At 66.7% G+C, this 55,463-nt stretch carries 56 protein-coding genes (1 of these 56 running past the window's edge); 17 read left to right on the top strand and 39 right to left on the bottom strand.

Annotated elements, in window-relative coordinates:
• From A6M56_RS08205 to A6M56_RS08250, 10 genes are all read right to left on the bottom strand, one after another.
• Nucleotides 1–1,426: histidine kinase dimerization/phospho-acceptor domain-containing protein (locus A6M56_RS08205; RefSeq protein ID WP_286758066.1), on the bottom strand; the 1,426-nt coding region annotated here is incomplete at its 3' end.
• Nucleotides 1,427–2,557 carry a substrate-binding domain-containing protein gene (locus tag A6M56_RS08210; protein ID WP_082076359.1) on the bottom strand — a complete coding sequence of 377 codons (1,131 nt, stop codon included), beginning with the start codon at nt 2,555–2,557 and terminating at the stop codon, nt 1,427–1,429.
• 23 nt (nt 2,558–2,580) lie between these two features.
• Nucleotides 2,581–4,029, bottom strand: coding sequence for a response regulator c-di-GMP phosphodiesterase, NosR family (nosR, locus tag A6M56_RS08215; RefSeq protein WP_045219264.1), 1,449 nt, complete (start codon nt 4,027–4,029; stop codon nt 2,581–2,583).
• Nucleotides 4,030–4,059: 30 nt separating this feature from the next.
• A complete protein-coding gene (locus A6M56_RS08220; protein WP_045219262.1) occupies nt 4,060–4,671 on the bottom strand; it encodes a chemotaxis protein CheC in 612 nt (203 codons plus the stop codon).
• Complete coding sequence (locus A6M56_RS08225) at nt 4,664–5,032, bottom strand: response regulator (protein WP_045219260.1); 369 nt, start codon at nt 5,030–5,032, stop codon at nt 4,664–4,666. The genes A6M56_RS08220 and A6M56_RS08225 overlap by 8 nt, the downstream gene beginning before the upstream one ends.
• A gap of 13 nt (nt 5,033–5,045) precedes the next feature.
• On the bottom strand, nt 5,046–6,473 hold the full coding sequence (locus A6M56_RS08230; RefSeq protein WP_102079151.1) for a PAS domain-containing sensor histidine kinase: 1,428 nt from the start codon (nt 6,471–6,473) through the stop codon (nt 5,046–5,048).
• A gap of 212 nt (nt 6,474–6,685) precedes the next feature.
• A complete protein-coding gene (locus A6M56_RS08235) occupies nt 6,686–8,713 on the bottom strand; it encodes a transglutaminase TgpA family protein (protein WP_102079152.1) in 2,028 nt (675 codons plus the stop codon).
• Nucleotides 8,710–9,774, bottom strand: coding sequence for a DUF58 domain-containing protein (locus A6M56_RS08240; RefSeq protein WP_257983938.1), 1,065 nt, complete (start codon nt 9,772–9,774; stop codon nt 8,710–8,712). Before A6M56_RS08240 ends, A6M56_RS08235 begins: the two co-directional genes overlap by 4 nt.
• 24 nt (nt 9,775–9,798) lie before the next feature.
• Nucleotides 9,799–10,755: an AAA family ATPase gene (locus A6M56_RS08245; protein ID WP_062738624.1), complete on the bottom strand. Its 957-nt coding sequence runs from the start codon at nt 10,753–10,755 to the stop codon at nt 9,799–9,801.
• A 128-nt stretch (nt 10,756–10,883) separates the two neighbouring features.
• Nucleotides 10,884–11,528: a TetR/AcrR family transcriptional regulator gene (locus A6M56_RS08250; protein WP_045219250.1), complete on the bottom strand. Its 645-nt coding sequence runs from the start codon at nt 11,526–11,528 to the stop codon at nt 10,884–10,886.
• Nucleotides 11,529–11,702: 174 nt separating this feature from the next.
• Here A6M56_RS08250 and A6M56_RS08255 point away from each other — a divergent pair, with 174 nt between their 5' ends.
• Nucleotides 11,703–13,001: an MFS transporter gene (locus A6M56_RS08255; RefSeq protein WP_062738622.1), complete on the top strand. Its 1,299-nt coding sequence runs from the start codon at nt 11,703–11,705 to the stop codon at nt 12,999–13,001.
• Here the strand turns inward: A6M56_RS08255 and modA are convergent, their stop codons facing one another.
• The 4 genes from modA to A6M56_RS08275 all read right to left on the bottom strand — a co-directional run bounded on the left by modA (nt 13,002) and on the right by A6M56_RS08275 (nt 16,054).
• Nucleotides 13,002–13,775, bottom strand: coding sequence for a molybdate ABC transporter substrate-binding protein (gene modA / locus A6M56_RS08260; protein ID WP_102079154.1), 774 nt, complete (start codon nt 13,773–13,775; stop codon nt 13,002–13,004).
• 90 nt (nt 13,776–13,865) lie between these two features.
• The gene (locus A6M56_RS08265; RefSeq protein ID WP_102079155.1) at nt 13,866–14,750 is read right to left on the bottom strand and encodes a LysR family transcriptional regulator; all 885 of its coding nucleotides are present in this window, start codon (nt 14,748–14,750) and stop codon (nt 13,866–13,868) included.
• Nucleotides 14,751–14,800: 50 nt separating this feature from the next.
• Nucleotides 14,801–15,235, bottom strand: a complete 435-nt coding sequence (locus A6M56_RS08270; RefSeq protein WP_045219241.1) for a VOC family protein — start codon at nt 15,233–15,235, stop codon at nt 14,801–14,803.
• A 240-nt stretch (nt 15,236–15,475) separates the two neighbouring features.
• Entirely contained in the window at nt 15,476–16,054 is a 579-nt protein-coding gene (locus tag A6M56_RS08275; protein ID WP_102079156.1) for a GNAT family N-acetyltransferase, read from the bottom strand.
• 140 nt (nt 16,055–16,194) lie between these two features.
• On the opposite strand from A6M56_RS08275, the gene A6M56_RS08280 reads away from it, so the two are divergent.
• The 5 genes from A6M56_RS08280 (at nt 16,195) to A6M56_RS08300 (ending at nt 21,390) form a co-directional block, all read left to right on the top strand.
• Complete coding sequence (locus A6M56_RS08280; RefSeq protein WP_045219237.1) at nt 16,195–16,737, top strand: winged helix-turn-helix transcriptional regulator; 543 nt, start codon at nt 16,195–16,197, stop codon at nt 16,735–16,737.
• 167 nt (nt 16,738–16,904) lie between these two features.
• Nucleotides 16,905–17,729, top strand: a complete 825-nt coding sequence (locus A6M56_RS08285) for a GntR family transcriptional regulator (protein ID WP_045219234.1) — start codon at nt 16,905–16,907, stop codon at nt 17,727–17,729.
• Nucleotides 17,730–17,828: 99 nt separating this feature from the next.
• Nucleotides 17,829–19,070: an MFS transporter gene (locus tag A6M56_RS08290; RefSeq protein WP_045219233.1), complete on the top strand. Its 1,242-nt coding sequence runs from the start codon at nt 17,829–17,831 to the stop codon at nt 19,068–19,070.
• A gap of 182 nt (nt 19,071–19,252) precedes the next feature.
• Entirely contained in the window at nt 19,253–20,557 is a 1,305-nt protein-coding gene (locus A6M56_RS08295) for an MFS family transporter (RefSeq protein WP_102079158.1), read from the top strand.
• A gap of 173 nt (nt 20,558–20,730) precedes the next feature.
• Nucleotides 20,731–21,390 carry a carbonic anhydrase gene (locus A6M56_RS08300; RefSeq protein WP_045219229.1) on the top strand — a complete coding sequence of 220 codons (660 nt, stop codon included), beginning with the start codon at nt 20,731–20,733 and terminating at the stop codon, nt 21,388–21,390.
• Between the two features lie 73 nt (nt 21,391–21,463).
• Here A6M56_RS08300 and A6M56_RS08305 read toward each other — a convergent pair whose 3' ends face one another.
• Genes A6M56_RS08305 through A6M56_RS08315 form a run of 3 tightly spaced genes read right to left on the bottom strand, consistent with a single transcriptional unit; the run spans nt 21,464 to nt 24,632 of the window.
• Nucleotides 21,464–22,396, bottom strand: a complete 933-nt coding sequence (locus A6M56_RS08305; RefSeq protein WP_102079159.1) for a TIGR01777 family oxidoreductase — start codon at nt 22,394–22,396, stop codon at nt 21,464–21,466.
• A 34-nt stretch (nt 22,397–22,430) separates the two neighbouring features.
• Nucleotides 22,431–23,972 carry a cryptochrome/photolyase family protein gene (locus tag A6M56_RS08310; protein ID WP_102079160.1) on the bottom strand — a complete coding sequence of 514 codons (1,542 nt, stop codon included), beginning with the start codon at nt 23,970–23,972 and terminating at the stop codon, nt 22,431–22,433.
• Nucleotides 23,973–24,020: 48 nt separating this feature from the next.
• Nucleotides 24,021–24,632 carry a lipocalin family protein gene (locus A6M56_RS08315; RefSeq protein ID WP_102079161.1) on the bottom strand — a complete coding sequence of 204 codons (612 nt, stop codon included), beginning with the start codon at nt 24,630–24,632 and terminating at the stop codon, nt 24,021–24,023.
• A gap of 339 nt (nt 24,633–24,971) precedes the next feature.
• Here A6M56_RS08315 and A6M56_RS08320 point away from each other — a divergent pair, with 339 nt between their 5' ends.
• On the top strand, nt 24,972–25,451 hold the full coding sequence (locus tag A6M56_RS08320) for a chalcone isomerase family protein (RefSeq protein ID WP_102079162.1): 480 nt from the start codon (nt 24,972–24,974) through the stop codon (nt 25,449–25,451).
• Nucleotides 25,452–25,462: 11 nt separating this feature from the next.
• On the opposite strand, the gene A6M56_RS08325 is transcribed toward A6M56_RS08320, so the two are convergent.
• Nucleotides 25,463–26,095 carry a lipocalin family protein gene (locus A6M56_RS08325; RefSeq protein ID WP_102079163.1) on the bottom strand — a complete coding sequence of 211 codons (633 nt, stop codon included), beginning with the start codon at nt 26,093–26,095 and terminating at the stop codon, nt 25,463–25,465.
• On the opposite strand from A6M56_RS08325, the gene A6M56_RS08330 reads away from it, so the two are divergent.
• Nucleotides 26,084–26,614 (top strand): DUF2878 domain-containing protein, encoded by a 531-nt coding sequence (locus tag A6M56_RS08330; protein ID WP_102079164.1) that lies wholly within the window; start codon nt 26,084–26,086, stop codon nt 26,612–26,614. The genes A6M56_RS08325 and A6M56_RS08330 overlap by 12 nt on opposite strands.
• Before the next feature lie 15 nt (nt 26,615–26,629).
• Here A6M56_RS08330 and A6M56_RS08335 read toward each other — a convergent pair whose 3' ends face one another.
• The 7 genes from A6M56_RS08335 to A6M56_RS08365 all read right to left on the bottom strand — a co-directional run bounded on the left by A6M56_RS08335 (nt 26,630) and on the right by A6M56_RS08365 (nt 33,627).
• Complete coding sequence (locus A6M56_RS08335) at nt 26,630–27,730, bottom strand: SAM-dependent methyltransferase (RefSeq protein ID WP_104565014.1); 1,101 nt, start codon at nt 27,728–27,730, stop codon at nt 26,630–26,632.
• Between the two features lie 29 nt (nt 27,731–27,759).
• The gene (locus A6M56_RS08340; protein WP_102079165.1) at nt 27,760–28,536 is read right to left on the bottom strand and encodes a DUF1295 domain-containing protein; all 777 of its coding nucleotides are present in this window, start codon (nt 28,534–28,536) and stop codon (nt 27,760–27,762) included.
• Between the two features lie 2 nt (nt 28,537–28,538).
• Nucleotides 28,539–29,738 carry an SAM-dependent methyltransferase gene (locus A6M56_RS08345; RefSeq protein WP_062738613.1) on the bottom strand — a complete coding sequence of 400 codons (1,200 nt, stop codon included), beginning with the start codon at nt 29,736–29,738 and terminating at the stop codon, nt 28,539–28,541.
• The gene (locus tag A6M56_RS08350) at nt 29,735–30,502 is read right to left on the bottom strand and encodes a DUF1365 domain-containing protein (protein WP_062738612.1); all 768 of its coding nucleotides are present in this window, start codon (nt 30,500–30,502) and stop codon (nt 29,735–29,737) included. The genes A6M56_RS08345 and A6M56_RS08350 overlap by 4 nt, the downstream gene beginning before the upstream one ends.
• Nucleotides 30,499–31,794: an NAD(P)/FAD-dependent oxidoreductase gene (locus A6M56_RS08355; protein ID WP_102079166.1), complete on the bottom strand. Its 1,296-nt coding sequence runs from the start codon at nt 31,792–31,794 to the stop codon at nt 30,499–30,501. The genes A6M56_RS08350 and A6M56_RS08355 overlap by 4 nt, the downstream gene beginning before the upstream one ends.
• Before the next feature lie 28 nt (nt 31,795–31,822).
• A complete protein-coding gene (folE, locus tag A6M56_RS08360; RefSeq protein WP_045219208.1) occupies nt 31,823–32,551 on the bottom strand; it encodes a GTP cyclohydrolase I in 729 nt (242 codons plus the stop codon).
• A gap of 86 nt (nt 32,552–32,637) precedes the next feature.
• Nucleotides 32,638–33,627, bottom strand: a complete 990-nt coding sequence (locus A6M56_RS08365; protein WP_045219207.1) for a MerR family transcriptional regulator — start codon at nt 33,625–33,627, stop codon at nt 32,638–32,640.
• A gap of 252 nt (nt 33,628–33,879) precedes the next feature.
• Between A6M56_RS08365 and A6M56_RS08370 the strand changes: the two genes are divergently transcribed.
• A complete protein-coding gene (locus tag A6M56_RS08370) occupies nt 33,880–34,293 on the top strand; it encodes an HU family DNA-binding protein (RefSeq protein ID WP_045219204.1) in 414 nt (137 codons plus the stop codon).
• 141 nt (nt 34,294–34,434) lie between these two features.
• On the opposite strand, the gene A6M56_RS08375 is transcribed toward A6M56_RS08370, so the two are convergent.
• The 10 genes from A6M56_RS08375 to A6M56_RS08420 all read right to left on the bottom strand — a co-directional run bounded on the left by A6M56_RS08375 (nt 34,435) and on the right by A6M56_RS08420 (nt 47,716).
• Nucleotides 34,435–37,002: a 2-oxoglutarate dehydrogenase E1 component gene (locus tag A6M56_RS08375; RefSeq protein ID WP_286758067.1), complete on the bottom strand. Its 2,568-nt coding sequence runs from the start codon at nt 37,000–37,002 to the stop codon at nt 34,435–34,437.
• A 264-nt stretch (nt 37,003–37,266) separates the two neighbouring features.
• A complete protein-coding gene (locus tag A6M56_RS08380) occupies nt 37,267–38,907 on the bottom strand; it encodes a methyl-accepting chemotaxis protein (protein WP_045220366.1) in 1,641 nt (546 codons plus the stop codon).
• A gap of 540 nt (nt 38,908–39,447) precedes the next feature.
• A complete protein-coding gene (locus tag A6M56_RS08385; protein ID WP_045219199.1) occupies nt 39,448–39,840 on the bottom strand; it encodes a RidA family protein in 393 nt (130 codons plus the stop codon).
• 14 nt (nt 39,841–39,854) lie between these two features.
• Nucleotides 39,855–40,283, bottom strand: coding sequence for an acyl-CoA thioesterase (locus tag A6M56_RS08390; protein ID WP_102079168.1), 429 nt, complete (start codon nt 40,281–40,283; stop codon nt 39,855–39,857).
• Entirely contained in the window at nt 40,280–41,896 is a 1,617-nt protein-coding gene (locus A6M56_RS08395) for an AMP-binding protein (RefSeq protein WP_102079169.1), read from the bottom strand. The genes A6M56_RS08390 and A6M56_RS08395 overlap by 4 nt, the downstream gene beginning before the upstream one ends.
• 27 nt (nt 41,897–41,923) lie before the next feature.
• Entirely contained in the window at nt 41,924–43,108 is a 1,185-nt protein-coding gene (locus A6M56_RS08400; protein WP_102079170.1) for an acyl-CoA dehydrogenase family protein, read from the bottom strand.
• 1 nt (nt 43,109) lies between these two features.
• On the bottom strand, nt 43,110–43,970 hold the full coding sequence (locus tag A6M56_RS08405) for an enoyl-CoA hydratase family protein (protein ID WP_102079171.1): 861 nt from the start codon (nt 43,968–43,970) through the stop codon (nt 43,110–43,112).
• Nucleotides 43,971–43,987: 17 nt separating this feature from the next.
• Nucleotides 43,988–44,572, bottom strand: coding sequence for a MarR family winged helix-turn-helix transcriptional regulator (locus A6M56_RS08410; protein WP_045219190.1), 585 nt, complete (start codon nt 44,570–44,572; stop codon nt 43,988–43,990).
• Nucleotides 44,569–45,351 carry an SDR family NAD(P)-dependent oxidoreductase gene (locus A6M56_RS08415; RefSeq protein WP_102079172.1) on the bottom strand — a complete coding sequence of 261 codons (783 nt, stop codon included), beginning with the start codon at nt 45,349–45,351 and terminating at the stop codon, nt 44,569–44,571. Before A6M56_RS08415 ends, A6M56_RS08410 begins: the two co-directional genes overlap by 4 nt.
• 1 nt (nt 45,352) lies before the next feature.
• On the bottom strand, nt 45,353–47,716 hold the full coding sequence (locus A6M56_RS08420; RefSeq protein ID WP_102079173.1) for a bifunctional salicylyl-CoA 5-hydroxylase/oxidoreductase: 2,364 nt from the start codon (nt 47,714–47,716) through the stop codon (nt 45,353–45,355).
• Between the two features lie 185 nt (nt 47,717–47,901).
• Here A6M56_RS08420 and A6M56_RS08425 point away from each other — a divergent pair, with 185 nt between their 5' ends.
• The 4 genes from A6M56_RS08425 (at nt 47,902) to A6M56_RS08440 (ending at nt 49,783) form a co-directional block, all read left to right on the top strand.
• On the top strand, nt 47,902–48,585 hold the full coding sequence (locus tag A6M56_RS08425; protein WP_045220364.1) for a DUF2076 domain-containing protein: 684 nt from the start codon (nt 47,902–47,904) through the stop codon (nt 48,583–48,585).
• Between the two features lie 159 nt (nt 48,586–48,744).
• The gene (locus A6M56_RS08430; protein ID WP_102079451.1) at nt 48,745–49,161 is read left to right on the top strand and encodes a MarR family winged helix-turn-helix transcriptional regulator; all 417 of its coding nucleotides are present in this window, start codon (nt 48,745–48,747) and stop codon (nt 49,159–49,161) included.
• A 52-nt stretch (nt 49,162–49,213) separates the two neighbouring features.
• The gene (locus A6M56_RS08435; RefSeq protein ID WP_045219185.1) at nt 49,214–49,606 is read left to right on the top strand and encodes a tautomerase family protein; all 393 of its coding nucleotides are present in this window, start codon (nt 49,214–49,216) and stop codon (nt 49,604–49,606) included.
• 42 nt (nt 49,607–49,648) lie between these two features.
• Nucleotides 49,649–49,783: a hypothetical protein gene (locus tag A6M56_RS08440; RefSeq protein WP_045219183.1), complete on the top strand. Its 135-nt coding sequence runs from the start codon at nt 49,649–49,651 to the stop codon at nt 49,781–49,783.
• A gap of 24 nt (nt 49,784–49,807) precedes the next feature.
• On the opposite strand, the gene A6M56_RS08445 is transcribed toward A6M56_RS08440, so the two are convergent.
• Nucleotides 49,808–50,623 (bottom strand): anti-sigma factor family protein, encoded by an 816-nt coding sequence (locus A6M56_RS08445; protein ID WP_062738603.1) that lies wholly within the window; start codon nt 50,621–50,623, stop codon nt 49,808–49,810.
• On the bottom strand, nt 50,613–51,242 hold the full coding sequence (locus tag A6M56_RS08450) for an RNA polymerase sigma factor (RefSeq protein WP_102079174.1): 630 nt from the start codon (nt 51,240–51,242) through the stop codon (nt 50,613–50,615). Before A6M56_RS08450 ends, A6M56_RS08445 begins: the two co-directional genes overlap by 11 nt.
• A gap of 180 nt (nt 51,243–51,422) precedes the next feature.
• Here A6M56_RS08450 and A6M56_RS08455 point away from each other — a divergent pair, with 180 nt between their 5' ends.
• Entirely contained in the window at nt 51,423–52,382 is a 960-nt protein-coding gene (locus tag A6M56_RS08455; RefSeq protein ID WP_102079175.1) for a metallophosphoesterase family protein, read from the top strand.
• 1 nt (nt 52,383) lies between these two features.
• A complete protein-coding gene (locus A6M56_RS08460) occupies nt 52,384–52,761 on the top strand; it encodes a cupredoxin domain-containing protein (protein ID WP_062738600.1) in 378 nt (125 codons plus the stop codon).
• 68 nt (nt 52,762–52,829) lie between these two features.
• Here the strand turns inward: A6M56_RS08460 and A6M56_RS08465 are convergent, their stop codons facing one another.
• Nucleotides 52,830–53,348 (bottom strand): SRPBCC family protein, encoded by a 519-nt coding sequence (locus A6M56_RS08465; protein WP_102079176.1) that lies wholly within the window; start codon nt 53,346–53,348, stop codon nt 52,830–52,832.
• Complete coding sequence (locus A6M56_RS08470; protein ID WP_102079177.1) at nt 53,338–53,682, bottom strand: ArsR/SmtB family transcription factor; 345 nt, start codon at nt 53,680–53,682, stop codon at nt 53,338–53,340. The genes A6M56_RS08465 and A6M56_RS08470 overlap by 11 nt, the downstream gene beginning before the upstream one ends.
• Nucleotides 53,683–53,818: 136 nt before the next feature.
• On the opposite strand from A6M56_RS08470, the gene A6M56_RS08475 reads away from it, so the two are divergent.
• Entirely contained in the window at nt 53,819–54,412 is a 594-nt protein-coding gene (locus A6M56_RS08475) for a J domain-containing protein (protein ID WP_180964199.1), read from the top strand.
• 514 nt (nt 54,413–54,926) lie between these two features.
• Nucleotides 54,927–55,463: the beginning of a type VI secretion system Vgr family protein gene (locus tag A6M56_RS08480; RefSeq protein WP_257983940.1), read on the top strand. The gene runs 1,938 nt beyond the window's last position; 537 of the gene's 2,475 nt are visible here — the first part of the coding sequence; it begins with the start codon at nt 54,927–54,929; its stop codon lies off the right edge, out of view.

Consider the following 55,463-nt stretch of genomic DNA (forward strand, 5'->3'; position numbering starts at 1 on the left):
CCTGGCTCAGCTGCGACGGCATGCAGTCAACCTCGGGAATCCCGCCGTACTCGCGCACCACGTCCACCTTGTACTTGAGCTCGTTCCAGACGATCTTGACGGCGGTCTCGAGGCACGTCTCGAGGTTGCAGCGCTGCAGCTGCGCATCGTCCACATGCGAGAACGCCTTGAGACCGTGCACGATGCTCTTGACGCGCTGCAGGCCATCCAGCGATTCGGCCAGCAGCGCCGGCACGTCTTCGCGTACGTAGTCCAGGTCGGCCCGCTGCCGCACCTCGGCCAGCGTGGCGCGTGTGGCAGGCGTCAACTCCGCCTCGTGCGACTCATACGCAGAGACGGTGTCGAGCAGCGCTGCGACGTAGCGCTGCAGGCTGCCCAGGTTGGCATTGACGAAAGAGACGGGGTTGTTGATCTCGTGCGCCACCCCGGCCGCCAGTTGGCCGATCGAAGCCATCTTCTCCGACTGCAGCAACTGGCCCTGTGCCTGCGCCAGCTTGTGCAGCAACTGCTCCTGGCGTGCGCGCTCGGCCTGCAGCGCCTGGTGCGCCAGCGCGAGCTGCCATCGGTCACGCTGGAACTGCTCGACGGCGCGCGCCATCTGGCCGATCTCGTCGTCGCCCCTGACCGGCACCGCCCCGGGAGCGCCGTCGGCATGCTGATCGCGCAGGCTGCGGCTGACCTGCAGCAGCCGCTGCAGCACGCGACGTCCCAGCAGCGCGTACGCGGCAAGGCAGGCAAACGCCACGCTGCAGGCGAGCAGCGCGGTCACCCAGCGCTCGTTGCGCTCCGACACGGCGGCCAGCGCCTCCAGGGCCTGCTGAAACGCATGCGCATGCCGCGCCGACAACTGCTGCGCAGACTGCACCATGGCGCCGGCCTGCATGTACAGCGCCTCCGCAGATCGACGCCCGGCCTGGGCGCGCGCCGACGCTGCCGCAGAAGCCGTGGCGCCAGCGCCCGCACGCTGCAGCTCGCTTTCCCACCACTGCGCGACGATGTAGACCGCATTGCGAAACAGCTGGGTCGACTGGTGCAGATCGAGCACTTCAATGTCGTCATCGGCGGCGGCCAGATGTTCGGACAGCTGTTCGAACGCCTGCAGGTTCTGCAGGATCTCCGCATAGTGGCGGCGCAGCGCCTCCACCGAGGCCGTCTTCTCGAGCTGCGCCGATTCGCGCTCGATGAGCAGCGTGCGCTGCACGAGCTCCTGCGCCTGCCGCAGTCGCGTGAGCTGTTCGTTGGCCAGCGCCCGTGTCGCCTCCGCGGATGTCCGCAGCGCATACACCGCGGTAAAACCGCCCGCCGAGATCAGCAGCGCCAGCACGGCCACGGCCAGCACGAACTGCCGACCGAGCGAACTCGGCCACACCCCGCGCAGCGGCACACGAAGGCGCACGAGAGCGATACCGGCGACGTCCCCTGGCATTCAGCGGCCCCAGATCCGCCGATAGACGGCGCGATACCCGCTGTCGGGGTCGTACTGCCCGAGCGGGCCACCGTCAAACGCGATGTTGCCCGCGGTGACAAGATGCACCGGCGACACATAGCCGCTCACCGGCTGACCGGCCAGAAGCCGGTTCAGCTCGTCCACCAGCTGCCAGCCCTGCAGGTTCAGCGGCTCGGCCACCGTGCTGGTCTGGAAGGCACCGGCCTGGATGCGCAGGAACGCCGCGGCGCTGCCGTCGCCGGCAGAGAGCATGCGCAGCCCTTCGGACCTGCCGGCCCGCGTCAGTTCGGCGCCGGCGTAATCGAAGTAGATGTCGTTGATGGCCAGCGCGTACGTCCACGTCCGCCCGTACCGCTCCAGCAGACGGCGCATGACGCCAGGCATGGCTTGCGCGCTGCCCGAGATGGGCACGTCTTCCAGCGCCAGCAGCCGGCAGCCGCTGCACGCGCGGATCACCTCCGCCATGGCAGCGGCCTTGGCCTTGGCGATCTGGAAGTTCGAATCGGTAAAGATGACCACGTTGGCGTGGCCGGCAGAATCCGCCACCGCTGCCATGGCGGTGAGCCGTGCGACGGCGAGCGGGTCGGTCGATACGTTCACCGCGACAGGGCCATCGGCCATGGGCCCGGCGGTGGCGGCCACATGCCAGCCCACCACCGGGATGCCGCGTTGCGCGAACGGGGCCAGCGCCGGGCGCATCTCGACGGCATCGCCGCCTACCAGCACGACGCCGCCGGGCTGCAGCGCCAGCGCGGAGGCCACGGCGCGCCGCCGGCCCTCGGGCGTACCGCCTGCGTCGTACACGTGCACCTTCCACCCGATCACGCGCGCAGCTTCCTTGATGCCCTTGGCAACGCCAAGGATGCCGCCGTTACGCAAGTCTTCACTCACGATGGCAAGCGTGATGTCGGCCCGCGCGCGCGGGCCCGACGCCGGACCATCCCAAGGCGCGCCGTGTTCGCTGGCGCGCGCGACGATCTGCTGCATGCGCACCGTGTCGGGCAGCGCCTCGGCCGCCCGTGCAGCCCCGCCTTGGGCGAGCGCGCTCAACAGGCCACACGCACATGACGCAGCCGCCAGCCTGCGCCTGCCATCCGTCCACCAATCCATGGGCGCTCCCAAAAGGCGAAGGTTCAAGCGGCGTCCGGGGCGCCGGGCGCCGTCGCCGCGGGGCCGCCCGACGCGCGTGCCGCTTCCGCGTAGACGAGGATGGCGAACGGCACGTCTTCGTGCGCTTCGAAATGCTTGATCTGCTGCACCTGGTGGGCACTGACCACGCTGTCGCGCGTGATGAGCAGCACCCCGCGGCGCGTAAGCAGGTCATCGGCCAGGCGCATGCCTTCGCGCAGTTCCGTCGAGGTGATCTGGCGCACGGGCATCACCTCGCCCTGCTGCTTGAGCACCGCAACGAAGCGCACCACCACATCGGGGTCGTAGCGCAGGCCGGACTGCGCCTTGATCATCTCCATGGCCTGGTCGGGCGACGTGCGCTGCTTGACGATCTCGCCCGACATCAGCCCCTCGAAATCGCGCGCCACGGCCACGATGCGCGCCCCGATGGGGATGGCCGGGCCTGCCAGGCGATCGGGCGTGCCGCGGCCATTGAAACGCTCGTACTGGTGGCGGATGATCTGGGCCACCTGCTCGAGCTGCGGCACCGGCGTGAGCACCATCTGCGCCCGCAGCGGATGCTGGTAGAACTGCTGCGCCTGCTCCGCAGACAGACGGTCGAGCGACGTGCTCAGCAGCACATCGGGCAACGACAGCTTGCCGATGCCATGCAGCAGCCCGGCATGGAAGATGTCCTGCACCTGCAGCCCCGTCAGCCCGCACCCGATGGCGATGCGCCGCGCGAGATCGGCCACCCGCAGCGACTGGCGCGCCATGGCACCGCAGCGCATCTCGATCATGCTGGCGCACACCTGAACCATGTTGGTGAAGCTGGTCTTCAGATCGCGCTGGGCGCCTTCCAGGAACATCACCGTCTGACGAATCTCTTCGGTGCGCGCCTGCACCTGGGTCTCCAGGCCTGCGTTGAGCCGCTGCAGCATGTCGTTCTGCTGGCGCGTGAGGTCGCTCAGGCGTTGCGCTTCACGCGCGAGCGTGCGCTGCTCGACCGCGTGCCGCACGGTGAGCAGCAGATCCTGGTCGTCCCACGGCTTGTTGAGGTAGCGGTAGACCCCGCCCTCGTTGATGGCGCGCACGGCCGAATCGATCTCGGAATAGCCGGTCAGCAGGATGCGCATCACGTCGGGATACCGCTCGCGCGCGCAGGCCAGAAACTCGGCGCCGCTCATGCCGGGCATGCGCATGTCCGAGACGATCAGGTCCACCGGATATACAGCCAGCATCTCGAGCCCAGCCGCCCCGCTCTCCGCCGTGATCACCCGGTAGCCGGTCGGCCGCAGCAGCCGACGCAACGATGCGAGCACGCCCGCCTCGTCGTCGACGAGCAGGATCAGCGGTGTGGCGGCAGCCGAGGCGGCGCCCGACGTTGCAGGCACGGGCTGGGCCGTCTCTGCCGGCCCGGGAGCGGTACCGGGCGTGGTGGTTTGTGCAGTGTCTTCTTCGTAGGCGAGCATGGCCCGGTCCTCTGTGAGTTCAAAGCGCGTTCAGAGCGCCTGCAGAAACTGCTCGAGCGCGCGCTTCATGGTGCGGATGGCCGTTTCGGGCAGCAGCATGACGAGCTGCGCCACAAAGCCGCCGCGCTCGAGTGTGAAGCGCACCTCCAGCAGCAGCGCGACGTCCCAGCGACGGAACTGTTCGCCCGACAAGGCCTGTTGCAACGCGGTCGCGGGCACGAAGCTCGGGCGCGAGAACGACAGGTTGCGCCCCAGCTGCTCGAACACGCTGCGCACGCACGCGCCCACCAGCAGGTTGGCAATGTCGGACAGCGCCTCGCTCTGGCCGTGGAGGTCGGCATCGTCGTAGCCCATCAGTTCTTCGAGCTCTTCGCGGCCGTCCTTGCCGAAGAGCACGATGGCTTCGCCGGAAATGTCCGACTGGAACGCCTGCCGCACCGGCGACGGCGCATCGCCTGCCATGTCGCAGGCCAGCAGGTTGGCCTGCAGCTGTGCGGCGTCGACGAGCTTGATGCCCGGCACCGACAGCGTCACGAACGCCCCCAGCAGTTCGGCCAATGCAGCGCCGGCCTTGCCCATGCCGATGTTGGCGATCTCCTGCAGCGCGTCGCGCTGCTCTTCGTTGAGCGTCAGGTCATGCATAGAGCCCATACCCCCGCAGGATCGGAACAATCCGCTCGGCCGAGACCGGCTTCGGTATGAACCCGATGGCACCGAGTTCCTTGACGCGCTCCACCGCGCCGGACTGGATGTCAGCCGACACCACGATCACAAAGGCATCGGCGGCGGCCCGGCGAATGTGTTCGAGCACCTGGAAGCCGTCCATGTCGGGCATGGTGAGATCGAGAAAGACGACGGTGCCCTTGCCCGCCCGGAACAGCTCCAGCGCCTGCACGCCGTTGGAAGCCTGCGAGACTTCGACGTCCCAGTCCTCGGGCAAGGCGTTGATCAGAAGCTTGCGTGCCAGCGACGAGTCGTCGGCAACGAGCACGGGTAGCGCCATGGTGTGTCTCCCTTCAGGCGTAAGACGTGGGGTTCAGGGGGGCCGCCGCCTTGACGGCCGGCGCGGGTTCTGAGGCGAGGGCGGGCGCGGGGCCGCCCACGGGCAGCGTCACGCGAAAGGTCGTGCCCTTGCCGACCGTGCTCGATACATCGATGCGTCCGCCATGCGCCTGCACGATGCCGTAGGTGACCGACAATCCGAGCCCCGTGCCCTTGCCGACCGGCTTGGTGGTGAAGAACGGATCGAAGATGCGCTTGAGGTTCTCGGGCGGAATACCGCAACCGGCATCGGCCACCTCCAACCAGACCGACGCCTTGGCGTCCGCCTCGCCAGGGCCGGGCGCATCGCACCCGGTGCGCACCGCGATCACCCCGCGCTCGCCACCAGACTCGGCTTTCTTGGCGTACGCCTGCGCCGCGTTCACCACCAGGTTCAGCACCACCTGGTTGATTTGCGACGGGATGCACATCACGGGTGGCAGTGTGCTGTACTCGCGCACGAGATCGGCCTGGTACTTGATTTCATTGTGGACGATGTTCAGCGTGGATTCGATGCAGCGGTGGATGTCGACCTGTTCCCACTGGTGCTTGCTGTCCACGCGCGAGAAGTCGCGCAGGTCCACCACGATGTCGCGCACGCGGGCCAGGCCCTCTTTCGATTCTGCGACGAGCGCCGGGGCGTCTTCGGTGAGGTAGTCGATATCGGCGGCCTGGGCGAGCGCGGCGAGCTGCGGGTCCAGCGAAGGCGCCGCCTGCGTGATCAGTTGCTCCATGCCGCGCGCATAGTCGAGCAGCGTGCCCATGTAGCGTTGCAGGCTGTTCAGATTCGACAGCACGAAGCCCACGGGGTTATTGATCTCATGCGCAATGCCGGCCGCCAACTGCCCGATGGCGGCGAGCTTCTCCGATTGCAGCAACTGCTGGTGCGCCTGGGCCAGCTCTTCGTTCAATGCCGAGAGCTGCGCGTTGCGCACGGTCAGCTCCTGCAGCGCATCGGTCACGATCTTTTCGCGCTTTTTCAGCTCGCCATAGGCCAGGCAGACATCGGTCGCGTCGAGCAGCGTAATGCCGACGGCAATCACCACGCCGTGCTCATCCTCGATCGGAATGAAACTGCAGTTCTGCTGCATCCATTCGATCGTGTCGGTAATGGGCCGGGTATGCCGAAAACGGAACAGATAAGGCCGGTGCTCCCACGATGTATATGCCGAGACGCTCAATACAAAAACGCTCTCGATTTTCTTGCGCAGCCATTTTTCGGGCAGCTCGGGAAACAGGGCGAACATATCCTGGCCGAGCACCTCGTCGGCCGAACGCCCGCTGTGATACTGCATGAAACGGTTCCACGACAGGATCCGCATGTGCCGATCCACCGAGAACACGCCGCAACTCACCAGTTGCGCAATGGCGTCGGAGAGTTGGGATGGGGTGATGTCTGCCATGCCTGGGCGCCGGTCTGCAAATGCATGCGGTTGATGTCGGGTCACATCGCATAACCCGCTCTTACCCTGCTTATCGACAGAGTTTTGCTCAGGCAGATAAGGACAAATCCCTAATCGCGCGTGATTATCGGAAGATCAGAGTGAAGACACATGAACATCGGCCGCGGCGCCATGAATAATGTGCGGGATTACACGCTTTTTCTCGGCCGGTTTCAGCTGCGCAGATGCAATTGCGCCAGAAGCTGCCGCCACTGTGCGAATTGGCGCGCCCGTGCCTGCGGATCAGCAGCGTCGCGGCCATAGCGCAGCGCGACGTAGCCGGCGGCGGCCTCGCGGATGGCCTGCGCGGCCTGGGGGAAGTGCACGGCGGCGCGTTCGGCATAGGCCATCGGGCCTTCTGCCGGTGCGCGCGGGCAGCCATGCCGCGCCAGCCTGTCGCACAGGCGCTGCCACTGCGCCTGCACCGGATCGGGCTTCGGCTTGCGCGGCTGCCACAACAGCGGCAGCGCGGCCAACAGCACGAGGCCCGACACGCCCCACAGCACGGCGCGCGGGTCTGCCGCATCCAGCCCCAGCCACGCGAACAGACGCGCCTGGCGGCTGCGGTCATAGCCGAGCACCCAGCGGTTCCACCCGCTGACCAGGCCATCCAGCCCCCAGCGCACGTTGCGCAGCCACGCGGGCTCTTGCGCGCGGCGCGAGCGGAATTCGCTGGCGGGCACGGCTGCCGCAAGCCCCCGTTCCACCCGCTGCGGCGCGACGGCGGCGGTCGGGTCCACGCGCACCCAGCCGCGCCCGTCCAGCCAGACCTCGGCCCAGGCGTGCGCATCGGACTGGCGCACGATGATGTCGCCGCTCACGACATTCACCTCGCCCCCCAGGTAGCCGACCACCACGCGCGCCGGCATGCCCGCCGCACGCATCAGGAAGACGAAGCTGCCGGCGTAGTGCTCGCAGAAGCCGCGGCGCGTGCGGAAGAGGAAGTCGTCGATCTGCGGATCCTGCAGCGGTTCGGGCTCGAGCGTGTAGGCAAACGGCGCGTGGCCAAACAGCTTCAACGCGGCCGAGATGCGCTCGGCAGGCGGCAGGCCAGCCCATTGCGCGGCGAGCGCACGCGCCTGCGGGTTGCCCGGCGGCAGTGCCAGCGCCAGCTGCCGCGTAAGCGGATCGAGCGGCCCGGCATCGTCCGCGCCACGGCGGCTGGGCAAACGCGAGCGCGCGTGATAGCGCATGCGCTGGTCGAGCACCTGGGTGCTGACGAATTCGCCGTCGAGGCTGCGGCGGATGCCGTCGCGCGCGTCGATGGACACACCGCGGTCGAGCGCAAAGAGCCAGCGCTGGCGTGTCGGCTCGAGCGTGATGTTGTAGTCGACCAAGTCCGCTGCGCTGCCGGCAGCGTCCGCAGAATCGGGTACGCCTTCGGGCGCGGGACGCTGCCGCATCGAGGCGGCCGTCCACGCCTGGCCGTCGAAACGCCACAGCACCAGGCCGCGCCAGTAGAGCGTGTCGGGCGGCGGCGGCGCGCCGGCAAAGTCGGCGCGGAAGGCGAGGTCATCCGACAGGATCAGCTGGCCGACCGAGCCCGGCGCCATGCGGTCAGACAGGCCGCTGGTGGCGGTGTCGGCGGCTTGCGGCAGGCGCCACAGCGGGTGATCCAGGCGCGGGAACAGCAAGAAGAGTACGGCCGCGCACGGCAAACCCATCAGTACCAGGCGCGTCAACACGCGCGCGGGCGACACGCGCGTGCGCGCCTGCGGATGCAGCAACACCAGCCAGTTGCGCAGCAGCAGTGCCACGGTGGCCAGCATGCTGGCGGCCAGCCATGGCGGCTGGTCAAACAGCACTTGCGAGAGCAGCAGGAAGCAGCACAGCTGCGTGACCAGAACGCCATTGCGCACCGTGTGCGACTCCATCAGCTTGAGCACGAGGAACGCGCCGAGCAGCGCCACCGACAGGTCGCGCCCGATATTGCCGCCCGTGCGCATGGCCAGCGCCAGCGTCACGAGCAGTGTCGCCACGCCGGTCAGCCCGAGCACCCACTTGCCCGGCAACGGCGCGCGGCGCACCCACAGCAGCGTGCGCCAGAGCAGCAGCACGCCAAACACGGCACAGGTGACGAGCGGCAGCGCCCGCAGCAGCGGCGCCAGCACCACGGCCAGCTGCGCGATGAGCCAGCCGTGCTCGCGGTGCGTGAGCGCGCGGGCCGGGCCGAACACGGGGGTCTCCGAAGGCGGGCTCATGCGGAGGCCGCCTCGGGCATGGCAGGCCTGCCCCACAGGGCCAGGGCTTGCAGGCACGCATCGCGATGCGCACACCCGCGTGCGGGGCCGATCGACAGGCCCGGCAGGTTCAGGGTGTAGTCGGGCGCCTCGGCAGCCGGCGCGTGCTCGGCAGCCAGTACCCAGGCACACAGGCGCGAGAGGCGCTGCTCCACGCTCATCCACGGCGGCAAGGCATCCCACGCCAGCACGCACTGGGCGCGGCGCACCTGCTGCCCGGTGCGGCTGACCCACGTATCGAGCCGCGCACTGTGCTTCCACGCAATGCTGCGCAGCGGGTCGCCGGGGCGGTAGGCGCGCAGCTGGTCGGCGGCGTCTTCGGGGGCGCTGCGGGCGGCGCGCAGGTCATCTTCCTCGCCGGGGTCGGGAGCCATGCTGGCGGGCAGCGGTGGGGGCGAGGATTCCGGCTCGGGGTACACGAGCAACGTCAGCGGCGCGTCGGCATAGCTCCACGCGCGGAACAGCCCCAGCGGAAAGCGCGTCGACACCGTCAGCCGCGGCAGCGCAAACCAGCCGCGCGACTGCGCGGCAAACGACAGCACCGCGACCACCGCGTCCTGCGCGTCGAGCGACATCTCCACCGCCGCCGCGTCGCGCGCGCCCACATCGATGCCCACACGCGCCCACGGCGTGACGTTCGCAAGCGCCACGCTCACGTTGACGGCGTGCCCGGCAAACACGGCATCACCCGCCGCGCCGCGCACTTCCAGGTCGACCAGGTTGCGATGCGTCTGCCACATGGCCGCGGCCACCACGCCGGCCAGCACGAAGGTCAGCAGGAAACCGAGGCTGACGTTGTAGTTGAGCGAGGTCAGCAGCATCACGATCAGCAGCAGCGCGAAGCCCGCACCGGCTGCGGTGGGCAGGATGTAGACGTGATTGCGGTCCAGCCGGATGCGGCCTTCTCGCGGCGTGCGTGGCCGCTGCAGAAAGCGCTGCACACGCCCGCGCACGAAGCGGATGCCGGGCAGCCTTGCCAAGCCCGCGCCCAGCACACGCAGCGGCGCAGACAACGCGGGCATGAAACGCGCCATGGCGCCGCGCCCTTAAGGGATGGCCACCGTATCGAGCAGCCGCTGCGCCAGCGCCGTGGCCGACAACGTGCCGCCCGTGGGCAGCAGCCGGTGCGCCGCCACGGCCTTGAAAACGGCCTGCACGTCTTCGGGCAGCACGGCGTCGCGGCCGTCGATCAACGCCCATGCGCGCGCCGCTGCCAGCAGCGCCAGCCCCGCACGCGGCGACAGGCCCATCTGCACCTGCGCATCGGTGCGCGTGGCGTTCACCAGGGCCAGCACGTAGTCGACCAGCGCGGGCGCCACGTGCACCGCGTCGGCGGCAGCCTGCAGCGCCACCACTTGCGCGGCCGTCAGCACCGACTCGATGTCCTGCGGCGCGCCACCGCCGAGGTACAGCGCCCGCTCGGACGCTTGATCGGGATACCCGAGCGACAGCCGCATCGTGAAACGATCGAGCTGCGATTCGGGCAGCGGGTGCGTGCCGATCTGGTTCAACGGGTTCTGTGTCGCAATGACGAAGAACGGGGCGGGCAGCGGATACGTTGCGCCGTCATGCGTGACCTGCCCTTCGGCCATCGCTTCGAGGAGCGCGCTCTGCGCCTTGGGGCTCGCGCGGTTGATCTCGTCGGCCAGCACCACCTGCGCGAAGAGGGGGCCCGGGTGGAATTCGAAAGCGCCCTTCTCTTTCACGTAGATCGACACGCCGATGAGGTCGGCCGGCAGCAAGTCGCTGGTGAACTGCACACGTTGGTACTGCAGCCCGAGCGTGCGCGCCAGCGCGTGCGCCAGCGTGGTCTTGCCCACGCCCGGCAGGTCTTCGAGCAGCAGGTGGCCGCGCGCCAGCAGGCACGCCAGCGCCAGCCGGATCTGCAGCGGCTTGCCGAGCACGATGCGCTCGAGCGAGCGCTGCGCCTGCAACAGGGCGGCCGGCAACTGCGCCGCTTGCGGCGTGCGGATGGTAGAGAGGGGAGCTTGGTTAGGCGTCATCGGGGCGGGTGCGGCCGGAGCAACAATGCCAGCGAGTGTAGCGGTATCGCACGACACCCGCGCGCCCGGTGTCCGGGCCTGCTCACATCAGCAACGGAACAGGCCGGGGCTGCGTGCGCGCTACCACATCAGTCCGGTTTGCGCGCGGGGATAGCCGCGTCGAGCAACACGCGTGCCGTGCGCGGCAGGCTCCGGATCAGGCGCGGCGCATCGGTGCCGAAGGTCTGGCTGGCGGTATAGGCGCCTTCAATGAGGAAGGCGAGGTCGTCCGCCAGCGCGTCGGGGTCGGTGGCGCCGGCGGCCTGTGCGCGATCGCGCAGGCGCGCCAGCAGCGTCGCCTTGTTGCGCTGGACGAACTGGCGCGCAGCGTGCGACGGGTCGGGAAACTCCGCCGCCACGTTCACGAACGGGCAGCCGCGATAGCCGGGCCTCGATGCCCGCTCCGAGACGTCGATGAAGAACTGCAGCAACTGCGCGCGCGCATCGTCGGGATGCTTCGCCATGCTGGCGTCGAAGTAGCCCCAGAAGCTCTGGTCGCTGCGCTCCAGATAGGCGAGGACGAGGTCGTCCTTCGACTTGAACTGGCGGTACAGGCTCATCTTGTTGACGCCGGCCTTCTCCACCACCGCTTCCACACCCACGGCCCGCACGCCTTCGTAGTAAAACAGCTGACGTGCGGCTTCGAGCAGGCTTGCGTGTGCGTCCTCACCGCTGATGCGGCGCGGCTTCGGGGGGTCGATATTGGGAAGGGCGCGTGGCCCACGTGCTGCCATGGTGATGCTCCTGCGGGCGCGGCGGGGCACAAAGACCCTGTTCCCCTGCCGGCGCCGGTGACATTCGATGCGGCTTGACATGTTACCGATCGGTACCTACTATCGCAACCACGTTGTTACCGGTCGGTAACGAATAAGATATTGCCACCCCCACAAGAATCGGATGCCCCTTCCATGCAACGCCTCGCCCGCCTAGTTGCCCCCCGTTTCCACTACAGCTGGATCGCCCTGGCCGTGGTTTTCCTGATCCTGCTGTGCGCAGCCGGCACGCGGGCCACGCCCAGCGTGATGATGCTGCCGCTTGAGCACGAGTTCGGCTGGAGCCGCAGCACCATCTCGCTGGCCATTTCGATCGGCATTGCGCTGTACGGATTGACGGGCCCGTTCGCGGCGGCGTCGATGCAGTATTTCGGCATCCGCCCGACGGTGCTCGGTGCGCTGGCGGTGCTGGTGTCGGGCACGGCGCTCTCGGCGATGATGCACGAGCCCTGGCAGATGGTGCTGCTGTGGGGCGTGATGGTGGGCGGCGGCACGGGCGTGGCGGCCATCACGCTCGGTGCAACGGTGGTCAACCGCTGGTTCACCACGCACCGCGGGCTGGCCATGGGCATCCTCACGGCCAGCTCGGCCACGGGGCAGCTCGTGTTCCTGCCGATGATGGCGGCGGTGGTGGAGCGCTACGGCTGGCGCCCGGTGGTGCTGATCGTGGCCGGCGCGCTCGCGCTGCTGCTGCCCATCGTTGCGCTGCTGCTGCCGGAGTCGCCCAAGAGCGTGGGCCTGCGCACGTATGGCGAACCCGCCGATGCGCCGGAAGCGGCCCAGGGCCCGCGCGCCAACCCCATCACCCTGGCCATGCAGACGCTGCTGCAGGCCATGCGCCGCCGCGATTTCTGGCTGCTGTTTGCGAGCTTCTTCATCTGCGGGGCGAGCACCAACGGCTATATCGGCACGCACTTCATCGCCATGTGCGCCGATCACGGCCTCACCGAGGTCAAGGGCGCGAGCCTGCTGGCTGCCATGGGCATCTTCGACCTGGTCGGGACGACGCTCTCGGGCTGGCTGTCCGACCGCTACAACAGCCGCGTGCTGCTGTTCTGGTACTACGGCCTGCGCGGGCTGTCGCTGATTTACCTGCCGTATGCGTTCGGCTTCGAGTTCTTCGGCCTGCCCGTGTTTGCCATCTTCTACGGGCTGGACTGGATCGCCACCGTGCCGCCGACCGTGCGCCTGACCAACGACGTGTTCGGCAAGGCCGCAGCGCCCATCGTCTTCGGCTGGATCGTGGCGGGGCATCAGTTGGGCGCGGCGTTTGCCACGCTGGGTGCGGGCATGATGCGCGCGTCGCTCGGCAACTACACGCTGGCGTCGATGATCTCGGGCGGGCTGTGCGTAGCGGGTGCCTTCCTGGTGCTGCGCATTCACCGCACGCCCAAGCGCGATGCCGAAGGCGCCAGCCAGCCGGCGACCGCGTAGTCAGGGTTTCAGGAAACCGTACCGGGCCAGCACAGCCTGGCCTGCCGGCGACAGCACGAACGCCACGAAGTCGGCCGCCTGCTGCGGCTGCTTCGTGCCCGACGTCACGGCGATGGGGTACGTGAGCGGCACATTCAGCGGCACGGGGCTCGCCACCTTCACCTTGTCCGCGGCGATGGCCGCATCGGTCGAGAACACCAGGCCGGCTTCGACCTCGCCGCGCGCCACATAGTCGAGCGCCTGGCGCACGTTCTGCGCCAGCACCGCCTTGGCCTGCACCGGCTCCCACAGCCTGGCGTTTTCCAGGGCGTGCCGGGCATAGCGGCCCACCGGCACCGATGCCGGGTTGCCGATCGCCACGCGCTTCACCTCCGGCCGGACCAGATCCTTCAGCGCATGCACGGGCACCGTGCCGGCCGCGGGCACGATCAGGACGAGCTGGTTGGCCACAAAATCCCTGCGTGTATCGGCCTGGATGACCTGCTCGGCCACCGCCTTGTTCATCGCCTCCTGATCGGCGGAGGCAAACACGTCGGCGGGCGCGCCTTTCACGATCTGCTGCATCAGCATGTCCGACGCGCCGAAGTTGAGCACGACCTTGGTGTCCGGATGCTGCGCTTCGTACTGCTGCGCGATCGCCTTGAAGGCATTCGTCAGGCTGGCCGCGGCCGAGACGACCAGGTCTGCCGCATGGGCCGGCGCGGCGGCCCCCACCGAGAGCGCCGCCACCAGACCCAGGGTGCGCAGCCGCGCGCGAAGCATCAAACCTTGCATGAGGACACCGCCTTCGTAAAGGGAAAGACCGCCCGTAATATACGAGTCGATATAACGACCGGTCAACGCAGCCTGGCGGAATGCCGGGCATCACGCGCTGGCCATGGCGGTTCGGGCCGCTTCGTCGATGCAATCGGCAAGACGCCCCGCAATCGGCTGGCGGCTGTGACGCGGGCGTTCGATCAGGCCGATCTCGCGGTAGAACGTTTCATCGCCCAGCGCGATGGCGCGCACGCCGGGCGGCCAACCGTCTTGCGCGGCGGTCTGCGGCGCCAAAGCCACGCCCTGCCCGCGCGCCACGAGCTGCGTCATGCCGTGCAGCTCGTCGAGTTCGATCACGTCGTGCGGGGTGATGCGCCGGTCGCGCAGGAACTGGTCGACGCGGCGCCCGCCGAACGAGCGGCGGTCGTAGCGGATGAACGGCTGATGCTCGAGCAAGACACGCCAGTCATCGCCGGGCAGGCTGGCGGGCACCAGCAGCACGAACGGCTCGGCCACCAGCGTGCGCCATTCGAGGTCGGCCGGCACCGCAAACGGCGGGCGGATGAGCACGGCCAGGTCGATCTCGCCAGCGTCGACCAGGCCGAGCAGGTCGAGCGAGACACCGGGCAGCACGCGCGCGCGGCAATGCGGGAATTCCGCGCGGAACTGCACCAGCGCATCGACCAGGAACGACGTCTGCACCGAGGCAATGGCCCCGACGCGCACGAGGCCGCGCTGCTCGTTGCCGCCGGCCTGGTCGCCCAGCCGCTCATACAGCGTGACGATGTGCTCAGCCAGCGCCAGCGCATCGCGTCCGGCCGCATTGAGCGTGGCCGAGCGGCCCGTGCGGTCGAACAACGAAAAGCCGAGCGAGGCTTCGAGCCGCTGGATCTGCGCGCTCACCGCCGACTGCGTGAGCCCGATGCGCTCGCCGGCGCCCGCAAACGTGCCGTGCCGGGCGACGGCAATGAAGGTCTTGAGTTCTCGAAGCATGAGGCGCGCGGATCAGGGCAGAGACGCAAGGATACGCGCGCCGCACCGTCCTACCTGGCAAACAGCGAGGCCATGTTGGCAAACGCTTTGATCTCCAGCGCGTTGCCCGACGGGTCCAGGAAGAACATCGTGGCCTGCTCGCCCACCTCGCCCTTGAAGCGGATGTGCGGCTCGATGATGAACTCGATGCCGGCAGCGCGCAGCTTGTCGGCGGCGGCTTCCCACTCGGGCATGGACAGCACCACGCCGAAGTGGCGCACGGGCACGTTGTCGCCGTCGACGGCGCTGGTCTTGCGGTGGCCGACTTCGTCGGGCGCCAGGTGCGCCACGATCTGGTGGCCGTAGAAGTTGAAATCCACCCAGTCCGGCGCGCTGCGGCCTTCCGGGCAGCCGAGGATGCCGCCGTAGAAGGCGCGCGCGGCGGCGATGTCGTGCACGGGAAAGGCCAGGTGGAACGGGGCAAGCACAGGTGTCACGTCGCTCATGGTGAAGGGCAGGCCGCAGAGTTGGATCAGGTGGCACCGGTACGGGGTGGGGGGCCACCCACGCACCAGGCCACGCAGTGAGTCTATGCGCATCCATTCATCCAAAAAAAGCGATGTTTTTTTGGACTGAGCCCCGCATATTCTGATTGTTCGACCAAAAAGAAGCCGCCCAACGGCGGCGAAAGAGACACACGGTGAGCGCGCCTGCAGGCACGGCAGACGCGCGAAGACGAAGCGCGATCAGGCGAACACGAACGGCGTCATGGCTGCGGCGGCATTGGCCAGCGGCAGGCGGACCATGCAAACGGTGGCGTCGCCGGGCACGTTGCTGATGCGAAAGCCCGCATCGCGCGCCAGGCCGATCATGCGGCGGTTGGTGGAAAGCACCTCGCCAAAGATCTCGCGTGCGCCGGCCACGCGGGCCGCACGCACCAGCGTGGCAAACAGGCGGCGGCCCACACCCTTGCCCTGCCACGCGTCGGCCACCAGCATGGCGAACTCGGCCGCACCGTCTTCCATCACGAAGCGGCCATCGGCGATGAGGTCTTCGCCCGTGCCGCCGGGGCGCGCCACGCTCACCACCAGCGCCATGTGGTTGACGTAATCGATCTGCGTGTAGGCGGCGAGCATTTCGTCAGTCAGCCGGCCGCCCCCGACGAGGAAGCGCGCGTAGCGCGATTCGGAAGACAGCCCTTCCACCAGCGCCGCCTCCAGCGGCGCGTCTTGCGGCAGAATCGGGCGCACGGTGGCGATGGAGCCGTCGTGCATGGTCCAGCGGTCGATCCATTCAGCGGGATAACGATGGATGGTGTACAGCATGGGGGTCTCCTCACGCGATGGATCTGGTTGATCTTGTCTGGACCGCCAGCACGGGATCACCGCCTGACTTTTCAATTTGAATCCAGCTTAGCAGAAACCCTGGCTTTTGCAAATAAAGTTAGTGGACTATCCTGTCTGATATGAAGATCCCCGAGCCTCTACCCGTTCCGCCGGCCCCCGAGCTCGTTACGTCGATGGACGAGCCATGCTCGATCGCGGCCGCCGTATCGATCGTGGGCGAAAAATGGACGCTGCTCGTGCTGCGCGAGGCGTTTTCGGGCGTGACGCGGTTCGATGAGTTTCTGCGCCGCACGGGGTGCTCGTCGGCGATCCTGTCGTCGCGCCTGAAGGCGCTGGTGGCGCACGGCATCCTGCGCCGTGTCCCGTATCAGGAACCGGGCGACCGGGTGCGCGACGCGTATCGCCTCACGCGGGCGGGCGTCGACCTGCTGCCCGCCATCGTGGCGCTGATGCAATGGGGCGACCGCTACCTCACGCCCGACGGCGAAGGCCCGATGCTGTTGCGCGACCGCGAAAGCGGCACCCCGATCCATGTTGCGCTGGTCAACGCGCTGGGCCAACCGGTGGCGCCGCAGAATTCCATGCGCGAGCGCAACCCGCGTTATCGTCATGGCAGCAATTGCGCTGCAGATGACGACAACAAGCCGCAAGTGGACGGGTAATGCACAACTTTACACGTTCATGAAAACCCCCTATCGTCGCGGATGAACGGGGGAATGGCGGCTTTCGGCCGGCCTTTTCATGTGCAACGCCCCGTGCCCGGCCACCGCCCGTTGGCGGCCCGTTCCGACCCCCGACCTCGCCGCTCACGCCCGGACCCACGCCTGCCATGCCTGATGCCGTGGTACCGCTCTACCACCAGATCTACGTCGTCCTGCGTCAGCAGATTCTCGAAGGCAAGTTCGGGGAGGGTCCGATGCCCGGCGAGATCGAGCTGGCCCGCCAGTTCGGGGCGTCGCGCGTCACCATGCGGCGCGTGTTCGACTACCTCGTCAAGGAAGGTCTCGTGCGCCGCCATCGCGGCATGGGCACGTTCGTCGTCAAACCAGATGATCCGGTAGCGGTCGGCGGCGGCAACCAGACGCTGCTGCAGAACATCATCGACGTGGGCGAGCGCACCTCGGCCGTCGTCGTGGAATTCGAAGACGTGCAGGCCCCGCCCGACGAGGCCAAGTGCCTCGAAGTCGCGCCCGGCACCCCGATCAAGAAACTGGTGCGCGTGCGCCATCTGGAAGATACGCCCATGGCGCTCATCACCACGTGGCTGCCGCTGGACGTGACGAGCAAGCTCACGCTGGACCGCCTGGCCAACCAATCGCTGCTGCGGCTGATCGAGGGCTCGGGCGTGCGCATCGACCGCGCATCGCAAGTGGTGTCGGCACGGCTGGCCGACGTGGCGACCGCGCAATACCTGGATGTGGCGGTCGGCGCGCCGCTGCTCTCGGTGCAGCGCATCGTGCGCGAAATGAGCGGCCGTCCCGTCCAGCTGCTGCAGGGCCTCTACCGGCCCGACCGCTACGAATACCGCATGGAGCTCTCGCGCGTGGGCGAAGACCGCGCCCGCCTGTGGATCGACAACGCCGGACACGATGTCCAAGGCGGCCACAGCGAAGACGTCGAAGAAGCGCCCACCCCAGCCCGCACGCGACGCTGACACCACGGCCGGCGGGGTTATTGGCCGCCTGCACGGCGCGCGGAAAGTTGCTAGCATCGGCGCTTCGCTGCAACGCAGCAATTCCTCCATGAGGTTCCCATGTCGACCTCGCCAGCGTCCCCAACGCCTGCTGCTCCGGCTTCGGCCTCGAATTCCACCACCCCGACCACGCCCGACACGCAAGGGCTGATCCGCCTGCTCACCGCCGGTGCGGGCATCAGCGTCGCGTGCATCTACCTGAACCACCCGCTGCTCGGACTCATCAGCCGCGATCTCGCCATCACGCCGCACGCGCTGGGCGTGTTGCCGACGCTCACCGCGGCCGGTTATGCCAGCGGCATCTTTTTCTTCGGCCCGCTCGGCGATCGGTACGACCGTCGCCTCGTCATCCTGTGGAAGGCGGTGCTGCTCACGCTCGCGCTCATCGGCAGCTGCCTCGCGCCGAACCTGCCGCTGCTGGCCGCGGCGGGTTTTGCGGTCGGGCTGTCGGCCACCATCGCGCAGGACTTCGTGCCCAGCGCCGCCGCCATCAGCACCGACCAGAACCGCAATCGCAACATCGGCACGGTGATGACGGGGCTGTTGATCGGCATCGTCGGCTCGCGCGTATTCAGCGGCATCGTGGCCGACCACTTCGGGTGGCGCGCCGCGTTTGGCGTGTCCGCCGTGGCGATTGTCGGGCTGGCCATTGCCGTGCGTGCCGCACACTTTGGCGTGGCGCCCTCCCCCGCGACTGCGGGGCAGCCCTACCTCACGCTGCTGCGCTCGCTCGGCACGCTGTTCATGCAGCATCCGCGGCTGCGCGCGTCGGCCATCACGCAGGCGTTCATCGGCATTGCGTTCTCGGGCTTCTGGTCAACGGTGGCGCTGCACCTGACAAGTTCGCTCGGGCTGTCGACGGGGCAAGCCGGCCTGCTCGGCCTCGCAGGCGCTGCCGGCGCACTCGGCGCGAGCATCGCCGGGCGGCTCTCGGGCCGTGTCGCGCCGGGTCACATCGCAGCGGGCGGCGCCCTGCTGATGGCGATCACGTTCGCGGCGATGGCGCTGTTTCCGCACGCGCTCGTCGCCATCGTGATCGGCACGCTCATCTTTGATGTGGGCGTGCAGGCCGCACTCGTCTCGCACCAGACGATCATCTACGCACTCGCGCCCGAAGCGCGCAGCCGCGTCAACGCGGTGTTCATGACGATGCTGTTCATCGGCATGTCGGTGGGGGCGTATGGCGCCAGCCTCGCGTGGAATGCGGGCCGCTGGACGGGCCTCATGGCGTTCTGCACGGTGTCGGCACTGGTGGCGTTCGGACTGCGCGTGGTGTTCAACGCGCGGCAAGGGCCGCGTTGAGTCGGAACGGTGCGGCTGCACACCGGCGGCCGTACCCGTTTCTGCGTCGCACATGCGGGCCTGGCAACACCGCATCGCTTCCGCCGGGGCGATTCCGGAGCGCGGCAACGCGCGACATGTCGCTACAATTCTGAGGATCAGCTTACGCTGCCCATCAGAACAATCCGCACTGAGACGCTCCCATGGACACCACTGCCACACCGCACGCGGTCGACCCGCACGACACGCGCCGCCGCATCTTTGCCATCGTCGGTGCATCGTCGGGCAACCTCGTCGAATGGTTCGACTTCTACATCTACGCGTTCTGTTCGCTGTACTTCGCGCCGGCGTTCTTCCCCAGCGGCGACCGCACGACGCAGTTGCTGAACACCGCCGGCGTGTTCGCGGCGGGCTTCCTGATGCGTCCGATCGGCGGCTGGCTGTTCGGTCGCATTGCCGACAAGCACGGCCGACGCACCGCGATGATGATCTCGGTGCTGATGATGTGCGGTGGCTCGCTGCTCATTGCAGTGCTGCCCACCTACGCGCAGATCGGTGCGCTGGCGCCGCTGCTGCTGCTCGTGGCGCGGCTGTTCCAGGGGCTGTCGGTCGGCGGAGAATACGGCACCAGCGCCACCTACATGAGCGAAGTGGCGCTCAAGGGCCGGCGCGGCTTCTTTGCATCGTTCCAGTACGTCACGCTGATCGGCGGCCAGCTGTGCGCGGTGCTCGTGCTCGTCATCCTGCAGCAGCTGCTGACCACGGCCGAGCTCAAGGCCTGGGGCTGGCGCATCCCGTTCGTGGTGGGTGCGCTGACGGCGCTGATTGCGCTGTACCTGCGCCGCTCGCTGCATGAAACGCAGACCACCGAAGCGCGCAAGGCCGAGCACGCCGGCACGATCCGCGGCGCGTGGCAGCACAAGGGCGCATTCCTGCGGGTGATCGGCTTTACCGCCGGCGGCTCGCTGATCTTCTATACGTTCACGACGTACATGCAGAAGTACCTCGTCAACACGGCGCACATGGAAGCCAAGACGGCCTCCAACGTGATGACCGGTGCGCTGTTCGTCTACATGCTGCTGCAGCCCGCATTTGGCGCGCTGTCCGACCGCATCGGCCGCCGCAACTCCATGCTGTGCTTCGGCGTGTTGTCCGTGCTCGGCACGGTGCCGCTCATGAAGGCATTGGCCACGGTGTCGAGCCCGGTGGAGGCCTTCGGCCTCGTCACGCTGGCGCTCGCCATCGTGAGCTTCTACACGTCGATCAGCGGCCTGATCAAGGCCGAGATGTTCCCGCCGGAAGTGCGTGCGATGGGCGTGGGTCTGTCGTATGCCATCGCCAATGCCGTGTTTGGCGGCTCGGCCGAGTACGTCGCGCTGTGGTTCAAGCAGGCGGGTACCGAATCGACGTTCTACTGGTATGTGACGGCGCTGTGCGCGGTGTCGCTCGTCGTGACGTACTGGATGCCCGATCCGAGCAAGGAAGGGTATCTGCGGCACGAGCCGTGAGCGGCAAAGCGCGGCCGGCCGCCGCTGCGCCGGGCCGCGCAACGTCTGATGGCCCCCTGCCCGGCAGGCAACGGCCCGGATGACGCCGTTGTCCGCGATAATGGCGACCGCGCGGCGCCGCGACAACGCTGAACATCGTCGCTGCGCCGACATTGCAACAAGGAGAATTAACCATGCGCGACATCATTGACGGTTTTCTGCGCTTTCAACGCGAGGTCTATCCGCAACGGGTAGAGCTTTTCAAACAACTTGCGACCTCACAGAACCCCAAGGCGCTGTTCGTGACGTGCTCGGACAGCCGCGTCGTTCCGGAGCTGCTGACACAGCGCGAACCCGGCGAGCTGTTCGTCATCCGCAACGCGGGCAACATCGTCCCTTCGTATGGCCCTGAGCCGGGCGGCGTATCGGCGACAGTGGAATATGCGGTGGCGGTGCTGGGCGTGCAGGACATCGTGATCTGCGGCCACTCCGATTGCGGCGCAATGGGCGCTATCTCGCGCTGCACGTGCCTCGACCACCTGCCGGCCGTGGCGAGCTGGCTGCGCCATGCCGACGCGGCCAAGGTCATCAACGCGGCGCACACGTTCGACTCGCCCCGCGCCAAGCTGGACGGCCTCGTGCGCGAAAACGTGATCGCCCAGCTTGCCAACCTGCGCACGCACCCGTCGGTTGCGCTCGCGCTCGAGCAGGGTCGCCTGAACCTGCATGGCTGGGTGTACGACATCGAGCGGGGCAGCATCGACGCCCTGGATGGCGCGACGCGCCGCTTTGTGCCGCTGGCGGATTCGCCCGCCACGGTGGCCGTCGCGTCGCGCGGGCAGCGGCAAGGCTGACGCCCATGACCGGGCCCTTCGGGCACCGGTCTGTACCCAGCTATGCGGCGGGGGTGGCTCCCGCCGCTCAACATCAATCTGCGGATTGCCGGCTCGCAGGATGCTGATCCTGCACCAGCAGACCCGCCAGCGCCTCCTCCAGATTCGGGAAGCGAAACCGATAGCCGGCCTCCAAGGCCCGTCGCGGTTGCACACGTTGGCTGCCGAGCAGCAACACGGACATTTCGCCCAGCGCCATGCGCAATACCCAGGCAGGCACCGACAGGAACATCGGCCTGCGCAGCGTCGCCGCCAGCGTGCGGGCAAAGTCTGCGTTGCTGACGAGGTCCGGTGCACACGCATTGAAAGCGCCCCAACCATCGGCGTGGTGCAAAAGGAAATCGATCAGACCGACCACGTCGTCAAGATGGATCCACGGCATCCATTGACGCCCACTCCCAAGCCGACCGCCAAGCCCCATGCTGAACGGCAGACGCAGCCTGGGCAACATGCCGCCTTCGCTTGCAAACACGGGCGCCGTGCGCAGTAACACGACCCGCACGCCAAGCGCCTCGGCACGGCGCGCTTCCTCCTCCCACGCGACGCAGAGTTGACTGCCAAAGTCGCCGTTGCCAGCGCCGCTGTCTTCATCCAGGGGTTCCTGCCCTCGATCGCCATACCAGCCGGTGGCAGATCCGGAAACCAGCACGCGAGGCGGCCGCTCGCAACGGCCGAGCCAATCCACGAGTTCCCGGGTCAGATCGACGCGGCTGCGCCATAGAAGCTCTCGTCGGGCCGCGCTCCACGGGCGATCGGCAATCGGCGCGCCCGCCAGATTGATGACTGCATCCAATGGCGCGGCACCGTCCAGCTCTCGCAGCGCTGCGATGCCGCGCGCACGGGCACACAGCCGCGCGACGCGTTCAGGCGTACGGCTCCAGACCACCAGATCGTGCCCCTGCGCCTGCCAGTGGCGGCACAGTGCCCGCCCGATCAATCCGGTGCCTCCAGTCAGCAGGATGCGCACGATGGGGCGGCCTCCTTATTGCGGTTCAACGCAGTCATAACGCCTCCAGCCTTGCGCGCACGTCTTCGGCGCGCTTGCGCAGGACGTCGCGCTCTTCGGGTTCCATCTTGGCGAGTTGCCGATACACCATCGACAGCCGCGGGTTACGGCCGAACACTTCACTGTGGCGCGCAAAGAAATCCCAGTACAGCGCGTTGTAAGGACATGCGCGCTCACCGACGCGCTGCTTGCTGTCGTAATGGCAGCCCTTGCAGTAATCGCTCATGCGGGAAAGATAAGCGGCGCTACTGACATACGGCTTGGTGGCAATGCGGCCGCCGTCTGCCCATTGGCTCATGCCCACCGTATTCGGCAGCTCCACCCATTCGAATGCGTCGATGTACACGCCGAGGTACCAGCGGTGCACCTCGTCCGGCGCGAGCCCCGCCAGCAAGGCGAAGTTGCCGATCACCATCAGGCGTTGAATGTGATGCGCATGGGCGGTTTGCAGCGACTGGCCGATGGCGAGTTGCAGGCAGCGCATCTGCGTCTTTCCGCTCCAGAACCAGGACGGCAGCGGCGCATTGTGGTTCAGCACGTTGCTCGAAGCGTACCCGGGCATGTGCGCCCAGTAGATGCCGCGTACATATTCGCGCCAGCCCAGGATCTGGCGGATAAACCCCTCCACGGCAGGCAATGGTGCCTTGCCATGCCGATACGCTGCCTCGGCGCGATCGATCACCTCGCGCGGATTCAGCATCTTCACGTTGAGCGAAAAAGACAGCAACGAGTGGAACAACCGCTGGTGGCTGCTGCTCATGGCGTCTTCAAAATCGCCAAAGTGCGGCAGCACCTGCCCGACAAACGCGTCCAGGCAGGCCAGCGCTTCAGCGCGGTTCAAGGGCCACCGCAATGCCCCGGCCTGCGGGTTGCCGAACGACTTCACACCGCTGCGTTCGATGGTCTCCCACAACGCCCGGTGGTCATGCACAGGACGCGCGTCGGCGGGCTCCGGCGGCGAGCCGCGCCACGGCTTGCGGTTGTCATGATCGAAATTCCACTGCCCGCCCTCCGGCGCCCCCGTGCCGTCGAGCAGCACACCAAAGCGGCGGCGCATCTCGCGATAGAACCGCTCCATGAGCCATTGCTTGCGGCCGTCAAACATCGCGGCAAGTTCATGCCTGCCCGTCAGGAAGTGTTCGGTATCGACCTCGCACGTCGACAGCGACTGCGCTGGCGCCCAACGACGCAACTGTTCATCCAGGCGCCACTCGTCAGGGGATTGCCATTCGACCCGCTCGGCGCCGTAGTGCCGGGCGAGCGCGGCGAGATTCTCGGTCACGGACTGGCGGTTGCTTTCATCGTCGATCGCCACATACCGCACGCGGTGCCCCGCCGCCCGGAGACCGCGCGCAAAGTCGCGCATGGCCGCAAAGATGGCAAGGATCTTCTGCGCGTGGTGCAGGACGTAGTCCGTTTCCTGACGCACTTCCATCAGCACGTAGACGACGTCCGCGTCCACCTCCGCAAACCATGAATGCAGCGGGTTGAGCTGATCGCCCAGCACCAGCCGGAGACTCTTTGCGCCTTGGTTCATGTCATTGCGCCGCGTGCTCGCCTTCGGTCTTGTGCATACGCCCTCGCGCTACTGAGACGGATCCTGCCGCTCATGGGATACCAAGATGAGCGCGTTCGTATCAATGCCCAGCGCACGTGCGCGTGCAAAGATCGCCTCCCGCTGCGCGGGGTCGAGTTGCCTGTCCCGCGTCAACACCCAGCAGTAGCTGCGGTCCGGCCCGACAACCAGCGCCCAGCGATAGCCCGGATCGAGCGCCGCCACGTGATAGCCACCATAAAACGGACCGAAGAAGGACACCTTCAGCGAGCCCGTATCGGGGCTGCCCACGAACAGCGCTTTGCCGACCGCCTCGCGCCATTCATTCTTGGCCGGATCGAAGCCACGATTGACCACACGCACGCTGCCGTCGGGTTGGGGCTGGTACGTGGCCGATACGTCGGTCAAGCCTCGCTCGAACGAATGATCGAGCCGTGCCTGCTCGTACCAGCGCCCCTGATACCGTTGAAGATCGAACGGCGTAACAGCAGTGATGCCTTCGGGCGGGCTCGTCGGCACACAGCCTGCCAGAAGCATCGTGCCTGCCAGCGCCGGCACCAGCGTCCACCGTTGCAAGCCCGCGCGCACTGCACGCAGGCCATGCTTCGCGCGTTGAAACGCGGTTGTCAACGCATCTGCCATTCAACCCCTCCCTACATGAATGCCACCCATGGCGACATGAAACGCTGCACCACGCAGCGCGTCAACGAAATGCGGCAGAACGCGCGATGCATTCCAACCAGTGAACACGCTTTGCGTTGGCAAATGCGTCTACACCCGATGAATCCCGTTGCAGATCGGTGTAAGCCATGAGCACGATTTGCATCGAGAAAATTTCGCACCGGCGCCTCCGCGTCAGAGGCTCTGTCAGTAGACTTTCAAAGCAGCCTGTTCAACGCTTGACCCCACGCACGCCCTCGCAATATGCCTGCCAAACGCGTTCACGCTGCCCGAGCCTTGGCGCTTGTCCTGTCTTCCATCATGAGCGTCGGCGCCTGGGCCGACTGCCGCGACACGGTGCCCGCGCCGCAGCTGTCAGGCAAGGGAGCGCTGTGCCTGCTGGGGTTCTGCCTCTACGACGCGCAGTTGTGGAGCGCTGAACTCCCGCCCAGCTATGACGCGCCCTTTGCGCTGGAAGTGACATACCGGCGCGCAGTCGAACGAAGCCGCCTCATCGAAACCGCCATCGACGAAATTCGGCGGCTGCAGAGCCCCGTGCCGCCAGACGACACGCTCGCGCAATGGCAGCGCGCCATGACGCCCGCCTTCCCCGATGTCAAACCGGGCGACACTTTGTGCGGCGTGTATCTGCCCGGCCGCGGCGCACGCTTCTACGCAAATGGACAACTGACGACCGAGGTGAACGATCCCGCGTTTGCGCGCGCCTTTTTCGATATCTGGCTGGCACCCGGCACGCGCGCTCCGTCCTTGCGCCGTCACCTTCTGGGCAAGTCACGTTGATGCGCGCACGGCTAGTTGGCGTCTCCCGGCGACTGGAAGCCCGGTTGCCCGATCTGGCTCGGGAACTGCGGTACGCGCCGGAAACGCGAAATGTCGTAACCCATGGCCTGGAAACGGCCCAATGCCGCGCGATAGTCCGCATCGCTCATGTTGGGCTCGCGCGAGAACACCCAGCCGAGGCTTTTGTCCGGATAGCCGAGCAGGGTCACGCGGTATTCGGGGTCGACATACAGCGTCAGCTGCGACACATAGATGGGCCAGAACAACCGCACACGCCATTCGCCGCCGCCACTGCCGTCCACCACCGAATCGACGAACTGCATGCGTTTGAACGGCGCGTCGAAACTGCCGGGCCGATAGACGTACGCATCGTCGATACGGCCATCGGGCCGCAGCGACCATTCGGCATAGCTGCCGACATTGCCCCGCTCGCCAAAGTACGGAATGTTGGCGATGACATACCAACGCCCCATGTAGCGCGGCAGGTCGACCGAAACCGTCTGCAGCGGGACGGCCGCCAGCGGGTTCGGATTCGGCGGCGGGCCGGAGCAGGCCGTGCTGGCCAGCGCCAGCGTGACGACGGCCAGACAACGTGCCCAACCTGACAGGATGACCCCACGAGGGCCTCTTTGATGCGTTCTCATCGTGCTCTCCTCTATGCGGTGGCCGGACAGGCCGGCTGGTTTGTCTGCGTGCTGAGTGCCGCGCGCGACGCCGCGTGGGTCGGCATCGTCTTCGTCGCCGGACTGCTGGCGCTGCACTTGCGGCAAGCCCCCCAGCCGCGGTGGGAGTTGCGGCTGGTGGTGTGGGTCGTGGTGCTGGCGGCGCCGTGGGAAACCGCCCTGATACGTGCCGGCCTCATCGCCTATCCGCACGGCACGTTGTGGGCCGGATTCGCACCGCCCTGGCTGCTGGCGCTCTGGGTGCTGTTCGCGATCCAAGTGAATGTCCTCTTTCGTTGGCTGCGCGGCAGATGGTGGCTGGCGATGCTGCTGGGAGCCGTTGCCGGCCCGCTCTCGTTTCGTGCGGGCGCAGCGCTTGGGGCCGCACACATTTCAGAGATGCCTGCCACGCTCGGCACACTGGCCATCGGTTGGGCGATATGGATGCCGCTGCTGGTGTGGATGGGCGAGCGCACCGATGGCACCGGCATTTCGCCCTGACTGCCGCTGCGGTGCCTAGCGCTTGACGAACCGGTAATGCGCCACGCCCCATTCGTTGCCGTTTGCATAACCGAACAACGTCGAGACTGCCAGGTAGAACATGCGCCAGCGCTGAAACCACACGGCCGCCTGGGCCTTGCCGTAGGTCTGGACGAACACCGGCATCAAACGATCACGGGCCGCGTCCAGGTTGGCGAGCCAATGGTCGGCGGTGCGCGCGTAGTGCGTGCCGCTGACCCACCAGTGCCGCGCCATGCGCAGGTCGTCCTGGAATTCCAGCAGCAACGCCTCCGATGGCATCGTGCCGCCCGTGAAGAAGTACTTCGACATCCAGTCGGTACCGTCCTGCACCTGAAAGTGATACGCCAGCGTGCGATGCGCAAAGATGTGCACGAACAGCACCGCGTCCGGTCGCATCCACCGCGCGATCTTGCTCAACAGCAGGCCGTAGTTCTTCATGTGCTCGAACATTTCGATCGAGACAACACGGTCAAAGCGGCCGCCCTTGGGCATCTCGGCAAACTCGAAATCGACGATGTTTCCGGTGTGCACGGTCAGGTTCGTCAGGCCTCGCTCGGCGGCGCGAGCCTCGATCCAGCTGCGCTGGCCCCGCGAATTCGACAACGCCACGATGCGTGCGTTGGGATAGCGCTTGGCCATCCACAGTGACAACGATCCCCAGCCGCAACCCAGATCCAGAATGCACTGACCGTCGGCCAGGCTGGCACGCTCGGCGTAGCAGGCAAACATTGCCTCTTCGGCCTCGGCCAGCGTTTCGTTGCCGGTCGGGTACAGGGCGCAGGAGTATTTCAACTGCGGCCCCAGATGGGCCTCGAAAAAGGCGGGCGGCAATTCGTAGTGCTGCGTGTTGGCGGCGTCTGTCTCGATAGCGATGGGGCTGCTGTGCAGCTCGTCCAGCAGTGCATTGAAACGACGCGAACGCAGTTCGCCGTCGTTCAGACCTTCGTCTCGCAGGCGTTGGCGCATCAGGGCGCGCATGCCGGCGCGCACGAGCCCATCCGGCAGCCATCCGCGCTCGCAGCACTGGATGAGCCAGCCGTCACTGGCGTCGGCCGCAGCCTGCGGCGGTAGGGTCGGCGTGGACAGTGCAGTCATGTGCGCTCCTTGGATCTGTACGTCTGGTATCAGTGGCGCGGCGGCCAGGGGATCAGTACGCTCGTCGTGCGGGCGTATTCGGCATAGTCATCGCGCGTGGCGTGCATATGCGCCTCAAGCATCGGAACGCCCGAAACCTTGACGAGCAACCACGCCATGGCCACAGGCGGCAACAGCGTGAGCCATGCCCAGGGCGACCCGAGCGCCAGGGGCACATAGGCCAGCCAGTGCACGCATTCAAAAAAATAGTTGGGATGCCGCGAATAGCGCCACAGCCCCACCTGGCAGGTCTTGCCACGGTTGGCCGGGTCGGCTGCAAAGCGGCGCAATTGCCCGTCTGCCACGGCCTCGCCCGCCACAGCCACCAACCACAGGGCCACCGCAATCGCCATGGCGAAAGCGCTGGGAGAATCCGGCCGGTAGCTCGGCACGGCAAACGCGATCGACAGAAACATCGAGACCACCGCCTGCAACTGGAAGAAACCAAACATGTTTCGCGATGCGGCCGGGCCCCACTCCTCACGCAACTTGCGGTAGCGCGCGTCTTCCGGCTTGCCGGCGTTGCGCCGCCACAGGTGCCAGCCAAGGCGCGCACCCCACACCGCACCGCCGGCCCCGACCAGCAAGCGTGCCGGCAACGAACCGGTGCTCAGCGCCGCGTAGAGCAACGCCACCACGCCCAGCGAGAACGCCCAGACGGGATCGACCATGCCGGCGTTCCTGGTGCTCAACTGCCATGCCCACACGGCACTGAACACCGCCACCAGAAACACCAGCGCAACGAGTGCAACGCCGATCGCCGACATCGTCACCCCCGCTGCAGCAGAAACTGCGACACGCCGATCCGCCCCTCGTCAAAGCCGGCCTCGCAGTACGCGAAGTACAGCCGCCAGATGCGGATGAAGGGCTCGTCGAAGCCGAGCGCGCGCACGGCCTCCAGGCGGGCTTCGAAACGCTGGCTCCAGCGGCGCAGTGTCTCTGCGTAGTCGCGGCCGAAGTCGAGGCGGTCGACCACACGCAAACCGTGTTGCTCCGCCAGCCGGATAAAGCGCTCGCGACTGGGCAACATGCCGCCCGGGAAGATGAACTGCTGGATGAAATCGGTGCCGGCGCGGTAGCGCTCGAAATGCGCTTCGTCGATGGTGATGCTCTGCACCAGCGCCCGGCCGCCATGCCGCAGGCAGCGCACCAGCGTCCGGAAGTAGCTCGACCAGTACGCCTCGCCCACGGCCTCGAACATCTCGATGGACGCGATGGCGTCGTACGCCCCGTCCAGGTCCCGATAGTCACGCAGCTCAACGCGGGCCCGGGGCTCGTCGGCCAGGCGCTCGGCCGTATAGCGGCGCTGTTCTTCCGAGAGTGTGATGCCGTGCACGTGTGCACCGCGCGCGCAGGCCATCTCCATCAGGCCGCCCCATCCGCAGCCGATTTCCAGCACATCCATGCCGGGCCCTACCCTCAGCAGGTCGCACACGCGCCGGTACTTGGCGGCTTGCGCTTCAGCAAGGCCATGCCGCAGATTGCCGTTGAACCAGGCCGACGAATACGCCATGCCTTCGTCCAGCCAGAGGCGATAGAAATCGTTACCCAGGTCGTAATGCAGATGGATGTTGCGACGGCTGCCGCGGCGGCTGTTCCGGCGCAGCAGGTGGCGCAGGCGCAGGACGGAGCGCGCCAGCGCATTCCCGAAGATCGCCTGGTCCAGCGTGGCCGCATTGACGATGGCCAGCCGCAGCAGGTTGGTGAGGTTGCCCGAGTCGATCCATCCGTCGCGATATGCTTCGGCAAAGCCCACGTCGCCGCTGCGCAGGATGCGTCCGCAGGCGCGCCAGTCGGTGATGCGCAGATCTGCCACGAGGGGCGACGGGGCATCGCCGATCTGCACCTCGCCATCAGGCGTGACAAGGTGAAGGACGCCGTGCCGCAGCCGCCCGGCCAGCGCTAGAAACAGCCGGCCGGCAGCAGGAACATGGGGCGGCACCCAGGCAAGGGAGCGCGAGGCTGTCATCGGGAGTTCTCCGGAGAAGATCTGTCGTGCGGGACGCGGCCAAAAAACGGCACGCCCTTGAACCACAGGCGCAGGGCCTGCCAATGGATGCGGCCGATGACCTGCAGTGCAAGCAAAGGCTGGCGCAGCAGCGCGCGTCGCAGGTGGGCGGCATCGAACGGCTGCAACCGGCCGCCGATGGCGGTCTGCAGCAAGGCGCCGTCTCGGTCGTGATAGTCGATGCGCACCAGCGCCGTTGCAGCGCCCTCGGCAAAGCGGAACCGATAACCGCCCTCGACCCGGCAGAACGGCGAGACATGCAGTTGCTTGCGGCACGTCAGCACGGTGTGCGCGTCGATGGCTCCGCCGTCGTGCGCGCACAGCAGGTATCGATGGTGCTGCCCGAAGGTGTTGTTGACCTCGGCCAAGACCGCGCGCAGCGTGCCGGCCGCGTCGTGGCAATACCAGAACGAGACGGGGTTGAACATCCAGCCGGCAATGCGCGGAAAGGTCTGCAGCCAGACCTCGCCATCGGCAGGCAAACCCGCGCTGCTCAGCACGCCACGTATCCACGCGAGCAGGTCCGTGCCGTCGCGCGGGCCGTAGTCACGCACGCGCAAGGACAACGGGCGGAGGCAGTCGACGCCGAACCACGCTCCGGTCAGGCGACCCAGCGCGGAGAGCTTCACGCGCACGGCAAACACCGGATAGACGAAGCGATTGGCGACCGGCCGCAGGCGACGGTGCATGACCTGGCCGACGAGAAGCTGTGCGTCGCCGTTCATGGCGCCACCTGTGCCCAGGCCGGAGCGCAGCCGAAATCCGCCACGACGCGCAACGCGGACTTCAGGCCGTCTTCGTGGAATCCGTAGCCCGTCCAGGCGCCCGCAAACCAGGTGCGGCTGCGGCCCTGCAATGCCGGCAGGCGGGCCTGCGCGTCGATGGCCGGTTGGTCGAACACCGGATGCTCGTATTCGAAGCGCCGATACTCAAGCTCGGGCGCGGGCGGCGCAAATGGATTGAGCGTGACCACCACGGGCGTCGTCACCGGCAGCGGTTGCAGCTGGTTCAGCAGGTAGCTGACGCACGGCGCGCCCGCCGTTGCGCCGGCGTGGGGCGCGTCCAGATAGTTCCACGCCGACCACACGCGCCGCCGACGCGGCAACAGGCGGGTATCCCGATGCAGGAATGCGGTGTTGGGCTGGTACCGGAAAGCGCCCAGCACGGCGCGCTCGTCGTCGGTGGCATCGTCGAGCAGCTGCAGCGTCTGCGGTGCATGCGTGGCGAGCACCACGGCGTCGTATCGCTCGCTTCCCGCATCCGTGCGGATATCGACATGGGCCTCTGCCCGGCGGATGCCGCGCACCGGCGTGCCGACACGCACATCGGCCAGCCGGCCGGCAATCGCCTGCACATAGCTGCGCGCACCGCCTTTGACGGTCCGCCAACGCGGCCGGTTGAAGACCTGCAGCAAGCCGTGGTTCAGACAGAACCGAAGGAATGTTTCGGCCGGAAACGCCAGGATCTCGCGGCTCGGCGTCGACCAGATGGCGGCTGCCATCGGAAGCAGATAGTGCGCGCAGAACGGCTCGCCATAGCGGCCGGCTGCCAGCAGCGTGCCGAGGCTGTGGCGTTCATTGCGCGCCACGGCCAGGTTGGCGTGCGCCTGGCGGTTGAAGCGCAGGATGTCGCTCAGCATCGACAGGAACCGCGCCGAGACCAGATTGCGCGGCTGCGCAAAGACCGTGCTGAGGCTGGTGCCGGCCCATTCCAGCGCCCCGCCGTCGACCGATACGCTGAACGACATGTCGCTCTCGCAATGCGCTACGCCAAGCTCGTCGAACAACGCAATGAGGTTCGGGTACGTGCGGGCATTGAACACGAGAAAACCGGTATCCACGCCAAAGACCTGCCCGCCCTCCTCGATGTCGACCGTATTGGTGTGCCCGCCAAGCCGTGGCGCGGCCTCGAACAGCGTCACGGCGTGCCGCTTCGCAAGAAAATGCGCCGCCGCCAGCCCCGAGATGCCGGAGCCGACCACGGCAATGCGCTTTGCAGGAAACTGAAGAATGTTCAAGGCGATGCCTCTTGGGGTGGCTGGGCGCTCATCCGCCGTGGCGGCCGGGCAGCAGCGCAAGAAACTCGCGCCGCAGGCTGGGATCGGTCAGGAACACGCCGCGCATCACGCTGCTCACCATGCGCGACTCGTCGTCTTTCGTACCGCGCCAGTGCATGCAGTAGTGCTCGGCCTCCAGCACAACGGCCAGGCCGTCGGGCGCCATGCGGTCTTCCAGCAAATCGGCGATCTGCTTGATGGCTTCTTCCTGGATCTGCGGACGGCTCATGACCCAGTCGATCAGCCGGGCGTACTTGGACAGCCCGATCAACTGGGAGTCCTGGCGCGGCATGACGCCGACCCACGCGCGCCCCATCACCGGACACAGGTGGTGCGAGCAGGCGCTGCGCACCCGCAACGGCCCGACCACCATCAGCTCGTTGAGCCGCTCCGCATTCGGAAACGCCGTCACTTCGGGGGCTTCGACGTAGCGGCCGGCAAACACCTCGCGCACGAACATCTTGGCGACGCGGCGCGCGGTTTCCCGGCTGTTGTGGTCTTGTTCCACATCGATGACCAGCGCGCGCAGCACCGCCTGCAGGCGCTCCTCCACCTCTGCCTGGAGCAGATCCAGTTCACCCTCGCGCAGGTAGGCGGCGATGTTGTCGTTGGCGTGAAAACGGTGGCCGGCACTCATCAGCCGCTCCCGAATCCGGACAGAAAGCGGCACGCTGCCAGCCGCCCCGGCAAACCCGGGCGGATCCAAAGTCAGTTTCATTGAAATGCCTCCGAAAAGCGGGCGGCGCTCACCGCCCATGCCGGCTCAGCACAGCGCCCTGGCGGCGCTCTGTTGCGTATACGCGGCTAAGTGGCGGGTGGATGCATCGACTCGGCCCGTATGGCGAACTCCATCGCGTCTTCCAGCATCAGCCGCGCGCGGTTGGCGACATCGCCCAGATGCCGGTGCAGTTGCTCATCGAGCGTCGAGCGCACCGCGCAGCCGTCACTGAACCGCTCAAAGGCATCGAGTTGCCGGATCAGGTCGACAAGATGCCGTGGGCACTCGCACGCAATCGTCTGTGACGCATTGGCAAAGATGTCCAGTTGGCGGTCGGTGAAACGGCGCGCATTCCGACGCAGGGGCTCGAGCTTCCCGTAGACAACGTCGACGCGCACGAGCTGCGTCAACTCGTTCAGTATCTGGTCCAGTTCGGCCTGGGCGTTGGGGTCCCGATACAGGCGCACACCGGCGGCGCGCAGCATGTCGGTGGCGCGGACCGTGCCAAAGCTGTAGATCACGCCCACCGCACGCGTGCCCGTGCTGCGGGCTGCCACCAGGATGGCTTGCGCGGTGTCAGGCTGCAAGGAAGCCGCGTCGACGATCAGGACGTCCGTACCAGCCGGTACCGCAGGCGGCACGTGTCCATCCAGGGCGGGGAGTTCAGAGACCGCGTCAACGCCGAGGGAGGCGAGCGTGGTTTTCCTGCGCCGCACGCGTTCGGCCAGCAGGCTGCCACAAACGGCGAGCGAGATTGCAGCGTGCCCGGCCACGGGCGGACCCGGCTCTTCGCTGGCCTGTGATGCTTCCAGAAGCTGTTCAAGCTCGGCGCTGCTGATGCGTGCAATCGTGCCGATCGCGTGTCCGCGATTGACCAGCGTCCTGAGCAGCGCCAGGCGCCGGACGTCTTCGCCGGAATACAACCGCTGGCCTGTCTCCGATTTGGCGGGCGAAATCACGCCGTAGCGCTGTTCCCACACACGGAGCGTGGACACAGGCATCCGGGCCATGCGGGCGGCTGTACCGCTTCGATACCGTGGCGTTGCGTTGTCTTCGTGTTGCACATGCGTCTCCATGCGAGCGCTGATTCGCTTACATGAAACGCGGTGGACGGGATAACGTCAACGAAATGTCGCGGGATACGCCACATTTTCGTACGATTGAACAGGATTTGAGTTGGATTTATGCGGACCGTCGTGCCGCCACAGGCAGACGAGGCCGCCCCCCCCCTTTCTGCCCGGCCGTTCCCAACGTGGTGCTATGCTTGCCCCCGCACGCCATTGCGTGCCCATCCCGGATGGCCCATTTCAATCCAATCTACGCATCCCATGGCGACGAAAACCAAGACCGCAGCAAAGAAAGCCGCACCGGCAAAGAAAACCGCACCGGCCAAGAAAGCCGCTGCCGCGGCACCGGCCGTCAAGCCGCTGAAGAACACGTTCACCAAGGCAAGCCTGGTCAGCCATCTGGCCGAGCAGGCCGCCGTCGACGCCAAGTCGGTGAAGGCTGTGCTTCAGCACCTTGAGCACACCATCCTGGGCGCCCTGCACAAGAAGGGTGCTGGCGAATTCACGCTGCCGGGCCTGTTCAAGGTGACGTCGGTGAAGGTGCCGGCGACCAAGCGCCGCTTCGGCAAGAACCCGTTTACGGGCCTGGAACAGTGGTTCGAGGCCAAGCCGGCAACGGTGCGGGTGAAGGTCCGGGCGCTGAAGAAGGTCAAGGACGCCGCCGTGAACGGCTGACGTCTCATCAAGGGAGCTTCGGCTCCCTTTTCTTTTGGGCGCTGCCGCTGAACGGGCAACGCCCTCGCGCACGTCCGAGCGGCGGGTAACGTTTCCACTCGAATACGGTACCCGCAGCCCGGCGTGCCCACGCCGCGCCGATCAAGACAGCGCCGCGAACGCCGCCGCAACCAGACGGCGCTGCTCGGCCTGATGCGCACGCACCGACGCATGCGCCCCCGACGGCGTAGCCCGACGGCACACCGCGGCGAGGCGACTGCCCTTCGGTACTGACCCCTCCAGTGCGTCGCGCACGGAGCGCCATGCCCCCTGGTTGGCGTCTTCCTCCTGCGCCCAGACGATTTCCGCCAGGTTCGGGAATCGCTCCAGCGCGGCCTTGAGCGCGTGCTGGGGGAACGGATACAGCTGCTCCACGCGGATCAGCGCGACATCGGCGCGCCCCTCCCGCTCGCGCTGTGCGAGCAGTTCATAGAAGAACTTGCCGCTGCACAGCACGGCCCGCGTGACGGCGTCCGGATCGCGCGTTGCGGTGTCGGGCAAGACCGGCATGAACGCGCCCTCGACAAGGTCGCGCACGCGCGCATGCGAACGTGCATGACCCAGCAGCTCCGCCTTGGGCGACATGACGATCAACGGCTTGGGCTCGGTCAGCGCGGCCTGCTCGCGCAGCAGGTGGAACCACTGGCCGGAGGTCGACGGCATGACGACGCGCAGGTTGCCGTCCGCGCACAGTTGCAGGAAGCGGCCCAGGAACCCGCTCGAATGCTCGGGGCCGACGCCTTCATGGCCGTGCGGCAGCAGCATCGTCAGCGCAGACCGGCAACCCCATTTGTACTCGCCCGATGCGATGTACTGGTCGATGAAGACCTGGGCGCCGTTGACGAAATCGCCGAACTGCGCCTCCCAGAGCGTGAGCCGCGTACGGGTCTGCACGCTATAGCCGTACTCGAAGCCGAGCGCAGCCTCTTCCGACAGCGGCGAGTTGACGACGTCAAACCCACCTTGGTGTGGCGCCAGGTGCTGCAGCGGGACGTACGGACTGCGCTCGGCAGGCTGCGTCGCTTGCGAGTGCCATACCGCATGGCGGTGCATGAACGTCCCGCGGCCCACATCCATGCCGGACAGCCGTACGCTGTGGCCGTCTTCGAGCAAGGTGGCATAGGCCAGGTTTTCGGCCATGCACCAGTCGGCCGCTTGCTCGCCGTCCGACACCGCCGTACGCCAGCGCTCGCACAGACCGCGCACCATGTCGTGCAGCAGGACACCGTCGGGCGGTGTGGTCAACGTTTGCGTGAGCGCCTGCAGGCGCCGCAACGACAGCGGCTGAAGCGGTCGCCGCGTGCACGCGGGGCCAGCTACCGCATCCGCGGCGGACACCGCTGCGGCATGCCCCGCCACCAGCGTCCGCAGCGCGTGCTCGCGCAGGTCGGCCAGGCGCGTCGATGCCGCGCTGGCCGGGTGATACTGCTCGGTGACCGTGGGATGCGCCGCAATGGCCGCATGCAATGCGGGCTGCGTGAGGGCGGGCGTGTCGTGCTCGGAATGGCCCAGGCGCCGGTAGCCGATCAGGTCGATGACGATGTCGGCACCGTGCTCCATGCGGTATGCGATGGCGATCCGTGCTGCGCGCACGACGGCTTCCGGATCGTCCGCATTGACGTGAAGGACCGGCGCATCGACCATGCGGGTGACGTCAGTGCAGTAGTCGTTCGCGCGCACGTCCATCGCGTTGGGCGTGGTGAAGCCGATCTGGTTGTTGACGATCACGTGCACGACGCCGCCAGCGGTATAGCCGCTGCGGCGGGTCAGGTTCAGCGTTTCCATGACGACGCCCTGCCCAGCGAACGCCGCGTCGCCGTGCACCATGATCGGCACGCACGGTGTATCGGGGTGTTCGTCCACGTACGCGCGGGCCATGCCGCAGACGACCGGATACACACTTTGCAGATGCGACGGATTGGGCGCCAGCACCAGAGACACTTCACCGCCGGCAACGGTGCGCCGGGCCGCGCCCCCGAGGTGATACGGCAGGTCGCGCTGCGCGATGGCGACGTCGGAATCCGGATCGAGCCGCTCGAGCATGCCGCGCGCATCCACCCCCATCACGTTGACCAGCGCGTTCAGGCGCCCACGGTGCGGCAGGCCAAGAAAGATCTGGCGTACGCCGCAGTTGCCGGCCTCTCCGATGAGCGTGTCGAGCAGCGGCACCAGGCTCTCGCAGCCCTCCAGCGAGAACCGCTTGGCGTGCGCGAACGTGCTGCCAGCCAGCCGCTCCCACATTTCAGCGGCCAGCAGCCGGCCCAGCAGCCAGCGCTTGTGCTCGGGCGCCGGCGGCGGGGCAAGCAGTTCGGTTTCCATGCGGGCATGAAGCCACGCACGGCGCTGGCGCTTGCGCACACCGCTGCAATCGAGACCGATCGATCCGCAATACACGCGCCTGAGCTGCCACTCGAGCTCCTGCACGGTGGTCGCTGTCGGCAGGGCGGTGCCATCCGGTTCGCGGCGCTGTGCCGGGTCCAGGCCATGGAACGCCGGACGCAGTTCGGGCACGTCGGGCAACGGCACGCGCGCAAGCGGATCGAGACGCGCGCGGCGATAGCCGAGCTCGCGGTATGCGTCGATCAGGCCGCCGACAGCGGTGGCGGCAGCCACCGGGGCAAGCGTGGGGCCCGGCCCCACTTCGACAAGTTGCGGAGAGTGTGAAGACATGGTTGTTCACGAGAAAAGAGACACCGTGGTTTGCCCCCACCACCGGCACGCCATGCTCCCGCGCGCAACCCTCCAGCCGGCACAGCGGTCGGTCAGCAGGCACGTGTTCGGTAGACGGCGGGGACCGCTCGAAACGCCACACCGGGCAACCGCCCGGGCGCAACGTCGATTCCTTGTTCTACGAGCCGCCTGGCGACGGCCCGTGCCTCCTCCGTTGGACTGCTGACAGCAACATCACTGCAACGACGGCACTGCAACGACAGATTACGAAAGCGTCTGGACCTCGCCCCAGGCCGCAGCCGCTGCGGGCAACGTGGCCGCGGCCCCGCCATGCACGGCATGCGTGCGATCCGACAGATCGCCATGAAGCCGGAACGCGCTGACCATGTGAGCCAGCTGATCGGCCTGGTCCTGCAGGGCCTGGGCCGCCGCGGCGCTTTGCTCGACCAGCGCGGCGTTTTCCTGCGTGACCTTGTCCATCTGGGTGATGGCCTCGTTGATCTGCTCGATGCCCTGGCTCTGCTCGCGGCTCGATGCGCTGATCTCCGAGACGATGTTCGTCACATTCTGGATGCCGGCCACCACGTCGCGGATGATCTGGCCGGCCTCTTCGACCTTGGCGGTACCGGCGCCGACGTGGCTGACGGAATCCTCGATGAGCCCCTTGATCTCCTTGGCGGCAGCCGCGCTGCGCTGCGCGAGGCTGCGCACCTCGCCGGCCACGACCGCAAACCCGCGCCCCTGCTCGCCGGCGCGCGCGGCTTCCACGGCGGCGTTCAGCGCAAGGATGTTGGTCTGGAAGGCAATGCTGTCGATCACGCCGATGATGTCGACGATCTTGCGCGACGACGCGTTGATCGTGCTCATGGTCTCGATCGCATCCCCCACTGCGTCACCGCCCTTGGTGGCGACCTGCGACGCATTCGACGCCAGGCGGCTGGCTTCCTGTGCGTTGTCGGCGTTTTGCTTGACGGTGGACGTGAGCTGCTCCATCGCGGCCGCGGTCTCCTCCAGGGAGCTCGCCTGCTGCTCGGTGCGGCTGGACAGGTCGAGGTTGCCGCTGGCCACCTCGCGCGACGCCCGGGTAATGGTGTCGGTGCCGTCGCGCACGCGCCCGACAATGCGGTGCAGGTTTTCCGTCATGTGCTTGAGCGCACCGAGCAGGCGGCCGATCTCGTCGCGCGTGTCGACCTCCAGGTGATGCGTCAGGTTGCCCTGCGCCACCGCTTCGGCCAGCTGCACGGCGCGATTGATCGGTCGCGTGATCGTGCGCGTGATGAAGCCGCCGGTGGCAATGGCCAGCAGCGCCGCCACCACGCTCAGCACGATCATCTGGATCTTCGCGCTGGCCCCCTGCTCGGCCGCTTCGCCCACGTCGCGTTCCATCTCGGCGGCCTGGTGGTCGACCATCTTGTCGACCAGCACGTAGTACTGGTCCTGCAGGCGGCTCATCTCGCCCTGGTAGAGCACGCGCGCGTCTTCCGGCCTGTTGGCATCGACGAGCTCGAAGAACTTGCGCACGCTCGCGCCATACGCCGAGCGCGCATCGAACTGCTCCTTGAACAGTGCCTTTCCCTGGTCGGTCTTGAGCAGCTTCTCGAGCCGCCCGTACGCCTGCCCGTTGGCCTGCCGGATGGCCGCGTAGTCGTTCATGTACTTCGCCTTCTGTTCAGGCGAAGTGGCCAGCAACAGGTTGCTGAGAATGCCGTTGGCCTTGTAGCCGTTGTTCTTGATCTGGTTGCTCAGCGCGATCAGCGAATAGCGCTCGCTGACGATCCGGCTCATCTTCGTGTTGTTGTCGTCCAGATGCTGTATGCCGACCGTCGCGGTCCCGATCAGCAGCAGCACGACGAGCGCGAACGCCGCACCTAGCCGTACGCCGATCTTCATATCCGAGATTCTCATTTGCTTCATTCCTGTTTCAGCGCTTCAAGAGAGAGACGTCATGGCCGGGCAATACCATTGCCGGCCATTCGGCGATGCACTCAGGTGCATGCAGGAAGGCAGAAGAATTCCGCGCAAGAAAATGCGGCCGCCATTTACCGATCTGTTTCTCCGGCCCCCTTCGACCGGACTTGTCGGCATGGCAGGACAAATCTTGAGCAGCGGCCAGATGCGGCCATGGGACTCGTTTTTGGCGCACGCGTCGTATCGCGCGCACCTCATGCACGAAATGGAATCAATACGATGAGAACAGCGTGCATCGGGCCGAATTCACGTGCATGAAAACGCACCAAATCTGGGATTCAGCATTTCGCCGGCCGCGATTTTTTCGTCGTGAAATTATTTTAATTCTCATATTAGAGGGCCATTTCAGTGTGACCGCCGCACGTCATCACGGTGCATGCGGCCGGCCGGCAGCCGGCCCTCCTCAGCGCTCGAACCGCTGTCCGATACAGGCTTCTTTCTCAGGTACGAAGCCTTGTGTATGCCGAGCTTCTGCGCTCAGTCCGGCACCACCGCCGTCACCTCAATCTCGACTTTGGCTCGGTCTTCCACCAGCGCCGACACCTCCACCGCCGTCATCGCAATGCTGAAGCTTCCGATCAGCTCACGGAATGCCTTGCCGATTTCCGGATACGCCTCAACGTAGGCCTGCTTGTCGGTCACATACCACGTCATGCGCACGATGTGCTCGGGCTTGGCGCCACCTTCGGCCAGCACCTCGACGATGTTCTGCAGCGCCTGGCGCACCTGGCCGGCGAGGTCATCGGTATGGAAGACACCTTGCGCATCCCAGCCGATCATGCCGGCCACGAAGATCATGCGCCCGCGCGCAGAGACGCCGTTTGCATAGCCTTTCGGGCGCGGCCAGCCGGGGGGGAGAAGCACTTGCATGATGCGATTCCTTCTTATTCGATGTTCCAGTGTGGGACGCTTGCCTCGATCGCCTGCCGCACATCGGGCGGCACGGCAATCGCGCGATGCGTATTGAGATCGGTAAATACCAGCACCTGCTGCGAGCGCACGCGCTGTTCGTCGCCAGCCCAGCAATCCAGGCCCAACGTGAGCGACGCATTGCCGAGCCGCTCCAGCTTCAGCTTGAACTGCACGTCGTCGCCCATGCGGCTGATGGCGCTGAACTCGCAATGCAGTTTGACGATGGGCAGGCCGATGCGGCGCGGGCCGAGCATCTGCGCATACGAAATGCCCAGCCCATCGGTGAACCAGTCTTCGACCAGGCCGTTGAACAGCACCAGGTACTGCGGAAAGTAGACGATGCCCGCCGGGTCGCAGTGGGCGAAGCGGATGCGCGTGGCGCGCTCGAAGTGGTAGCTCATGCCGCGTTGTGCTCCCGCAGGCGATAGCGCAGCAGCTTGCCGACTTCACTGCGCGGCAGGCTCGCGCAGAACTCGATGGCGCGCGGGTACTTGTACGGCGCCACCGTCTGTTTCACGAAATCCTGCAGCGCCTTCACCATTTCCGGACCGGGCGCGTGGCCGGGATGCAGCACCACGAAGGCCTTGACGATCTGGCCGCGCTCTTCATCGGGCACGCCGATCACGCCGCACTCGGCCACGGCCGGATGCTGCATCAGCGCGTCTTCCACCTCGGGCGCGGCGATGTTGTAACCCGACGAGATGATCATGTCATCGGTGCGCGAGTGGTAGTGGAAGTAGCCTTCCTCATCCATCACGTAGGCATCGCCCGTGAGGTTCCAGCCGTTGCGCACGTAGGCGCGCTGGCGATCATCGGCCAGGTAGCGGCAACCGGTCGGGCCCTGGACGGCCAGCCGGCCGACGGTGCCGGGCGGCACGGGGTTGCCTGCGTCATCCACCACGCGGGCGACATAGCCGGGAACGGCCTTGCCGGTGGCGCCCGGGCGCACGTCGGCATCGGCGGCGGAGATGAAGATGTGCAGCATCTCCGTCGCGCCGATGCCGTCGATCAGCTCGATGCCGGTGGCGTTCTTCCACAGTGTGCGCGTGGCCACCGGCAGCGCTTCGCCCGCCGACACACAGCGGCGCAGCGGCGTGGCGCGCAACTCGTCTCCGCGCGCTGCGATGTTGCGGTACGTGGTGGGCGCGGTGAACAGCACCGTCGCGCCGAATGTGCGGATGCCGTCCACGAGATCGTTCGGCGACGCCTTCTCCAGCAGCACCGTCGATGCCCCCACGCTCATCGGAAACAGCAGCAGGCCGCCAAGGCCAAACGTAAACGCCATCGGCGGGCTGCCGATGAAGATGTCATCGGCCCGCGGCTTGAGCACATGGGGCGGCCAGCACGCGCAGATGGCCATGATGTCGCGGTGAAAGTGCATCGTCGCCTTGGGCACGCCGGTGGTGCCGGACGTGAAGGCGAGCAGGCACGTGTCGTCCGCCGCCGTATCGACGTTGACGAACGTGGCCGGCTGGCGTGCCATGGCCGCTTCCAGTCCCTCGGGCGTGTCATCGTGAAAGCGCATCACCTGGACCGGCTTGGCGGCCTGCGCAACGGCGTCATTGAGCTCGTCAATCAGGCGCGCATCGCAGAGCGCAAAGCCGATCTCGCCTTTGCCGATGATCTGCCCCAGCTCCTTGGCGCGCAGCAGCGGCATGGTGGTGACGGCAATCGCGCCCACCTTCATCACCGCAAACCAGCACGCGGCCAGCATCGGGCTGTTGGGCGAGCGCATCAGCACGCGGTTGCCCGGCACAACGCCCATCTCATTGACCAGCACGTTCGCGATGCGGTTGGCGTGCTCCTGCAGGTCTGCATACGTCCAGCGGATGCCCGGCGCCTGGATGCACAGGCGATCGCCCTCCCCCGCCGCCACACGACGGTCCAGCAGCTCCGTCGCGCAGTTCAGCTGCGCCGGAAACTGCAATGCCGGCAGGTCGAAGCGATACACCGGCTGCAGCTCCACCGGAGGCAGGCGATCGCGGGCGAAGGTGTCGATATGGGCGCTGGGCATGGCGAGCTCTCCGTCTCGATAAACGTGTCAGTGCGCTGCGGGCTGGGAAGGCGTGGCGGTACGCAGAAGCTCGCGCGCGATGATGAGCTGCTGCACTTCGGTCGCACCTTCGTAGATCCGCAGCGAGCGGATCTCGCGGTACAGGCGCTCCACCGGCTGCTCGCTCACCACGCCCAGGCCGCCCCACATCTGCACGGCGGCGTCGATCACCTGCTGCGCGTTCTCGGTAGCGGTCAACTTGGCCATGGCAGCCTCGCGCGTCACGTTGCGGCCCTGGTCGCGCTGCCATGCGGCGCGGTACGTCAACAGCGCGGCGCTGTCGATGGCGGTGGCCATCTGCGCAAGCTTGGCCTGCGTGAGCTGGAAATCGGCCAGCACGCCGCTGAACATCTTGCGGGTGGTGGCGCGCGCCAGCGCTTCGTCCAGCGCGCGGCGCGCAAAACCCAGCGCGGCTGCCGCCACCGACGTGCGGAACACATCGAGCGTTCGCATCGCCACCTTGAAGCCCTCGCCTGCCGCGCCCACGCGCTGGCTGGCCGGAATGCGGCAGTTGATAAAGCGCAGGCGCGCCAGCGGGTGCGGCGCAATCACGTCGATGCGCTCCGCAATCTCAAAGCCCGGCGTACCGGCTTCGACGATGAACGCGCTGATGCCGCGCGAGCCCGGCGCCTCGCCGGTGCGGGCAAACACGACGTAGAAGTCTGCGATGCCGCCGTTGGAAATCCACGTCTTCTCGCCGTCGAGCACATAGTGGGTGCCGTCTTCACGCGCGGCGCAGGCCATGGCGGCCACATCGGAGCCGGCGTCGGGTTCGGACAGCGCAAATGCAGCGATAGCCTCGCCGCGCGCGACCTTCGTCAGATAGCGTTCGCGCTGCTCCGGCGTGCCGTGCAACGAGATGGCGCCGGAGCCCAGCCCCTGCATCGCAAACGCAAAGTCGGCCAAGCCGGAATGCCGCGCCAGCGTCTCTCGGATCAGGCAGATGGCGCGCGTGTCGATGGTCTCGGCCGCGCCGCCTTGCGCGGTGCCGCCCACGGCGTGGCGCAGCCAGCCGGCCTGGCCGAGCGACTTGACCAGCGCGCGGCACTCGGCATCCACATCGGGGCCGTGGTCGTGCGGAATGTGCTTCGTGGCCCAGGCGTCGAGTTCAGCTTCGAGCTGGCGGTGTTTGTCGTCAAAGAAGGGCCATTGCAGATGGTCTTTGTCGCTCATCTCAGTTCCCCTCGAACACCGGTTTCTGCTTGGCGACAAAGGCGTGGTACGCGCGCGAGAAGTCTTCGGTCAGCATGCAGATGGCCTGCGCCTGCGCCTCCGCCTCGATGGCCTGCTCGATCGTCATCGTCCATTCCTGGTGCAGCATCGTCTTGGTGATGCCGTTGGCAAAGGTCGGGCCGGCGGCCAGGTCGGCCGCCAGGGCTTGCGCTTGACTCAGCACTTCGGCCGGTTCGCACAGGCGGTTGAAGAAGCCCCAGCGCTCGCCTTCTTCGCCGCTCATCGAGCGGCCGGTGTAGAGCAGTTCGCTCGCGCGGCCCTGCCCGATGATGCGCGGCAGGATCGCGCAGGCGCCCATGTCGCAGCCGGCCAGGCCAACGCGGTTGAAGAGGAACGCCGTCTTGCTGCGCGCCGTGCCCAGGCGCAGGTCGGAAGACATCGCCAGGATGGCGCCCGCGCCGGCGCACACGCCGTCAACTGCAGCGACGATCGGCTGCGGGCACGCGCGCATCGTCTTCACCAACTCGCCCGTCATGCGCGTGAACATCAGCAGCTCGGGCGCCTTCAGTTGCACCAGCGGGCCGATGATCTCGTGCACATCGCCGCCGGAGCAGAAGTTGTCGCCCGCGCCGGCCAGCACGATGGCCTTGACGTCATCCGCCCATTTGAGCTGATGAAACAGGTCACGCAGCTCGGCATACGAATCGAACGTGAGCGGGTTCTTGCGCTCGGGCCGGTTGAGCGTGATGGTGGCAACGCCGCCTTCCACGGTCCACAGAAAGTGCTTGGCTTGATAGCCCGCCAGCGGTCGGCGGTTGCCGGCCAGCAGGGCCGGGTCCACATGGTGATTCGGGTCGGTCATGGTTGGGTCGGGTTCGTTCAAGGTTGATCTTCGCGGGCGTCCAGCTCTTGCTCGCGCTGCGCGAGGTGGACACGCAGGTGGCCGAGCTGCGCATAGAGCGCGTCTTTGTTGGCCATGCCAAGGCCGTCGAACATTTCGATCAGCCAGCGTTCGTGTTCGGCGGCCATCTCGGCAAAGTGGCGGCGGCCGGCATCCGTCAGCAGCACGCGAAAGGACCGGCGATCATCCGGATCCGCCTCGCGTTTGACAAGCCCTTCCTTCTCCAGCTGGTCGGTCAGGCCGGTGACGTTGCCGCCGGTCACCATCAGGTAGCGCGACAGCACGTTCATGCGCAGCCCGTCCGGGTGGCGATCGAGTTGCGCCAGATAGTCGAAGCGCGGCAGCGTGGTGTTGAAGCGCGTGCGCAGGCGCTGGCGGATCTGCTGTTCGATCTGCGTGCTGCACGCCAACAAGCGCAGCCAGATCTTGACGTCTATGTGGTCGTCCACATGCGCGCGGGCTTCCAGGCCGATACGTTCATCGCCCAGCGCATGCACGACGGCGTGGTGGCCTGAGGCGCGCGTGGCGAGTGCGGTTTTGCGCCGGGTGCGTTCGGTGCTCACATCACCTCCCCGCCGGATACCGAGATGGCCTGCCCCGTGATTGACGACGCGCCTTCGGAGCACAGCCACACCACGGCGTTCGCCACTTCGTCGGGCGCGATCAACCGACCCTGCGGGTTGCCCTTCACCAGCTCGGCCCGCGCTTCTTCCGCGCTGCGGCCGGTGCGGGCAACGATGCGGTCGATGCTCTCACGCACGATGTCGGTTTCCGTATAGCCGGGGCAGACTGCGTTGACGGTGACGCCGCGCGCCGCAAGCTCCAGCGCCAGCGAGCGCGTGAGCCCGATCACCCCATGCTTGGCCGCCACATACGCCGACACATACGGATAACCGCGTTGCCCCGCCGTGCTGGCAATGTTGACAATGCGGCCGCGGCCCGAGGCTTGCACATCGGCCAGCGCCGCCTGCGTGCACAGGAACGTGCCCGTCAGGTTGACGGCCAGCATGCGCTGCCATTGATCGAGCGTGGTCTTGGCAAACGGTGCGCTCTCCGCCTGGCCCGCGTTGTTGACAAGAATGGAGATGGGGCCGAGCCCCACGCGCGCGGATTCGAATGCGGCTGACACATTCGCCTCGTCGGTCACGTCGCACGTCACGACTTGTGCGCGGGCGCTGTCGGGCAACGTCTTGGCGGTGGCGTGCAGCACATCGGCGTTGCGGCCCATCAGCGTGAGCGTGGCGCCATGCGCCGCGAGTTGCGCGGCAATCGCCGCGCCGATTCCGCGCCCCGCGCCGGTAACAACGGCGTGGTGCCCGCTGAGCATTGCAGGTGTCGCCATCTCAAACCCCCTGCATGCGGTTGGCCTGCTCCAGCGGCGACAGCCCCGCCGCCTGCGCCGCCATCGCGCGCTCGCGCTCCAGGTTGCGCTCCAGCTGCAGCTTGCCTGCGCGATATTGCTTGGGCCACGGCATGTCGAGGTAGCCGATGCGCGCAGCTTCGTTCAGCGTCCAGGCCGGATTGGCCAAGTGCGGGCGCGCCACGGCGCACAGGTCGGCACGGCCCGCCGCGATGATGCTGTTGACGTGGTCTGCCTCGGAGATCGCGCCCACGGCAATCGTGGCGATGCCGGCCTCGTTGCGAACGCGGTCGGCAAACGGCGTCTGGAACATGCGGCCGTACACGGGCTGCTCCTTCTTGCTGACCTGGCCCGACGAGCAATCGATCATGTCCGCGCCTGCGGCCTTGAAGACGCGCGCAATTTCCACCGCATCGTCCGGCGTGATGCCGCCCTCCACCCAGTCGTGCGCCGAGATGCGCACCGACATCGGCTTGTTCTTCGGCCACACCTCGCGCACCGCGTGGAACACTTCCAGCGGGAAGCGCAGCCGGTTCTCCTGTGAACCGCCGTATTCGTCATTGCGCTGGTTCGTCAGCGGGGAGATAAACGACGACAGCAGATAGCCGTGTGCGCAGTGCAGCTCGAGCCAGTCGAAACCCGCCTGCGCCGCCAGCCGCGCCGAACGGACGAAATCATCACGCACGCGGTCCATGTCGTCGCGCGTCATGGCGCGCGACCACTGGCTCACGCCGTCCAGGTACTGCTGCGGCGATGCCGAGATGAGCGGCCAGTTCTGCCCTTCGTCCAGCGGCAGATCGATGCCCTCCCACGCCACACGGGTCGAGCCTTTGGCGCCGGCGTGGCCCAGCTGGATGCCGAGCTTCGCGTCGGTGTTGGCGTGCACGAACTCGACGATGCGCGCCCAGCCGTCGCGCTGCGCCGTGTTCCACAGGCCCGGGCAGCCCGGCGTGATGCGTGCATCGGGCGACACGCATGTCATCTCGGCCATGACGAGGCCAGCACCGCCCATCGCACGCGCGCCGAGATGCACAAGGTGGTAGTCCGCCGGCTGGCCGTCGACACACGAGTACTGCGCCATGGGCGACACCACCACGCGGTTCTTGAGCGTGACACCCCGCACGGTGAACGGCGTGAACATCGGCGGCACCGGGCCGTGCTGCGGCCCGCGCCGGACACCTGCCTGCTCGGCAATCCAGTCTTCAAACTGTTCGAGATAGCGCTTGTCGCGCTGGCGCAGGTTTTCGTGGCTGATGCGCTGGCTGCGCGTGAGCAGCGAATACGCAAACTGCTCGGTCGGCAGGCTCGTATAGCGGGCGACGTTCTCGAACCACTCGGTCGAGTTGCGCGCCGCGTTCTGGATACGCAGCACTTCCACGCTGCGCACGGCTTCGTAGTGTTCCAGCGCGCCGCGAAGGTCGCCCGGGTGCTCGCCGATGCTGCGTGCGAGTTCGATCGCATCTTCCAGCGCCAGCTTGGTGCCCGAGCCGATCGAGAAGTGTGCCGTGTGCGCCGCGTCGCCCATCAGCACCACCGGCGTGCCATTGGCATTGGCATGCACCCAGTGCCGGCACACCACGCGCGGAAACCGGATCCACTGTGCCGAACCGCGCAGGTGCGCCGCGTTGGAGATCAGCGGGTTGCCGTCGAGGTGCCTGGCGAACAGGCGCTCGCAGAAGGCGATGGCCTCTTCCTTCTCCATCGTGTCGAGCCCGACCTTGCGCCAGACCTCTTCGGGCGTCTCCACGATGAAGGTGGAGGTGTTGTCATCGAAGCGGTAGGCATGCGCCTGAAACCAGCCGTGCTCGGTCTCTTCGAATGCAAACGTGAACGCCTCGAACAGTTTGTGCGTGCCCAGCCACACAAAGCGGCAGCGGCGCGTGTCGATATCGGGTTGATACGTGGCGGCGTACTTGGTGCGGATGCGGCTGTTCAGGCCGTCGCTTGCGATGATGAGGTCGGCATCGGCGTACGCGGTGTCATCTTGCACGTCGGTTTCAAAGACCAGCCTGACGCCCTCTTCCTCGCAGCGCGCCTGCAGGATGTTCAGCAGGCGCTTGCGCCCGATGCCGCAGAAGCCGTGGCCGCCCGAACGCACCACCTGGCCGCGGATGTGGACTTCAATGTCGTCCCAGTGGTTGAAGGCATCGAGGATCTGCGCGGCGCTCTTGGCGTCGGCGCGCTGCAGGTTGCCCAGCGTCTGGTCAGAGAACACCACGCCCCAGCCGAAGGTGTCATACGGCCGGTTGCGCTCGACCACGGTGATGTCGTGTGACGGATCCTGCAGCTTCATGAGCAGGGCGAAGTAGAGGCCAGCCGGCCCACCACCAATACAGACGATCTTCATGACGGCTCCGCGTTCAATGCGGTAGTACCTTAGTCATGAATAGTTTAGTTGTAAAGTAATTTCAGGGAATGTCCGAAGGCAGGCGATGCAGCAGCACATGCGCGATGCGGCACGTCGTTCTTAATACTGGCTTAAGTTTGGCTTTCTAGAGTGGGCTCGTCACATACCAGTTCGAAGGCACCCTCATGACACCGCAAGAGATGCAAGCCCTGGACACCTTCCTTGCCCAGCTCGTCCAGGCGCGCGCCGAGGCGAAGGACCCGCACGCCGAAGCGCGCATCACGCAAGCCGTTGCCCAGCAGCCCGACGCCGCGTACCTGCTCGTGCAGCGCGCGATGCTGCTCGACCAGGCGCTGGCCGCAGCGCGCTCGCAGATTGCCGCTCTGCAGAATCAGCTGCAGGCGGCGCAGGCCGGCCGCAGCACAGCGTTCATGGACCCGGCCAACAACTGGGGCAACCACACCGCAGGCGCGGCGCCCACCCCGGGATACGCACCGCAGCAGGCCGCCCCAGCGCCCATGCCGCCTCAACCGCAAGCGGCCCAGGCCCAGCCCGCGCGCCCAGGGTTCTTGAGCGGCGGCCTCGGCAGCACGCTTGGCAGCATCGCCACCACGGCGGCCGGCGTGGCCGGCGGCGCGCTCCTGTTCCAGGGGATTGAAAACCTGCTGCACCACAACAACGGGGGTGGCGGCTTCCTTGGCCAGCAGCCGCTGATGGGCGGTCCCACCGAAACCGTGATCAACAACTATTTCGACGGGGACAGCGCCGGCACCACCACCACGGCCTCGCGCGACGACAGCCTCGGCCTGCTCGACGACAGCGACCTGGTCGGCAGCGACTATTCCGACGACGATTCGACGCTGATCTAGCCCCCAGGCCGAGCCCCACCCGATATCGCGCCCCGAGAAGGGAAGTTCCCAACTTGGGGCGCCTTTCTCGCCAGCTTTCCGCGGCAACACAGCTTCGACATGGCACCTGGAAAAAACAAGTTGCATATCTAACCATCACCGTCTAACATGCAACTCACCATGTTCGACCACTGCCTGTACTTCAACACCACCGCCCTGGCACGCAAGCTCGACCGCGTCTGGGCAGACGCCTTTGCGCCGTTCGGCCTGACGCCTCCGCAGGGCTTCATGCTCCGCGCGATCGTCGACCGCCCAGGCATGCTGCAGAGCGAGCTTTCGGCAGCCATGTCCATCACGCGGCCCACGGCGACCCGCGCGCTGGATGGGCTGGCAGCCAAGGGTTTGATCGAGCGCCGCAAGACGGAAGCCGATGGCCGCGAGACTGCCATCTTTCCGACGCGCGAAGCGGTGAAGATCGGGGCCGCGCTCAATGAAGCGAGCGGCGCCGTCACGGCACGGTTGAAGCGTGTGCTGGGCACCGCCGAGTTCACCGATACGGTGACGAAGATCCGGGGTGTGCGCTCGACCCTGACCTGAGCGTTTTTTTTGGTACATATAGTTGCATTGCTAATTAACAAGGAGAATCATCATGCCGATCCTCAACGTCAAAGTCAGTGCCCAGCGTTCTGCCGAGATGACGCAGAAGATCGCGTCCACGCTGCTCGAACTCACCTCGCGCATCCTCGGTAAAGACCCGAAGGTGACGGCCATCGCCATCGACTACATCGACCCGGCGGACTGGGTCGTCGGCGGGCAAACGTTGGCTGCGCAGGGCAAGAACAGCGTCTATTTCGACATCAAGGTGACGGACGAAACCAACACCAAGGCAGAGAAGGCGCAGTACATCGCCGAGGCGTTCGAGGCCTTCTCAGCACTGCTCGGCAATCTGCACGAGGAGTCCTATATCTATATACAGGACGTCCGGGCCGCGGCTTACGGCTATGGCGGCAAGACGCAGGAGTACCGCTTTCAGCACGCGTGAGGTGGGCGCGCAGCACGGCAGGCCAAACTTCATGGGCAAATCATGAACCGCATGGGTGCATTCTTTGCGGCCAGCTGGCTGGCCGCCGCGTTGCTGTATTTCGGCCAGCACTCGCTGGCGTCCATGGCCCTGGCAGGCATTGTGCTGCTGGCCGGGTTCGATCTGCTGCGGCCCTGAACCTCGCGCCCATGCGCGTGCGGTTCAATCTCGCAGGGCGTTGGCAAAGGCTTCCACCACATCGGCAGAGGCGTCGGTGATGGCCCAGTAACCCATACCGGCACGGCGCCAGTGCAGCAACTGGTAGCCGCGCTCGGTGCGCAGGACGGGCGCCGTGTCGGTGCCGCTTTCGGGCCGCACGTACAGGTCGACCGGATGCTGGGCCGCGCGATAGACGAGCACCGCCACCGGGTGGCCGTCCACATAATCGAGCCGCCCCCCGACCAGCGGAAACCCGCGCGCGGCCAGATCCACGACCGGCGGCGCGTAATCGATGCGGCCGTTGAACCACGGCTTGACGGTATGGCGATCCGACGACACGACGTCGGTCTCGCGCGCGCCCAGCAGCGCCCGTACATGGCTGGCCGTGATATCGCGGGCGGTCAGCGCCGAGGTGTCGGGGCGGCCAACGAGTACGCCCACGCCAAGCGCCATGGCGGCAACGGCGCCGGCGCTCAAACCCCAGCCCACGCCGGTGCCGGGCGCCACCAGCCAGCCGGTCAAGCGTTTCCACGCCGAGCCTGCGCTGCGGCGCGCCGCCGACGGTGAGGCCGGTTGCGCGCCCGCCTCCGCTTGCACGGCGGACCGCACGCGGGCGGCCAGGTCGGCCGGCGCCCTCGCATACAGCGCCGGCGCGCGCAAACCTTGGCGCAACGCATCCACGGTGGCGTCATGGCGCGCGGCCGCCTCCGCGCAGCCGGCGCAGGCGGCAAGGTGCGCATCCATGCGCAGGCTGTCGGCCGCAGCGAGTTCGCCATCGGCGCGCGCAGCAAGCAGGGCGCGGATGTCGTCACAGGTCATGGCGGGCCTCCTTGGTGCCCTTGGGGGGATTGCCGCTGCCCGCCGTTGCGCGGATGGGCGTCACGTTCGTGCGCGGCGGCGCGCCGTCTTCGGTCAACAGGCGCGCGAGCTGCTGCCGCGCACGGGCCAGCCGCGACATGACCGTCCCGATCGGCGCCTCGATGATCACCGCGATATCACGATAGGGCAGCTCCTCCAGCTCGCGCAGCACGATCACCTCGCGATACGGCACGGGAAGCCGTGCCAGCGCGGCCTGCACGCGGCGCACATCATCCACGCGAGCGAGCAGCGCGGCCGGGTCGATGCCGTAGCCGGGGGTGTCGTCGTCGGTGGTATCGAACGCCTCGTCCCAGGGCTGGGCGGGCGCCTGCTTGCGGCGCGCGCATTCGGAGTACCACGTGTTGCGCACGATCGCGAGCAGCCACGGACGGCCGTCTGCGCCGCGGAATCCGCCGAACAGCCGGAACGCGCGCAGGCAGGCTTCCTGGACGATGTCGTCGGCGTCCTGCGTGTTGCCGGCGAGCCAACGCGCCAGGTTGTAGGCGGCATCGACATGCGGCAGCACGGCCAGCGCAAAACGCTGGGCGTCGGCGGACGGCGCGAGGGCAGGGTCGGGCATGGCAGCCTGGGGGCAGTTGACCTGGGTATACCAAGGCGCAAACCAGTTTATTCCCGCACCCGAGAAATTTCGCGGCAAACGCGCGTTTGGCGGAATACGCCGCATCCGCCCCCGGTATGACAGGCAGGACCGGCGCACCCGTCACCGCGCCGGCTCGACCATCCAACCCAGGGGACCCTCATGAGCCAATCACCCGGACGACGCCAGTTCCTGCAACTCGCGGCAGTGGGCGGTGCGGTCTACGCCTCCGGCCTGCACGGCTGGCAGGCCATGGCCGCCACTGCGCACGCAAACGGCCGCGCGCCGGAAGACTTCTACTTCGTGCAGCTATCCGACACGCACTGGGGCTTCAAGGGCGCACCCAACCCCGATGCACGTGGCACGCTGCCCAAGGCGATTGCCGCCGTGAATGCGCTCTCGCCCGCGCCGGATTTCGTCATCTTCACGGGCGACCTGACGCACATCAGCGACGACCCGGCGGAGCGCCGCAAGCGTCTTGCCGAATTCCGCGACCTGGCCGCGGGGCTCAACGTGCCCGTGGTCCGGACCATGCCCGGCGAGCACGATGCTTCGCTGGACAACGGCGAGGCCTATATCGAACTCTTCGGCCGCACGCACTATTCGTTCGATCACAAGGGCGTGCACTTCATCGCCATCGACAACGTGTCGGACCCGTCCGCGCGCGTGGGCGATGCACAGCTCGCGTGGCTGGCGGCAGATGTGCGCTCCGTGCCGGCGCACACGCCCATCGTCGTGTTCACGCACCGGCCGCTGTTCGATCTGTACCCGCAATGGGACTGGGCCACGCGCGATGGCCAGCAGGTCATCGACCTGTTGATGCCGCACCCCAACGTGACGGTGTTCTACGGCCACATCCACCAGGAGCATCACCACATGACCGGGCACATTGCGCATCACTCGGCGCGCTCGCTGATGTTCCCGCTGCCCGCACCGCCCGCGCCGGGCTCGCAGGCCAAACGCAACCCGATCCCTTGGGATGCCGCCGCACCGTATCGCGGCCTGGGCTGGCGCAGCATCGCCGAGCACGGCAAGCAGGACGCCGCCACCTGGGCGCTGGCCGAGCAGCCGATCCAACCCACCAGCGAAGCCACCGCCACCAAAGCCCCGGAGACCACCTGACATGCGCGCCTTCATCGCACACAACCCCAAGCGCCGCCTGGCGCTGCGTCAGTTCACCGTGCTCGCGGCCGGCGCGGCCCTCGCCTGCATTGCGCACGGCGAGGGCCCGGCGGTGATCCGCGTGCACGCGCGCAAGTTCACGTTCACGCCAGACAAGATCACGCTCAAGCGGGGTGTGCCCGTGGTGTTCGAACTGACCGGGCAGGACATCCTGATGGGTTTTTCGATTCCGGATTTCAACGTACGGGCCGATGTGGTGCCGGGGCAGACCGTGCGGCTGGCGCTCACACCCGACAAGACGGGCACGTTCGATTTCCTGTGCGACATCTTCTGCGGCTCGGGCCACGAGACGATGAATGGAACGCTGACCGTCACCTGAAGCGCAGCGCCGTCCCCAACGCAAAACGCCCCGAACAGGTCGGGGCGTTTTCATCTGCGAGCGCGGTCTTAGGCCAGCGCGTCGCCCTCGGCCAAGGTCAGCAGCAGTTCGTCGAGTCGCTCCAGGGTGGAGGTCATGCCGTCCTTCAACCCCATGTCGATGACCTTCTGCACATCCTCCGGCGAGTTGTACAACACCACGGTCGTCACGAGGGTGCGTTCGCCTGCATCGGCAAAGGTGACATCCCAGCGGGCGCGGGGCAGATCCGGATTCACCGCGCCGGCTTCATCAGAAAACGCATCAAGGGCCGAATAGCCGTCGATCGGCTTGATCTTCTGATAGTCCAGGCGGCTCCAGAACGACTGTCCATCGGGGGTGATCATGGCGTAGTGCCAGTAGCCGCCCTCTTTGAATTCCATGTGCTTGGTCTTGGTGGTCAGCGGCTTGGGCGCAAACCACTGATCGAGCAGTTCGCGCTTCGTGTGGCAATCCCACACAAGCTGGCGCTTCGCCGCGAACTCTCGCCTCACCGTGAGGCTGCTCTTTTGCATGTCGACCACGAAATCAAACCGAAGATCAGCCTTCACTGCCTTCTCCTTGGAGTTTCTCTAAGAGGTTGTCCAGATTGCGGTACCTGCTCGCCCAGATCGCGTGCTGTTGCTCAAACCAGCGCTCGGCGGCCGCCAGCTTCTGGCGCTCGAGCATGCACGTCCGGATTCGCCCGCTCTTTTCCGAGCGGACCAGCCCGACGCCTTCCAGCACCCGCATGTGCTTCATGAACGACGGCAGCGCCATGTCGAATGGCCCTGCCAGTTCACTGACCGTCGCGGGCCCTTCGCCGAGCCGTTGAATAACCGCCCTGCGCGTTGGGTCCGAAAGCGCGTGAAATACCGCGTCTAGCGCAATTCCATTGTTATCCATTTGGCTAACTATACGCTTGAGAATCCGTCGATGCAAGCGCGCTCAACGACGCGTGCCGATGCGCGACATTGGTCCGCAAAAGTGTCCACATACCCATGCTAGGATGACTTTCCCCCCGGCAGCCGCCACACCGCACATGACGACCATCTACGCGACCCTCGGCGTGCAGCCGGACGCGACCCTGGACGAAATCAAGCGCGCTTACCGCCGCGCCGCAATGAAGTGGCACCCCGATCGCAACCCCGGCCGCGAAGCCGAGGCCTATGCGGCGTTCCAGGAGATCCGCGAGGCCTACGCCATCCTCTCCGACGCTGAGCAGCGGCGCGTCTACGACGAGGTCTTCGCGCAGGAAATGCAGCGTTGGCAAGCGGAGCGTGACGCACAGGAAGCACAGGAGCGCGAAGCGCAACGCGAGCGCGAACGCCTTGCGCAGGAACGCTACGAAACGATGGTCGCGACAGCCATGCGCTTTGCCGAGGATGGCCACAATCGCGACGTCCTGTTCGGCGTGCTGCTCGGTCGGGACTGCGATGCAGAACTGGCCGCGCGCATCGCCGACAGCGTGTGGGCCTTGCAGGAAGCGCGCCGCTCGCCCGAGCCTGCAACGGATGCGTCCGACACGTGCGCAGCCTCGACGCCCGAAGAACCAGCGTCCGCGCCCGACGAGCCAGCGTCGCCGCGCCGTGCGTTCGAATCGTTCTGGCATGGTTTGTTTGGTGTGCGGCAATAGCGTGCCGGATTCCCACGAGCGTGGGGCGGCGAGACACCATCCGACCGGCCATAGCCCCTGCTCAGACGAAGCAGCCATCGGCACACTCTGCGCCATCGTTTCCGTGCCATAGAGAAAGCGATCGAGGCTTGGAACCCTCGCACATAACGGGCAAGCGCCGAGCATAGGTGCTTGTCCTCAACCGCTATGGCTTGGCTTCGTCTCCCTCATTGGGCGAGCCAGGCTTGTACGGCTTCGGCCGTGCCGATTGTTATGTGTCGGTGTTCCAAACCTGCCTGGGTTCGCCCGCCCTTTGCCCGCTGTGGAGCACGTCATACATCCACGACTGCGGTCGTATTGCACGTAGTAACGTCGATATTCGCCGCTAACTGAACGTTGGACCGCAAGGAGTCGCTCGACGCGCCAACAACATGTGAATTCTTGTTGGGCTGATAGAAGTCGGGGCCCGTGCAAGCTAGCCTTGCCAGTTCTCCCGCGTTGGCCGCTGGTTGGCTCATTGCAAAACGCGGGTTCCATGACTTCTGTTGGAACACCGTCGATGGGCCACCGTCCTGCCTTGCTGAATGCGCGCACAGTTTCCGTCACGGGCCAAGGCCTGCCCGAGATTCTCGGCGAACCGGCGTTGGTGTTCTCCAAGCTCTCCGGCACCGAGCGGCTGTGCGAACTGTTCGAGTACGAAATCGAACTCAAGACCCCCGACGAACGCAACGTCCTCTACGGCCCCGGTGCCGACCTCGACACCAACGCATTACGGGGCCAGGAACTCACCGTCACCATCGCCCTGGATGGCCCCGACGCCGGCACCCGAGAAATCAGCGGGCTTGTCACCGACATCGTCGGCCCCATCCCAGTCAATGGCGGTCGCCAACTCAAATACCGTCTCACCCTGCGCCCCTGGCTTTGGCTTGCCACGCTCAACCGCGACACCCGCATCTTCCAGCAGCAGACAGTGGTGGAGATTCTGGACACGCTGCTCGGAGGCTACATCTTCCCCGTCGAGCGCCGCCTGGACATCGCCCGCTATCCCAAGCGCGAATACCAAGTCCAATAC

It is taken from the genome of Ralstonia sp. RL, assembly GCF_001683835.1.
Taxonomy (GTDB): domain Bacteria; phylum Pseudomonadota; class Gammaproteobacteria; order Burkholderiales; family Burkholderiaceae; genus Ralstonia; species Ralstonia mannitolilytica.

Excerpts from the sequence above, each read along its gene's own strand:
- A6M56_RS08210 (WP_082076359.1), bottom strand. The coding sequence starts at position 2,557 with ATGGATTGGTGGACGGATGGCAGGCGCAGGCTGGCGGCTGCGTCATGT.
- nosR (WP_045219264.1), bottom strand. The coding sequence starts at position 4,029 with ATGCTCGCCTACGAAGAAGACACTGCACAAACCACCACGCCCGGTACC.
- A6M56_RS08220 (WP_045219262.1), bottom strand. The coding sequence starts at position 4,671 with ATGCATGACCTGACGCTCAACGAAGAGCAGCGCGACGCGCTGCAGGAG.
- A6M56_RS08225 (WP_045219260.1), bottom strand. The coding sequence starts at position 5,032 with ATGGCGCTACCCGTGCTCGTTGCCGACGACTCGTCGCTGGCACGCAAG.
- A6M56_RS08230 (WP_102079151.1), bottom strand. The coding sequence starts at position 6,473 with ATGGCAGACATCACCCCATCCCAACTCTCCGACGCCATTGCGCAACTG.
- A6M56_RS08235 (WP_102079152.1), bottom strand. The coding sequence starts at position 8,713 with ATGAGCCCGCCTTCGGAGACCCCCGTGTTCGGCCCGGCCCGCGCGCTC.
- A6M56_RS08240 (WP_257983938.1), bottom strand. The coding sequence starts at position 9,774 with ATGCCCGCGTTGTCTGCGCCGCTGCGTGTGCTGGGCGCGGGCTTGGCA.
- A6M56_RS08245 (WP_062738624.1), bottom strand. The coding sequence starts at position 10,755 with ATGACGCCTAACCAAGCTCCCCTCTCTACCATCCGCACGCCGCAAGCG.
- A6M56_RS08250 (WP_045219250.1), bottom strand. The coding sequence starts at position 11,528 with ATGGCAGCACGTGGGCCACGCGCCCTTCCCAATATCGACCCCCCGAAG.
- A6M56_RS08255 (WP_062738622.1), top strand. The coding sequence starts at position 11,703 with ATGCAACGCCTCGCCCGCCTAGTTGCCCCCCGTTTCCACTACAGCTGG.
- modA (WP_102079154.1), bottom strand. The coding sequence starts at position 13,775 with ATGCAAGGTTTGATGCTTCGCGCGCGGCTGCGCACCCTGGGTCTGGTG.
- A6M56_RS08265 (WP_102079155.1), bottom strand. The coding sequence starts at position 14,750 with ATGCTTCGAGAACTCAAGACCTTCATTGCCGTCGCCCGGCACGGCACG.
- A6M56_RS08270 (WP_045219241.1), bottom strand. The coding sequence starts at position 15,235 with ATGAGCGACGTGACACCTGTGCTTGCCCCGTTCCACCTGGCCTTTCCC.
- A6M56_RS08275 (WP_102079156.1), bottom strand. The coding sequence starts at position 16,054 with ATGCTGTACACCATCCATCGTTATCCCGCTGAATGGATCGACCGCTGG.
- A6M56_RS08280 (WP_045219237.1), top strand. The coding sequence starts at position 16,195 with ATGAAGATCCCCGAGCCTCTACCCGTTCCGCCGGCCCCCGAGCTCGTT.
- A6M56_RS08285 (WP_045219234.1), top strand. The coding sequence starts at position 16,905 with ATGCCTGATGCCGTGGTACCGCTCTACCACCAGATCTACGTCGTCCTG.
- A6M56_RS08290 (WP_045219233.1), top strand. The coding sequence starts at position 17,829 with ATGTCGACCTCGCCAGCGTCCCCAACGCCTGCTGCTCCGGCTTCGGCC.
- A6M56_RS08295 (WP_102079158.1), top strand. The coding sequence starts at position 19,253 with ATGGACACCACTGCCACACCGCACGCGGTCGACCCGCACGACACGCGC.
- A6M56_RS08300 (WP_045219229.1), top strand. The coding sequence starts at position 20,731 with ATGCGCGACATCATTGACGGTTTTCTGCGCTTTCAACGCGAGGTCTAT.
- A6M56_RS08310 (WP_102079160.1), bottom strand. The coding sequence starts at position 23,972 with ATGAACCAAGGCGCAAAGAGTCTCCGGCTGGTGCTGGGCGATCAGCTC.
- A6M56_RS08315 (WP_102079161.1), bottom strand. The coding sequence starts at position 24,632 with ATGGCAGATGCGTTGACAACCGCGTTTCAACGCGCGAAGCATGGCCTG.
- A6M56_RS08320 (WP_102079162.1), top strand. The coding sequence starts at position 24,972 with ATGAGCGTCGGCGCCTGGGCCGACTGCCGCGACACGGTGCCCGCGCCG.
- A6M56_RS08330 (WP_102079164.1), top strand. The coding sequence starts at position 26,084 with ATGCGTTCTCATCGTGCTCTCCTCTATGCGGTGGCCGGACAGGCCGGC.
- A6M56_RS08325 (WP_102079163.1), bottom strand. The coding sequence starts at position 26,095 with ATGAGAACGCATCAAAGAGGCCCTCGTGGGGTCATCCTGTCAGGTTGG.
- A6M56_RS08335 (WP_104565014.1), bottom strand. The coding sequence starts at position 27,730 with ATGACTGCACTGTCCACGCCGACCCTACCGCCGCAGGCTGCGGCCGAC.
- A6M56_RS08340 (WP_102079165.1), bottom strand. The coding sequence starts at position 28,536 with ATGTCGGCGATCGGCGTTGCACTCGTTGCGCTGGTGTTTCTGGTGGCG.
- A6M56_RS08345 (WP_062738613.1), bottom strand. The coding sequence starts at position 29,738 with ATGACAGCCTCGCGCTCCCTTGCCTGGGTGCCGCCCCATGTTCCTGCT.
- A6M56_RS08350 (WP_062738612.1), bottom strand. The coding sequence starts at position 30,502 with ATGAACGGCGACGCACAGCTTCTCGTCGGCCAGGTCATGCACCGTCGC.
- folE (WP_045219208.1), bottom strand. The coding sequence starts at position 32,551 with ATGAAACTGACTTTGGATCCGCCCGGGTTTGCCGGGGCGGCTGGCAGC.
- A6M56_RS08365 (WP_045219207.1), bottom strand. The coding sequence starts at position 33,627 with ATGGAGACGCATGTGCAACACGAAGACAACGCAACGCCACGGTATCGA.
- A6M56_RS08370 (WP_045219204.1), top strand. The coding sequence starts at position 33,880 with ATGGCGACGAAAACCAAGACCGCAGCAAAGAAAGCCGCACCGGCAAAG.
- A6M56_RS08375 (WP_286758067.1), bottom strand. The coding sequence starts at position 37,002 with ATGTCTTCACACTCTCCGCAACTTGTCGAAGTGGGGCCGGGCCCCACG.
- A6M56_RS08380 (WP_045220366.1), bottom strand. The coding sequence starts at position 38,907 with ATGAGAATCTCGGATATGAAGATCGGCGTACGGCTAGGTGCGGCGTTC.
- A6M56_RS08385 (WP_045219199.1), bottom strand. The coding sequence starts at position 39,840 with ATGCAAGTGCTTCTCCCCCCCGGCTGGCCGCGCCCGAAAGGCTATGCA.
- A6M56_RS08390 (WP_102079168.1), bottom strand. The coding sequence starts at position 40,283 with ATGAGCTACCACTTCGAGCGCGCCACGCGCATCCGCTTCGCCCACTGC.
- A6M56_RS08395 (WP_102079169.1), bottom strand. The coding sequence starts at position 41,896 with ATGCCCAGCGCCCATATCGACACCTTCGCCCGCGATCGCCTGCCTCCG.
- A6M56_RS08400 (WP_102079170.1), bottom strand. The coding sequence starts at position 43,108 with ATGAGCGACAAAGACCATCTGCAATGGCCCTTCTTTGACGACAAACAC.
- A6M56_RS08405 (WP_102079171.1), bottom strand. The coding sequence starts at position 43,970 with ATGACCGACCCGAATCACCATGTGGACCCGGCCCTGCTGGCCGGCAAC.
- A6M56_RS08415 (WP_102079172.1), bottom strand. The coding sequence starts at position 45,351 with ATGGCGACACCTGCAATGCTCAGCGGGCACCACGCCGTTGTTACCGGC.
- A6M56_RS08420 (WP_102079173.1), bottom strand. The coding sequence starts at position 47,716 with ATGAAGATCGTCTGTATTGGTGGTGGGCCGGCTGGCCTCTACTTCGCC.
- A6M56_RS08425 (WP_045220364.1), top strand. The coding sequence starts at position 47,902 with ATGACACCGCAAGAGATGCAAGCCCTGGACACCTTCCTTGCCCAGCTC.
- A6M56_RS08430 (WP_102079451.1), top strand. The coding sequence starts at position 48,745 with ATGTTCGACCACTGCCTGTACTTCAACACCACCGCCCTGGCACGCAAG.
- A6M56_RS08435 (WP_045219185.1), top strand. The coding sequence starts at position 49,214 with ATGCCGATCCTCAACGTCAAAGTCAGTGCCCAGCGTTCTGCCGAGATG.
- A6M56_RS08440 (WP_045219183.1), top strand. The coding sequence starts at position 49,649 with ATGAACCGCATGGGTGCATTCTTTGCGGCCAGCTGGCTGGCCGCCGCG.
- A6M56_RS08445 (WP_062738603.1), bottom strand. The coding sequence starts at position 50,623 with ATGACCTGTGACGACATCCGCGCCCTGCTTGCTGCGCGCGCCGATGGC.
- A6M56_RS08450 (WP_102079174.1), bottom strand. The coding sequence starts at position 51,242 with ATGCCCGACCCTGCCCTCGCGCCGTCCGCCGACGCCCAGCGTTTTGCG.
- A6M56_RS08455 (WP_102079175.1), top strand. The coding sequence starts at position 51,423 with ATGAGCCAATCACCCGGACGACGCCAGTTCCTGCAACTCGCGGCAGTG.
- A6M56_RS08460 (WP_062738600.1), top strand. The coding sequence starts at position 52,384 with ATGCGCGCCTTCATCGCACACAACCCCAAGCGCCGCCTGGCGCTGCGT.
- A6M56_RS08470 (WP_102079177.1), bottom strand. The coding sequence starts at position 53,682 with ATGGATAACAATGGAATTGCGCTAGACGCGGTATTTCACGCGCTTTCG.
- A6M56_RS08475 (WP_180964199.1), top strand. The coding sequence starts at position 53,819 with ATGACGACCATCTACGCGACCCTCGGCGTGCAGCCGGACGCGACCCTG.